Here is a 57671-nt window from a genome sequence, read left to right on the forward strand (position 1 = left end):
CACGTTGAAAAGTGCGGGGATGAGGTGTGGGTAGCGGAGAAATTCCAATCGAACCTGGAGATAGCTGGTTCTCCCCGAAATAGCTTTAGGGCTAGCCTTAAGTGTAAGAGTCTTGGAGGTAGAGCACTGATTGGACTAGGGGTCCTCATCGGATTACCGAATTCAGTCAAACTCCGAATGCCAATGACTTATCCTTAGGAGTCAGACTGCGAGTGATAAGATCCGTAGTCAAAAGGGAAACAGCCCAGACCGCCAGCTAAGGTCCCAAAGTGTGTATTAAGTGGAAAAGGATGTGGAGTTGCTTAGACAACTAGGATGTTGGCTTAGAAGCAGCCACCATTTAAAGAGTGCGTAATAGCTCACTAGTCGAGTGACTCTGCGCCGAAAATGTACCGGGGCTAAATACACCACCGAAGCTGCGGATTGATACCAATGGTATCAGTGGTAGGGGAGCGTTCTAAGGACAGTGAAGTCAGACCGGAAGGACTGGTGGAGTGCTTAGAAGTGAGAATGCCGGTATGAGTAGCGAAAGACGGGTGAGAATCCCGTCCACCGAATGCCTAAGGTTTCCTGAGGAAGGCTCGTCCGCTCAGGGTTAGTCAGGACCTAAGCCGAGGCCGACAGGCGTAGGCGATGGACAACAGGTTGATATTCCTGTACCACCTCTTTATCGTTTGAGCAATGGAGGGACGCAGAAGGATAGAAGAAGCGTGCGATTGGTTGTGCACGTCCAAGCAGTTAGGCTGATAAGTAGGCAAATCCGCTTATCGTAAAGGCTGAGCTGTGATGGGGAAGCTCCTTATGGAGCGAAGTCTTTGATTCCCCGCTGCCAAGAAAAGCTTCTAGCGAGATAAAAGGTGCCTGTACCGCAAACCGACACAGGTAGGCGAGGAGAGAATCCTAAGGTGTGCGAGAGAACTCTGGTTAAGGAACTCGGCAAAATGACCCCGTAACTTCGGGAGAAGGGGTGCTTTCTTAACGGAAAGCCGCAGTGAATAGGCCCAAGCGACTGTTTAGCAAAAACACAGCTCTCTGCGAAGCCGTAAGGCGAAGTATAGGGGGTGACACCTGCCCGGTGCTGGAAGGTTAAGGAGAGGGGTTAGCGTAAGCGAAGCTCTGAACTGAAGCCCCAGTAAACGGCGGCCGTAACTATAACGGTCCTAAGGTAGCGAAATTCCTTGTCGGGTAAGTTCCGACCCGCACGAAAGGTGTAACGATTTGGGCACTGTCTCAACCAGAGACTCGGTGAAATTATAGTACCTGTGAAGATGCAGGTTACCCGCGACAGGACGGAAAGACCCCGTGGAGCTTTACTGTAGCCTGATATTGAATTTTGGTACAGTTTGTACAGGATAGGCGGGAGCCATTGAAACCGGAGCGCTAGCTTCGGTGGAGGCGCTGGTGGGATACCGCCCTGACTGTATTGAAATTCTAACCTACGGGTCTTATCGACCCGGGAGACAGTGTCAGGTGGGCAGTTTGACTGGGGCGGTCGCCTCCTAAAGTGTAACGGAGGCGCCCAAAGGTTCCCTCAGAATGGTTGGAAATCATTCGTAGAGTGCAAAGGCATAAGGGAGCTTGACTGCGAGACCTACAAGTCGAGCAGGGACGAAAGTCGGGCTTAGTGATCCGGTGGTTCCGCATGGAAGGGCCATCGCTCAACGGATAAAAGCTACCCCGGGGATAACAGGCTTATCTCCCCCAAGAGTCCACATCGACGGGGAGGTTTGGCACCTCGATGTCGGCTCATCGCATCCTGGGGCTGTAGTCGGTCCCAAGGGTTGGGCTGTTCGCCCATTAAAGCGGTACGCGAGCTGGGTTCAGAACGTCGTGAGACAGTTCGGTCCCTATCCGTCGTGGGCGTAGGAAATTTGAGAGGAGCTGTCCTTAGTACGAGAGGACCGGGATGGACGCACCGCTGGTGTACCAGTTGTTCTGCCAAGGGCATAGCTGGGTAGCTATGTGCGGAAGGGATAAGTGCTGAAAGCATCTAAGCATGAAGCCCCCCTCAAGATGAGATTTCCCATAGCGTAAGCTAGTAAGATCCCTGAAAGATGATCAGGTTGATAGGTTCGAGGTGGAAGCATGGTGACATGTGGAGCTGACGAATACTAATAGATCGAGGACTTAACCATATAATATGTAGCAATGTTATCTAGTTTTGAGAGAACATAAAAAACTTGTTGACTTTTAAAGTAAATAAGTTATAATAATGATTGTCTCAAAAGAATAATGTCTGGTAATGATGGCAGAGAGGTCACACCCGTTCCCATACCGAACACGGAAGTTAAGCTCTCTAGCGCCGATGGTAGTTGGGACCTTGTCCCTGTGAGAGTAGGACGTTGCCAGGCAATATTATTCCGCAGTAGCTCAGCGGTAGAGCTATCGGCTGTTAACCGATCGGTCGTAGGTTCGATTCCTACCTGCGGAGCCATTGGAGAGCTGTCCGAGTTGGCCGAAGGAGCACGATTGGAAATCGTGTATACGTCACAAGCGTATCAAGGGTTCGAATCCCTTGCTCTCCGCCATAGGATTTATAATATTTGGCCCGTTGGTCAAGTGGTTAAGACACCGCCCTTTCACGGCGGTAACACGGGTTCGAATCCCGTACGGGTCACCACTTTGGAGGATTAGCTCAGCTGGGAGAGCACCTGCCTTACAAGCAGGGGGTCGGCGGTTCGATCCCGTCATCCTCCACCATATAAATTTTATATGAATAGTATTATCGCGGGGTGGAGCAGCACGGTAGCTCGTCGGGCTCATAACCCGAAGGTCGCAGGTTCAAATCCTGTCCCCGCAACCAAATGGTCCCGTGGTGTAGTGGTTAACATGCCTGCCTGTCACGCAGGAGATCGCCGGTTCGACCCCGGTCGGGACCGCCATTTTAATAAGGCTCGGTAGCTCAGTCGGTAGAGCAGAGGACTGAAAATCCTCGTGTCGGCGGTTCGATTCCGTCCCGAGCCACCATTTATTTTAATAAAATACGCCGGCTTAGCTCAATTGGTAGAGCAACTGACTTGTAATCAGTAGGTTGGGGGTTCAAGTCCTCTAGCCGGCACCATGTAAGTTTCGGAGGGGTAGCGAAGTGGCTAAACGCGGCGGACTGTAAATCCGCTCCTTCGGGTTCGGCAGTTCGAATCTGCCCCCCTCCACCATTTACATAGGGGCATAGTTTAAAGGTAGAACTGAGGTCTCCAAAACCTCCAGTGTGGGTTCGATTCCTACTGCCCCTGCCAAATATATTTACACAACATGGCGGTTGTGGCGAAGTGGTTAACGCACCGGATTGTGGCTCCGGCATTCGTGGGTTCGATTCCCATCAGTCGCCCCATTTTTATTTTAAAAATTACAAATAATCTAATGGATACTTACATATAATTAAGTAAGAATTCGATGGGCTATAGCCAAGCGGTAAGGCAACGGACTTTGACTCCGTCATGCGCTGGTTCGAATCCAGCTAGCCCAGCCATTTTTGCGGAAGTAGTTCAGTGGTAGAATACAACCTTGCCAAGGTTGGGGTCGCGGGTTCGAATCCCGTCTTCCGCTCCAATAAAATTTTATATGGCGGCATAGCCAAGTGGTAAGGCAGAGGTCTGCAAAACCTTTATCACCGGTTCAAATCCGGTTGCCGCCTTTTCTTTTGTGCCGATGTGGCGGAATTGGCAGACGCGCACGACTCAAAATCGTGTTCCTTCGGGAGTGTCGGTTCGACCCCGACCATCGGTATCATGAACGGCGTAATAAAAGACTCTACACCAAATGTGTAGAGTCTTTTTATATTTTCATCACACTATAAAATAAGCAAAATGGTGTGTTGATGAAATGGTTATAAATGATTAAGGTAAACTTATTCATTTAGTACATGCGATACAGTTGGGGAAAGCTACAAAACAATAAAGGGATAAATTTTTATCCCTTTATATAATTTCATTATTTTATAGAGAATTTCTCCAACCTGGTGACATGAAGTTAAATCCGACGCCACCAGTAGATATTAGTACATGATCAGCTGTTAATTTCGTAATTTCTAAGAACTTCTTTTCAAACTCTTCTCTGTTGTATTTGTACATAGTTGAGTGGCATGACCACATGTGCGTTGAAGTACTCAACCAGTCTCCTAATTCCTTTAATTCAGGAAACGACTCAAATCGAATTGGTTCATCTAATTTCATGAATCTCACTTGATAGATAGTTGGGTTTAATTTTTCTCCTATTCCTTTAAAAGCATGTGATTTTTTGTCTTTGGAATGTGTCATAATTCACCCTCCATCTTTTCTTCAAATTTTTTCCTATTTTTATTATACAACAATAGAAAATAATTATGGGAATAATATGGAAATATTTATTGGCAATATAAAAAGACTGTATCAGAAATGTTAGAGTCTTTTTGTTAAATTATACTATGTGCTTCTAAAATTCGTAATAAACGTAGGAATTCATGTATAATATAACTTGTCGAAAGAACAAAATGATAGTGATTTATATTATGTCTGTAATATGAATCAAAAATGAACTTTTTATATTTCTTTTAAAAATGTGTTGAACACACATTATATTTCATATTAATATTTTTATGTAGATTTAAAACGGGAAAGAGAGTGGAAAGTATGGGCCGTAAATGGAACAATATTAAAGACAAAAAAGCATCAAAAGATGCAAATACAAGCCGTATATACGCGAAATTTGGGCGTGAAATTTATGTGGCAGCAAAACAAGGCGAGCCAGATCCAGAATCAAACCAAGCACTAAGAGTTGTATTAGAGCGTGCGAAAACATACAATGTTCCAAGAACAATTATTGATCGTGCGGTTGAAAAAGCAAAAGGCGGTTCAGAAGAAAATTATGACGAGCTTCGTTATGAAGGATTCGGACCAAATGGAGCTATGGTTATTGTAGATACACTTACAAATAACGTAAACCGTACTGCAGCAGATGTACGAGCTGCATTTAGCAAAAACAGTGGTAATATGGGTGTGAACGGTTCTGTAGCTTACATGTTTGATGCGACAGCTGTTATCGGCCTTGAAGGTAAAACATCAGATGAAGTTCTTGAAATTTTAATGGAAGCAGATGTAGATGCACGTGACATTCTAGAAGAAGAAGATTCTGTTATCGTGTATGCTGAACCAGATCAATTTCATGCAGTACAATCTGCACTTAAAGGTGCTGGCGTTGAGGAGTTTACAGTTGCAGAATTAACAATGCTTGCACAAAGTGATGTAACACTTCCTGAAGATGCTCAAGCACAATTTGAGAAAATGGTTGATGCATTAGAAGATTTAGAAGATGTTCAACAAGTTTATCACAACGTAGACTTAGGAGAGTAATACGATAGATGACCCTTTTCGCTTAGCGGATAGGGTCTTTTTTATGAAGTTAATTAAGGTGATGAAGTATTAAAGGTATTTTGTTGTAGGTAGGGAATATAATTATAGGGATATATAAAATATTCATTATCTCTAGGAGGCTTAATATGGAACATAAGACACCAAAGCATATCGTTGCTGTAGCAGGTTATTTAACAAATGAAAAAAATGAAGTGTTATTAACAAAAGTGCACTGGCGAGCTGATACGTGGGAGTTGCCAGGAGGACAGGTAGAAGAAGGCGAAGCGCTCGATCAAGCTGTCTGTAGGGAAATAAAAGAGGAAACAGGGTTAACGGTGAAGCCTATCGGAATTACAGGCGTTTATTATAATACTTCTATGCATATTCTAGCTGTCGTTTTTAAAGTAGCATATATAAGTGGTGAAATAAAAATTCAACCTGAAGAAATACAAGAGGCTAAATTTGTTGATTTAAATGAAGAGAACATAGATGAGTATATAACGCGTCCTCATATGAAATCCAGAACGCTTGATGCAATGAGAGCAACACATTTTATTCCGTATGAAACGTGGGAAGTACAGCCGTATAATTTAATAGGAAGATTGTAAAGAAAAGAGTAGCCGATTTGAGATACATTCGAATCACTACTCTTTTTTTGTATACTGTTTAAGAAAAAGGTCAAAATAATAATAGCACTAGTATTGATTTTGGGAACGTTTGTTCTGTATAATAAATCTATATGTTATATACATTTAGATTACTAGATAGTCAAAAGTATATATATTTGTAGATGATATAATTAAAGTGTAAAGTGAAAATATAATAGTCTTAAGGGTTTCTCTTTTATTGGTTATTCGTACTTTAACATAACCTATATTCAATATTTCAGATGAATAGTAGATAAAAAAAGACTGTGATACAATACTTTTTTATCCCACTATTTGCTGGGCAGTAAGCTTGATTAATGAGGACCGATTAAAGTTTCACTTTATACCTTACAATGATGTAAGGTACGTGTAAGAGAAATCGATGGGATATTTTTTTACAACAATGTATTCTTAAAGTAAGAGTTATATGCTGTGTGGAAAAGAGGTGTTCAAGATGAAAGAACGAGTATTATCTAGGGTGAACTATCATCAAAAAGTTGCATTAAATCCAATGACTAAACTTTTTTATAAAGCCATTATATTATTATTATTGTTAAGTTGTACGTTATTATTCATTGGAAATGTAATGATTGAGAAAAGTGATATTAGTAAATTACATGTACCGGCTAAGTTAGAGGTGCCAGAATCATTAACACATGCATTTATTGCGACAGAAGATAAAAGATTTTATCATCATAACGGTTTAGATTATATAGCAATTATTAGGGCCTCTGTTGAGAATATAAAGGCTGGTGGTGTCGTGCAAGGAGGAAGCACAATTACACAGCAGCTATCTAAAAATGCCTTTTTAACGAATGAACGTACATTTTCTCGGAAGTGGAAAGAGATTTTTTATACGAAAAAAATTGAACGCACATTTACGAAGGATGAAATATTAAAATTATATGTAAGTAATATTTATTATGGAGAAGGAGCATGGGGAATTGAAAAAGCAGCAAACCTTTACTTCGGTAAAAAGGTGAACCAATTAACGTTGGCTGAAAGTGCAATGATGGCTGCTGTAGTAAAAGCACCTGCTTATTACTCACCTGCCCAAAATTATGATAAAGCAGTAGAGAGACGTAATGTCGTTTTGAGACTAATGGAGAAAGAAGGCTATATAAGCCATGATGAGTATGTTCAAGCAGTTAGTGAGAAATTGGTAATTCGTCATGATATAAAAATAGAGCAGTCGATGTTAAATAGCGCGCGTAAAAAAGCAGTAAGTTAAGAGAAGTTCCTATAGAGGAGCTTCTTTTTTTGAATAAATTGTGACAAATTGTGACACAATATCGTCACAATTATTGTGTTTTTGTAATTTATGTGAGCGTGTTCATTGCGTGACGTATATAAGTGTTGATATTATGTGTATTGTGTACAATGCTGTATACAGAATATGAATTTAAAGAGGAATGTATATGAAATCAAATAAACTCATGGCTCTTGGTATAGTTTTTTCTATCGCAGTATTGATTGTAATTGGAACAATTGCGTATAGCATCATAAATGACAAAAAAGATAAAGGGAATGAGATGTTTGCTTATTCTACGCAACAATCTTTAGGGAAAGATGATGCTCCAGTTAAGGTAGTTGAATTTGGAGACTTTAAATGTCCTGCTTGTCGTACTTGGGATGTAACAGTATTACCTCGATTAAAAGAAGAGTATATTGATAAAGGCAAAGTGCAGTTATATTTTATTAACTTCCCATTTATCGGAAAAGACTCAGATTTAGGTGCAGCAGCTGGTGAAGCAATTTATAAACAAGATAAAGATTCATTCTGGATTTTCTATGATGAGATTTATCAAAATCAAAAGAAAGATACGGAAGAATGGATTACAGAAGATTTGCTTCTTAGCATTGTGAAAGAGAAACTTCCAAAAGTTGATGTAGAGCAATTTAAGAAAGATTTACACAGTAAAGACATTAAAGAAAAAGTAAGTAAAGATTCAGATCGTGCTCAAAAATTAAAAGTTCAAGGTGCTCCTTCTGTATATGTAAACGGAAATCTTGCAAATCCTGATTTTGATAGTATGAAGAAGGCAATTGATAAAGAATTGAAAAAGTGATGAGATCTCTCATCACTTTTTCGACTTTTTTCGATAAAATTCTTGCCTCTACTTTTTTTACATGCTATACTATTTTACATAAGTTATTCTAATATCTTATATGTAATTCATATTTGCGGGTGTAGTTTAGTGGTAAAACAAGAGCCTTCCAAGCTCTGGTCGAGAGTTCGATTCTCTTCACCCGCTCCAAATTTTATTAAAAGTTTTTCTATAAATTGTGATCAACGCAGTGTTTCGTTTCCGAGATAAACGAGGCATTGCGTTTTTTAATGTTTGAAAAATATAATTACATGCGAAAATAGAAGTAAATGATAGTATTCCAAACGTGAATTACTAACCAATAGAGTGGTTACATAAGGGGTGGATTCATCTGAGGAGGCGATTAAGAGTGGATTTTGAACAATTAAAGCAAGATGTAATTGCGTATAGTAAAACAATTGGCATAGATAAAATAGGCTTTGCGAGCGCTTCTCCTTTTGAGGAATTAAAGCAGCGCTTAATCCAGCAACAACAATTAAATTATCAATCTGGATTTGAAGAGCCTGATATAGAGAAGAGAACGAATCCGCAACTGTTATTACCGGGTGCTAAATCAATTATTGCGATTGCTTTAGCATATCCTTCAAAATTAAAAAATGCACCATTAAGTAAGCGTGGAGAACGCCGTGGGATTTTTTGTCGTGCTTCTTGGGGACAAGATTATCATCTTGTTTTACGAGATCGTTTGCAAAAATTAGAGGCATATTTAATTGAAAAACTTCCCGATATAGAAGTGAAGTCCATGGTTGATACAGGTGAATTAAGTGATCGAGCTGTATCAGAGCGTGCTGGTATTGGATGGAGCGGTAAAAACTGCTCTATTATTACACCTGAATTTGGTTCGTACGTATACTTAGGGGAAATGATTACAAATGTTCCATTCCCGCCAGATAAGCCGATAGAAGATCAATGCGGAGGCTGTACGAAATGTATCGATATTTGCCCTACCGGTGCTTTAATACAGGGGGGACAGTTAGATTCGAAGAAGTGCATTGCGTTTTTAACACAAACGAAAGGATTCCTACCTGAAGAATATCGCGATAAAATAGGAAATCGCATATATGGATGTGATACGTGTCAGACTGTTTGTCCGAAAAACAAAGGAATGGATTTTCATAATCATCCTGAGATGGAGCCGGATCCTGAGCTAGTTAAACCATTATTAACGCCACTTTTAACAATTAGTAATCGTGATTTTAAAGAGAAATATGGGATTATGTCAGGGTCATGGAGAGGGAAAAAACCACTGCAAAGAAATGCGATTTTAGCATTAGCACATTTTAAAGAAGCATCGGCAATTCCAGATTTAATTGGTGTTATGAAAGATGACCCAAGACCGGTACTACGCGGAACGGCAGCATGGGCACTTGGGAAAATTGGCGGAGATGGAGTAGGCGAAGCGATTGAGAAAGCGATGGAACGTGAGAAAGATGAAGAAGTGCTTCATGAAATGAATCGCGGGCTTGAATTGTTAGCACAGAAAAAAGAGTAGATAATATTTCCCTTTTTCATATTGTAATATGGGAGGGAGACAGAATGGTTGTAAAAACGAAGATTGAAAACCAAGTACAACAATTTTTAGCATATATAACGGAGAAAAGAACGAATGTGGATGGTATTGCTGAGGATTTACTACAAATGGCACTGAGAAAGAAACAATTGTTTCAAAGGCGTAGTGCACATATAGTGAAAGCAACTGCGGATGTTTCTTTCATTAGACAATTAAATAGTAATGACCATCAAGAAATTGATTATCAAATACATTTTAAATATTTAATTAAGCATAAAGAATTATTTTATATTGAAGAGGAACAATTAAAACGAAGAGTTTGTTTAAATAATAGTCGAATTATAGGCGATTCTGCTATTGAAGTGTCAGAAGAAATTAGAATGGGTGAGACATTAGAAAGGGATATTACGAAAGAGAAGTACGGTTCTTATCAGTATAATCGTTTAGAGGCAGTGAAATATGCAGAGCGTTGGTGGGATGACCGGAATCCTATGTATCGTAATTTCCCTGATAATTGTACGAATTTCATTTCTCAATGTCTTCATACTGGAGAAGTACCTATGAACGGGTATCCTAATATTCGTAAAGGATGGTGGCAAAGGGAGAATCAGTGGAGTTGGAGCTGGGCTGTTGCACATTCTTTTTATTGGTATTTGTCAGGTGCTACAACAGGACTTCGAGCAGAGGCGGTAGAGAGGCCAGAAGAACTTATTCTTGGAGATGTCATTGCTTATGATTTCGAGGATGACGGAAGATGGAATCATACGACGATTGTAGTAGCAAAAGATGCAGATGGTATGCCGCTTGTAAATGCACATTCAGCGAATAGCCGTCGACGTTATTGGAACTATGAAGACTCTAGTAAATATACACCACAAATGAAATATAAATTCTTTCATATTATTAATGGGTAGAGATTTTTCGCTCAAGTGGTATAATACGTAGTAGACAAAAAACAGAGGTGAATATCGCGTGGGAGTACATGTTGTTTTATATCAGCCAGAAATTCCAGCAAATACAGGGAATATTGCTCGTACTTGTGCAGCAACTGGAACAGAATTACATTTGATTAGACCGCTTGGATTTTCAACGGATGATAAAATGTTAAAGCGTGCAGGATTAGATTATTGGCAGCACGTAAAAATTACGTATTATGATTCAATTGAAGAATTTTATGAAAAAAATAAAGACGGTGAATTCTTCTATTTAACAAAGTATGGCGAGAAAGCTCATACAGCGTTTGACTATAGCAAGCGTGAGAAGGATTACTATTTTGTATTTGGAAGAGAAACAAATGGCTTACCAGCTAATGTAATCGAAGAAAACTTTGATCATTGTTTACGTATTCCAATGACAGATAAAGTACGTTCATTAAATTTATCTAATACAGCAGCAATTTTAATTTATGAAGCGTTCCGTCAACAAAATTACCCTGGATTAGATTTAGAAATCGTTTATTAAAAGTCGCCATATGGCGACTTTTTTTTTATAAAATAAAAATAATATATAATCATACATTTAAAAGAGAGGACATAATCATATAGAATGGGATATATGATTAAAAATAGATAAGACGGGTTGAGATAAATATGAAGGAAGAATATAGTAATCAAAATACCTTTTTAAGTATGATAGATATGGATTTAATTAGACAAGGATTATTACATGCTATTCAAGATTTAGTATTCATATTGAAAGTTATTGATAATGAAACGTTTCAATATATGTATGTGAATAAAATAGGAATGGATTATGCTAGGTTAAGCGAAGAGTGCTATGGAAAAACTTTTGCAGAAGTATTACCAAAAGATATAGCGGGGATATTGCAAAGGCAATATGCAAAAGTAGTGAGAGAAGCGAAAGCACACACCTTTTGTGATGTAGTCAATTTACCAAAAGGTGAGATACATTATGAATCTTCACTTAATCCTGTCTGCGACGAAGAAGGAATATGTCAATTTGTTATTTGCATTACAAGAGATATTACAGCTCAAATTGAGGAGAAGACAAAGATAGAGGAAAAACAAATGTTATTTAAGTCGTTACTGGAATATAATAATGACTCAATTATATCTATAGATTCTATAGGGAGAGTTACATATGCAAATCCGGCAACGTATGAAATATTTGGATACCGGTATGAGGAATTAAATAATAAATTTATTTTTGAATTCATTAATAAAGAATATGAAAAAGATTTTCAAATTATATTTAAGGGATCGATGCAAGGAAAAGCAAAACAAATTGTTTCAAAGAAATATGTTCATAAAGAAGGGTACGAGCTATATATTTCTTTGAGAACTATCCCGATTATTGTGAACGGTGAAATTGTTGGGATTTATATTGTTACGAGAGATGTTACAAGGCAAGTATTAAACGAAATGCGAACAGAATATTTAGCTTACTATGACCAGTTAACGGGATTAATGAATAGAATTTCATGTACAAATAAGTTAAATACTTTTTTAAATGAGAGTGTAAATTTTGCGCTTGTATTTATAGATTTAGATGAGTTTCATCGTATTAATGATACATTTGGTCATAAAGAGGGAGATAAAGTATTACAAAAAGTTACAGAATGTTTAAGCAATCTAAAAATAGAAGGTATGCACTTATTTAGAGAACACGATGATCAATTTGTTATGTTGATAGAAAATATAAAGAAAGAATATGTAGAGGAAGTTGCAAAAAGCATACTGAAAAATATTAGTGAATATTTTGTAATCGAAGAAGAAGATGTATATTTAAGTGCATCAATTGGAATTGTAATGGCTCCAGCAGATGGAGAAGATGAAAAAATACTATTTCAGAGGGTCGATGCTGCTTTAGAAAAAGCAAAAGAAAAAGGAAAAGGACATTATCATTTTTATTGTAGTGGATTAGACTGTGAGCGTGAACAAAGGTTTATAATAGAAAACCAGTTACATCGTGCTATAGAAAAAAATGAATTTTTCTTATATTATCAGCCACAAATTAATATTGAAACGAAAAAAATAGCTAGTATGGAAGCTTTAATAAGGTGGGAGAATAAGGAATTAGGATTTGTTTCTCCAAACCAATTTATTCCGTTGGCAGAAAGAACAGGATTTATTATTAAGCTCGATGAATGGGTAGTAAATCAAGTGTGTCAGCAACTGCGCGAATGGTTAAATAAAGGATATGAAGTGGTCCCAATTGCGGTTAATATTTCAGCTAGACACTTTCGTTCTATTACATTAATAGAGATGATTACACGGGCTTTAAATAAGTACAATGTATCAGCTCATTTATTAGCGATAGAGGTTACAGAAGGAGCTCTTATACATAAAGATATATCAAAGAGAGTGTTACTACAATTAAAAGAACAAAATTTAAAGATTCATTTAGATGATTTTGGAACAGGCTATTCATCTTTAAGTTATTTAAAAACATATCCAATTGATACTTTAAAAATTGATCGTTCTTTTATGGAAGGTATACATATAGATGAACGTGATACGAATATTACAGCTGCAATTATTCATTTAGCTCATACTTTAGAATTGAATATAATTGCAGAAGGAGTAGAAAAAAAGGAGCAAATACAGTTTTTGAAAGAAAAGAATGTGAAGCTTGTACAAGGTTATTATTATAGCCGACCACTATCCAAATATGATATGGAAAATATGTATTATAAATAAAAAAATGATGTGCTAAAAGCACATCATTTTTTATGTGTACCTGGTTTGTCATTGTAACCGGATGTAAAAATAGCTGTAAGAAATGTGAGTGATACACCTAAAATTAATAATAATTTCATACTAATATCCTCCTTACTGTTTTCGGTTTATGAGTTTTATTTATTATCCAAAATGTATGTAAGGTTCTTAGAAGAAAAGAATTTATTTATAATGAATAGCAGTGTAAAAATGTTAATACCTATATTATACAGAATTTTCTTTGAATTTTGGAGAGAATTTTAGCGTGCTATTATATATTTCGTTTTGATTTAAAGAATGTTTAAGGACATCCTAGCATACCTTTTATAATAATCCGATTGAACAAGGAGATGGGGGAGGAGCTATAATGGATATTCTAAAAAAGATTGAACAGCATCGAGCAGCAGAAGAACGTTTACAATGGGAAGGTACGTTTGCGGAGTATTTGGAGCTTGTGAAAGAAAGACCATGGGTGGCTCAAACAGCACACTCTCGCATTTACAATATGATAAAAGACGCTGGAATTGAAGAAGTTGATGGTAGAAGAAAGTATAACTTCTTTAGTAATCAGCTCTTTGGATTAGAGGATGCTCTAGAACGTCTTGTAGAGGAATATTTTCATCCATCTGCAAAACGATTAGATGTTAGAAAAAGAATTTTATTATTAATGGGTCCTGTTAGTGGAGGGAAATCAACGTTAGTTACAATGTTGAAACGAGGATTAGAAACATATTCAAGAACAGATCGCGGAGCAATTTTTGCAATTAAAGGATGCCCAATGCACGAGGATCCACTGCATTTAATTCCACATCATTTACGAGATGATTTCTTTGATGAGTATGGGGTTAGAATTGAAGGGAATTTATCACCACTAAATGTCATGCGTTTAGAGCAAGAATACGGATCAAGAATTGAGGATGTAGTTGTAGAGCGTATTTTCTTCTCTGAAGATCGCCGTACAGGGATTGGTACATTTAGCCCGTCTGATCCAAAATCACAGGATATTGCAGATTTAACAGGTAGTCTGGACTTTTCTACGATTGCAGAATATGGTTCAGAATCAGATCCGCGTGCGTATCGATTTGATGGAGAATTAAATAAGGCAAACCGAGGAATGATGGAGTTCCAAGAGATGTTAAAATGCGATGAGAAGTTTTTATGGCACTTATTATCGCTTACGCAAGAAGGGAATTTCAAAGCGGGAAGATTTGCGCTTATTTCAGCAGATGAATTAATTGTAGCGCATACGAATGAAACAGAGTATCGCTCATTTATAGCAAATAAGAAAAATGAAGCATTGCACTCAAGAATTATTGTAATGCCAGTTCCTTATAATTTACGAGTAAGTGAAGAAGAACATATTTATGAAAAAATGATTCGTGAAAGTGATGTATCGAATGTTCACATTGCACCACACACACTTCGCGTTGCAGCAATGTTCACTATTTTAACTCGTTTAAAAGATCCGAAGCGTCCGGATATTGATTTAATTAAAAAGATGCGTTTGTATGATGGAGAAACGGTAGAAGGTTATAATGCGATTGATGTAGAAGAATTACAACGCGAATATCAAGATGAAGGTATGAAGGGTATTGATCCTCGTTATGTCATTAACCGAATTTCGTCTACAATCATTCGAAAAGAGGTACCATCTATTAACGCGTTAGATGTACTTAGATCTTTAAAAGATGGGCTAGATCAGCATCCATCCATTAGTAATGAAGACCGTGAACGTTACATGAACTTCATCTCATTAGCGAGAAAAGAATACGATGAAATCGCGAAGAAAGAAGTACAAAAAGCGTTTGTTTATTCATATGAAGAATCAGCTAAGACGCTTATGGATAATTACTTAGATAACGTTGAGGCGTACTGCAATAAATCGAAATTACGTGATCCGTTAACAGGAGAAGAAATGAGTCCAGATGAAAAATTAATGCGCTCAATTGAAGAGCAAATTGGAATTTCAGAAAATGCTAAGAAAGCGTTCCGTGAAGAGATTTTAATTCGCATTTCTGCTTATGCCCGTAAAGGAAAACGCTTTGATTATAATTCACATGAACGTCTTCGTGAAGCGATTCAGAAAAAACTATTTGCTGATTTAAAAGATATAGTGAAAATTACAACATCAACGAAAACGCCGGACGAAAATCAGCTTAAGAAAATCAATGATGTTGTTGCGCGTTTAATTGATGAGCATGGCTATAATTCTTCTTCAGCAAACGAATTACTACGCTATGTAGGTAGCTTGTTAAACAGATAGTTTGATAACAAAACGCTGTCTCTTGTATTTTGCGGGACAGCGTTTTATTATCCGTTCATATGTGTATAAAGTGTCATACCTTGTCCAAATGTAATAAATTAAGATGCAATTTCATGAATTTATTGTCAATTATTTTTACAATATGCATATGATAGAGTAACCAACCATTCATACGAAAAAAGCCAACACAATACAATATGTTGCAAAGTAAAAATGTGTGCAACAATGCATTGTGTTTCTTTCTTATCAGTGGCTGAATATTTCTTTCTATTATGTGAGTGGCAAAATTTTGTTTAGGATGCTCGGGGTATTGTATGAAAAACGTTATAAATGTTTATGGGATGATTTTCTGTGGGCAGTTACCTTTCAAACATTCTAGCTTGCACATTACAGAACAAAATTTATAGATTGCTGTTCATACAGGAAGACAATTACAGTAAGGAGGGAAAGGAATGGGCGAAGAAAATCAACCAAATTATACGATTTCACAGGAAAACTGGTCCCTCCATCGCAAAGGATATGACGACCAACAGCGCCATCAAGAAAAAGTACAAGAGGCAATTAAGAATAATTTACCCGATCTTGTAACAGAAGAAAGTATAGTTATGTCTAATGGCAAGGATGTTGTAAAAATACCAATTCGTTCTCTAGATGAATATAAGATTAGATACAATTATGATAAAAATAAACATGTTGGGCAAGGAAACGGTGACAGCAAAGTTGGTGATGTCGTTGCGAGAGATGGATCAGGTGGTCAAAAACAAAAAGGGCCAGGAAAAGGGCAAGGAGCAGGAGATGCAGCTGGGGAAGATTACTATGAAGCTGAAGTCTCTATTTTAGAATTAGAGCAAGCGTTTTTCAGAGAGTTAGAACTGCCTAATTTAAAGAGAAAAGAAATGGATGAAAACCGGATTGAACATGTTGAATTTAATGACATTAGAAAAACAGGATTATGGGGAAATATCGATAAGAAACGAACAATGATATCCGCATATAAACGAAATGCGATGGGTGGTAAAGCATCTTTTCATCCAATTCATCAAGAAGACTTAAAGTTCCGCACTTGGAATGAAGTATTAAAGCCAGATTCAAAAGCTGTTGTATTAGCGATGATGGATACGAGTGGATCGATGGGAATATGGGAGAAATATATGGCACGTAGCTTCTTTTTCTGGATGACAAGATTTTTACGCACAAAGTATGAAACAGTTGATATTGAATTTATTGCTCATCATACAGAAGCGAAAGTCGTTACAGAAGAAGAATTTTTCTCAAAAGGAGAAAGTGGCGGAACAATATGTTCTTCCGTATATAAAAAAGCATTAGAACTTATCGATAATAAATATTCACCTGACCGCTATAATATTTATCCATTCCATTTTTCAGATGGTGATAATTTAACATCAGATAATGCTAGATGTGTAAAACTTGTTGAAGAGCTAATGAAGAAGTGTAATATGTTTGGGTATGGGGAAGTGAATCAGTACAACCGCCACAGTACACTCATGTCAGCCTATAAAAATATTAAAGATGAAAACTTTAGATACTATATTTTAAAGCAAAAAGCAGACGTATTTCATGCGATGAAAAGCTTTTTTAGAGAAGAATCAGGTGAGAAAATGGCATAACCTCTTTTAAAGAGGTTCTTTTTTTGTAAACTTTTTATTTTTTCAGTTGACAATGATAATGAAAATCATTATCATTTATTCGAGAAATGATTACATTTTGAATTATATATTTCGGAGGAGATGTAAAGTTGAAACAAAATAAAAGAAAACGTATAAATGCAATGATTATAGCGGCGGCGTTATCACTTCCGTTTGCTGTGTATTCAACACCTGCTTTAGCGGCAGTAGCAATTGAGGTGAATAAAACTGGACAAGGTTTAGAAGATGGTACATATGACGCTGTTATTAAAGCGTATAAAGATAAAACGAATGAAGAGTCTATGGCAGCTGTTTATATAAAGGATCCGAAATTAACAATTGAGAATGGAAAGAAAATTGTAACAGCAACGTTAAGTGATAGTGATTTCTTTCAATACTTGAAGACAGAGGATATTCACACTCCAGGTGTGTTTCATGATGTGAAAGTAATATCAGAAGACAAAAAGAAAAATGGAACGAAAGTGATTCAGTTTGAAGTAGGGGAATTAGGAAAAAGGTATAATATGCGAATGCATATTTATATTCCAACAATGTCCTATGACAATAAGTACCAAGTACAGTTTGAAGTAAATACATTGAATTTAGAGAACAATGTTCCAGAAAAACAAAAGGAAAATAAAGAGGAGCAACAAGATGAAAACGGAAATGTAATATTAGATAAGCAATTACAAAAATATATTAATAAATATAACTTAAATAGAGATAATGTAGATGCGCCAATCACAAAGAAAGATTTATTACAAATTAAAACTTTATCCATTTATTCAGGTAAAGGAATAAATAAAATAACTGGTTTAGAGTATATGACAAATTTAGAGAAGTTGACGTTACGAAAGTCTAATGTAAAAGACATATCAGCCATCTCGAAGTTGAGAGGTTTGAAGTACGTTGATTTAACGTCTAATTCAATTGAAAGTATTCACCCAATTGAGCAGTTAGAGAATATTAATATGCTTTTTTTAAGAGATAATAAAATTTCTGATCTTACACCATTAAGTAAAATGAAAAAAATTAAAACATTAGATTTAATCGGTAATAACATTAAAGATATCCAGCCATTATTTACATTATCAACTATGAAACAATTATACTTAGCAAATAATCAAATCAGTGATCTTACGGGAATTGATCGATTAAATAATGTGGAACTATTATGGATAGGGAACAATAAAATTAATAATGTTGAATCTATTAGTAAAATGAGTAATCTTATTGAACTAGAAATTTCTGATAGTGAAATAAAAGATATATCACCATTATCTCAATTAGGAAATTTACAAGTGCTGAATTTAGAAGAGAATTATATCTCTGATATATCGCCGTTGAGCACTTTAACAAATTTACATGAGATAAATCTTGGAGCTAATGAAATTTTTGACGTAAGGCCTGTTGAGGAATTAGGTAAGCGAATTTCAATTGACATTCAAAGACAAAAAATCTTTTTAAATGAAGCAAGTGTAGATGAAGAAATAAAAATCCCAGTATACAACCTTAAAGGAGAGCCACTTCAAAATATTAATCTACAAAGTGAGGGGGCTACTCTGAATAACGGATTTATAAAATGGAATAGTCCTGGAGAAAAAATATATGAATTTAAACTAGATACTAATTCTACTGAAAGTAAAATAAGATTTAATGGCACGGTTATACAGAATATAGTTGAAAAACAAAAAGAAAGTCAAAATGTAATTCTCGATAAAACTTTACAACAACATATTAATAAAGAGAATTTAGGTAGAGAGAATGTAAACGCTCCTATCACAAAAGAAGATTTATTACAGATTAAAAAATTAGAGATACTTAAAGAAAAAGGAAATGAGATAAAAGATATAACAGGTTTAGAATACATGACGAATTTAGAAAAACTTACTTTAGAAGGAGTAGGCCTGAAAAATATTGAGTTCATCTCAAACTTGAAACAATTGAATAATGTGAATGTATCTCATAATCAAATTGAAGATATAACACCACTATCTTCATTGGAAAATTTACAGTGGTTAAATCTTGCGAACAATCATATTAAAGATGTAACGGTTATTGGTTCCATGCTAAACTTATTTAGCTTAAATCTAGCTGGAAATGAGATTCGTGATGTAAGGCCGTTAATACAATTAGGTCAGTGGTTTACAATTGATGTTGGAAGACAAAATATCATTTTAAATGATGCAAAAATAAACGAAGAAATTCAAATTCCTGTATATGATTTAGAAGGAGAAAGTATTGAAAATATTCAATTGGTAAGTGAGGGAGGGACGTTTAATAACGGAGTAATAAAATGGAGTACCCCAGGTGAAAAGGTGTATAAATTTGATTTAGATTCTGATGAAATTAGCATAAGGTTTAACGGAACAGTTATACAGAATATAGTGGAAAAAGAAGAAGAAAAAGAGCCGGTAAAAGAAATTGAAGAAACAAAAGAAGAAGAAAAAGAGCCGGTAAAAGAAATTGAAGAAACAAAAGAAGAAGTGAAAGAGCCGGTAAAAGAAGTTGAAGAAACAAAAGAAGAAGTGAAAGAACCAACAAAAGAAGTTGAAGAAGCGAAAGAAGAAGTAAAAGAGCCAACAAAAGAAGTTGAAGAAACAAAAGAAGAAGTGAAAGAACCGGTAAAAGAAGTTGAAGAAGCGAAAGAAGAAGTAAAAGAGCCAACAAAAGAAGTTGAAGGGGTAAAAGAAGAAGAAAAAGAACCAACGAAAGAAGTTGAAGAAACAAAAGAAGAAGAAAAAGAACCGGTAAAAGAAGTTGAAGAAACAAAAGAAGAAGAAAAAGAACCGGTAAAAGAAGTTGAAGAAACAAAAGAAGAAGTGAAAGAACCGGTAAAAGAAGTAAAAGAGGAAGTAAAAGAGCCAACGAAAGAAGTTGAAGAAGCGAAAGAGGAAGTGGACGAGCCAACAACAGGAGTTGAAGGATCGAAAGCGGAGGTAAAAGAAACAGGAAAAAAAATTGAAGGTTCAAAAGACGCGGTAAATCAATCAGCAGTAGTCCAAGAACAAAACGTGAATAATCAAGTTGTGAAAGAAAATAAACCAGCTGTTAATAAGCAAGAAGAAAGTAAGAAATCATTAGGAGCAACAGGTGGACAAGAGAATACATCAACATTACTTTCAGGCATAGCGTTAGTTCTTTCAGCACTGAGTATGTTTGTATTTAGAAAGAGATTATTTAAGAAATAAAAAACGTTTTATCTTATTATAACGTAAGATGATTATATGAGTTTTTGAGAAGACATTATCATGGCGATTTCATTTTGAAATATGCTTATGGTGATGTCTTTTTTAGAAGGATATAAATGGAAAAGGTGTGAATATATTAGTGAAGGAGGAGAGGTTATGTATGTCAGTTCTATTTTGAAAATTGAAGAGGTGGCAGCATTTATTGCGAATATGAATAAAGATGCTACTCATCATGTTGGCTATTGTGGAGATGAGAAAGAGGAGTTGTTACAGACAATTATTCATGATTTTTCAGATATAGGCTGGGAACAATCTTTTGTTGCTACTTATGAGAATAATAATTTAATAGGTTTATTAGGATTTGATGTGGATGAAGTAAAGAAATGTGCAGAGATATGGGGGCCGTTTATTATCGCAGAGAATTGGGAAGAAGTTGCTTTACATATGTGGAAGTAAATCCAGAGTTTCAAGAAGCGAATATCGAATTTATTGCAACCGCTGAAAATAGTAGAAGAAAAGGTGTCGGAGAGCGGTTATTACAAAAGGCAATTCAGTATATTATTTCCTTCCAAGGAATGAAGGAGATAGAATTATGTTTGAATACGAATAATGATCGTGCGATGAAATTGTACAAGAAAGTAGGATTTGAGGAGAAGGCATGTTTACAACACTATATAATAGAGTGAAAACCCATTCGTATGAAAATTATATTTCATACGAATGGGTTTTATTAATCTACTTTTCCCTCAGTTGTTACGGATTCAGAAGTAATTTGAGGTGCTAATCGTTACATAACCTTTTTTATTTTTTGAGATACTTCTTTTGTTTGCAAATTAACATCTTCTTTTCGCAGCTCCTTAAAGAGCGAAATGACCATAAGAACGACTACGATAGAAAATGGTAGTGCTGCGATGATAGCTGCGATTTGTAGTGCATTTAATCCTCCAGCTTGTAATAAAATAGCGGCAATTATCGCGATTGTTAATCCCCATATAAGTTTTAAACTATTTTTCGGTGATAAGCTTCCGTTACTCGTTTGCATTGAAACAACAAATGTTGCTGAATCGGCAGAAGTAACGAAAAATGTGGCTACTAAAATTAACCCGATAATCGTTAAAAAGGTAGAAAATGGTAGATGTGAAATAACAGCAAATAATCCAATCTCTGTACCATTTTTTGCAATTTCATCAGCTATTCCAAGCGATTGGAACATTTCCATATGAATTGCGGTACCACCAAATACTGCAAACCAAAATGTACAGATAAGAGTTGGGACTAATACAACTCCAAAAATAAATTCTTTTATTGTGCGTCCTTTAGAAATACGTGCGATAAATGTGCCGACGAATGGAGACCAAGAGATCCACCATCCCCAATAGAAAATAGTCCAGTTTTCAATCCAAGAAGAAGATTTTTCACTAAATGCTCCTAAATTTAATCCCATACTAGGTAAAGCGCCGATATAAGAACCGAGTGTAGATGTGAAATATTTCATAATAAATACAGTTGGTCCTAAAAGTAAGAAAGAGATGAGTAAAATACCTGCAAGAGAGAAATTCAAGTTACTCAAATATTTAATCCCACGATCTAAGCCAGTTTGTGCACTTGTTAAATATAAAACAGCGAAGATAGCTATAAGTACGAGCTGAGTAAGTAAAGTGTTATGAATGGAAGGGAATAAATAGCTTAATCCTCCAGCAATTTGTTGAGCACCAATCCCAACAGATGGTACAATGCCAAACACTGTGGCTAAAACAGCTAAAATATCAACTGTTTTTCCGATACGGGAATTTTTCGATCGATTAAATAATGGAGTAACTGTAGCCCCGATAGTGCTACCTTTTTGTTTGCGGAATGTGAAATATGCAATTGTTAAAGCGACCATTGCGTATAGTGACCACGGAAAGAGTCCCCAGTGGAAAAATGAATATTGCATAGCGAGTTTGGCGCTTTCTTCTGTACCTGCTTTTCCTGTTAACGGATCTGTAAAATGTGAAATCGGTTCAGCGATTCCATAAAAGAGGAGTCCAATTCCCATTCCTGCCCCAAACAACATGGATAGCCAAGATGGATAATTATATTTTGGCTTTTCTCCATCTTTACCGAGACGAATAGAACCGTACTTGGAAAATGCTAAATAAGCAGCCAAAATAATCATTGTAGTCATAAGTAGAGAGTAAAACCATCCAAATTTATTGAGGATAAATGAGTTTAAAGAAGATGTAACACTTTGTAAATCGTAGTCTTGTATCCAACTTGCTGGGGTAATTCCCCATATAATGAATAATGTTGTTAGCAAGAAGGAGATATAAAATACACTGTTTTCTTTTTTTATCATAGAATCCCACCCTTATTTAATAAAGTTAACAATTATAATAATCATAACAATTAAGTTTTTAATTGTCAAAAAATTCCCTTTTTATAATGTGAAAGGATGCAATTTGTTTTAGGGAGGTAAAGAGCAATGCGTTCACGATATGTACAAATTATAGGAAGAAATAATATGAAATATTGCATTTTATATTGTTACATCCAGATTTTATGTTAAATTCTTGAATGGAATATTAAAATAGGGGGTCAGGATATGAACAAGAAATCAAAGATCAATAAAGTGATGCTTAGCATTAGTACAATGGCTTTATCGTTAGGCGCACTTCAAACTCATGCAGCAGCGGAAGAAAAAGTACCGTATAACGTGTTAAAAACGAAACCGGTTGGAATTGAAAAGTCGGTAGATGAAGTTGGACATATTTCAAAAGTTGATGAAACTTTATCATTTCAAGAACGTTTAAAAGTAGGAGATTTTTCACAGCGACCAGCATCTATTACGAAGAAAACTGCAGTAAAGCAGGTTAAAGAAAGCTATTCAATGGCTGATTTAAACAAAATGAATGACCAAGAATTAGTTGAAACGTTAGGCAGTATTAAATGGCACCAAATTACAGACTTATTCCAGTTTAATGAAGATGCAAAGGCTTTTTATAAAGATAAAGGAAAAATGCAAGTCATTATAGATGAATTAGCTCATAGAGGTAGTACATTTACGAAAGATGATTCAAAAGGAATTCAAACGTTTACTGAAGTGCTGCGTTCAGCTTTTTATCTTGCATTTTATAATAGTGAATTAAGCGACTTAAATGAAAGAAGCTTCCAGGATAAATGTTTACCTGCTTTAAAAGCAATCGCAAAAAATCCAAACTTTAAGCTTGGTACAGTTGAACAAGATACAGTCGTATCTGCGTACGGTAAATTAATTAGTAATGCTTCAAGCGATGTTGAAACGGTTCAATACGCATCGAATATTTTAAAGCAATACAATGATAATTATACTACTTATGTAAATGATCGAATGAAGGGACAAGCAATATACGATATTATGCAAGGTATTGACTATGATATACAGTCGTACTTAACTGAGGCTCGTAAAGAAGCGAATGAAACGATGTGGTATGGAAAAGTAGATGGGTTTATTAATGAAATAAATCGTATTGCTCTTCTAAATGAAGTAACGCCAGAAAATAAATGGCTCGTTAATAATGGCATTTATTTTGCTAGCCGTTTAGGGAAGTTTCATAGCAATCCAAATAAAGGATTAGAGGTTGTTACACAAGCGATGCATATGTACCCGCGCTTAAGTGAACCGTATTTTGTTGCGGTAGAACAAATTACAACAAATTATAATGGTAAAGATTATAGCGGGAATACAGTAGATTTAGAGAAAATACGTAAAGAAGGAAAAGAGCAATACTTACCAAAAACGTATACATTCGACGATGGATCAATTGTGTTCAAAACAGGAGATAAAGTATCAGAAGAAAAAATTAAGAGACTATATTGGGCTGCGAAGGAAGTAAAGGCACAGTATCACCGTGTAATTGGAAATGACAAAGCGTTAGAGCCAGGAAATGCGGATGATGTATTAACGATCGTAATTTATAATAGTCCAGATGAATATCAGTTAAATAGACAATTGTATGGATATGAAACAAACAACGGTGGAATTTATATTGAAGAGACAGGTACATTCTTTACATATGAGCGTACACCAGAGCAAAGTATTTATAGTTTAGAAGAGTTATTCCGTCATGAATTTACTCATTACCTGCAAGGTAGATATGAAGTACCAGGTCTATTTGGAAGAGGAGATATGTATCAAAATGAAAGGTTAACTTGGTTCCAAGAAGGAAATGCAGAGTTTTTCGCAGGATCTACTCGTACGAATAACGTTGTACCAAGAAAGAGTATAATTAGCGGATTATCATCTGATCCTGCAAGCCGTTATACAGCAGAGCGTACACTATTTGCTAAATACGGTTCTTGGGATTTCTATAATTACTCGTTCGCATTGCAGTCTTACTTATATACGCATCAGTTTGAAACATTTGATAAAATTCAAGATTTGATTCGTGCGAATGACGTGAAAAATTATGATGCATATCGTGAAAATCTAAGTAAAGATCCTAAGTTAAATAAAGAGTATCAAGAGTATATGCAGCAGTTAATTGATAATCAAGATACATACACTGTACCAGAAGTAGCTGATGATTATTTAGCTGAACATGAAACGAAGTCATTAGCAGCGGTGAAGAAAGAAATTAGTGATACGTTGCCTATGAAAGATACAAAAATGACAAAACATAATTCTCAATTCTTTAATACATTTACATTAGAAGGTACGTATACAGGTAGTGTCACAAAAGGTGAATCAGAAGATTGGAAAGAAATGAGTAAAAGAGTAAATGAATCTTTAGAACAATTGGCGCAAAAAGAATGGAGTGGCTACAAAACTGTTACAGCATACTTCGTCAATTATCGTGTGAATAGCTCAAATGAATTTGAATATGATGTAGTCTTCCATGGAATCGCAAAAGATGATGGAGAAAATAAAGCTCCAACGGTTAATATAAATGGCCCTTATAGTGGTCTTGTAAAAGAGGGAATTCAATTTAAAAGTGATGGCTCAAACGATGAAGATGGAAAAATTGCTTCTTATTTATGGGAATTTGGAGATGGAAGCACAAGTGTAGAAGTGAATCCAGTACATGTATATGAAAGAGAAGGTTCTTATAAAGTATCGTTAAGAGTAAAAGATGATAAAGGCAAAGAGAGCAGAAGCGAAACAACTGTTACGATTAAAGATGGAAGTTTAACAGAATCAGAACCAAATAATCGTCCAGAGGAAGCAAATCGTATCGGGCTAAATAGTACGATAAAAGGTAATCTTATTGGCGAGGACCACACTGATGTTTATACATTTAATGTAGCATCAGCGAAAGATATCGACATTTCTGTTTTAAATGAGTATGGAATTGGGATGACATGGGTACTTCACCATGAATCAGATATGCAAAATTATGCAGCTTACGGTCAAGCCAATGGGAATCATATAGAAGCGAAATTTAATGCAAAACCAGGCAAGTATTACTTGTATGTATATAAATATGATAATGGCGATGGAACGTACTCATTATCAGTAAAGTGAAACTTTAATCATTCATCCCCCAATGATTATTAGCCCACACCAATCGGGGGAAAATAAGCGCTTTTCCAATGTATGTTTAACTTTACTTTTTGTGGAAAATAGTATATTATATAGATATATAATATATCGGTTATTTTCTAGGAGGAGCCTGTCACAATAGGTTTCTCCTGTTCTTTTTTAGGGGCCTGTTTTACAGGCTTTTCTTTAAAGAGTAAATAACTGAAAATTAAGAACTATAATCTTTGAAAGAGGTGGGGCATACACATAACAAAAAAGGGGATTGTTTAAGAGAGGGGGATAAGAAATGGTCTTGTTTGGTTATCCACTTGAAACAATTTATTTATACGGATTTATTATTGCTACTATACTCACTGTTATTTATATCTTTTTTGGAGATATATTTGAATCGATATTTAGTTTTGGGGGCGGATCTGTATCCGTTGTTACTTTATTACTTAGTTTTTTCGCCATGTTATGTGGGCTTAGTTATATAGGAGAGTACTTATTCTCCTTTAATAGTATTACTATTTTCGGGGCTGCATTTGCTATATCTTTTATCGGTGTTTTCATCATGAAAATACTAATTTTAAAACCGATTGCAGAAGCAGAACAAAATACGATGCAACGTATGGATGAATTTATCGGTTGCAAAGGAGAAGTCATTACGACAATTCCTACAGAAGGATTTGGTGAAGTATTAATTTTATCCCAATTTGGAAGTAATGCAATCCCAGCTAAAACTGTTGGAAAAAAAGATATTTCGCAAGGAACAGAGGTTATTATCGAGGGAGTCCAAGATGGTGTTTTACTTGTACAAAAAATCGCTTATTCTTTAAAAAAACCAAAATTATAAGGGGGAATTTACATGACGATTCCATTAATTATCGGTGGAGTTTTACTGGCAATTTTAATTCTACTCATTTTAGTATTCATTACGAAGTATCGTACGGTTGGTCCAGATGAAGCGTTAATTGTTACAGGGAACTGGCTTGGTGGAGGAAAGAATGTTGTTACCACTGATGATGGAAAGAAGATTAAGATTATCCGCGGGGGCGGTACTTTCGTAGTTCCAATTATGCAAAGAGCAGAGCCTTTAAGCCTATTAAACTACAAATTAGAAGTTGGTACACGTGATACGTATACGAAGCAAGGTGTTCCAGTTACAGTAAATGGTGTTTCTATTATTAAAGTAGGTTCTACAATTGAAGAAGTATCTACTGCAGCTGAGCAATATTTAGGAAAAGAAACAGAAGAGTTAAAAGTAGAAGCAAAAGAGGTTTTAGAAGGTCATTTACGTGCAATCTTATCTTCTATGACAGTAGAGGATGCGTATAGTAATAGAGAGCAATTTGCTCAAAAGGTACATGAAGTAGCTTCTACAGATTTAAAGAAGATGGGACTTCGCATTGTTTCTTTCACAATTAAAGAAATAATGGATAAAAACGGATACTTAGATGCGCTTGGTCAGCCGCAAATTGCGACAGTTAAGCGTGATGCAACAATTGCAAATGCAGAGCGTGAAAAAGAAGCACGTATTGAAAAAGCACGTGCTGAAAAAGAGGCAAAAGAAGCAGAATATCAACGTGATGCACAAATCGCTGAAGCTGAAAAACATAAAGAATTAAAAGTACAGTCCTATAAGAGAGAACAAGAACAAGCTCGAGCAGACGCGGATCTTTCTTACGAATTACAACAAGCGAAAGCACAACAAGGTGTTACAGAAGAGCAAATGCGCGTTAAAATCATTGAGCGTGAAAAGCAAATCGAGTTAGAAGAAAAAGAGATTGCGCGTCGTGAAAAGCAATACGATGCAGAAGTTAAGAAAAAAGCAGATGCAGATCGTTATGCTGTTGAGCAATCAGCAGAAGCAGAAAAAGTAAAACAAATTAAAAAGGCAGATGCGGATCAATATAAGATTGAAGCTGAAGCGAGAGCTCGTGCGGAAGAAGTACGTGTGGAAGGTTTAGCGAAGGCGGAAATCGAAAAAGCGCAAGGTCAAGCGAAAGCGGAAGTACAAAAAGCGCAAGGTACAGCAGAAGCAGATGTTATTAGATTAAAAGGTTTAGCAGAAGCAGAAGCGAAACAAAAAATTGCTGAAGCATTTGAATTATATGGTCAAGCGGCAATTATGGATATGGTTCTTAAAATGCTTCCAAGTTATGCGAAGGAAGTTGCAAGTCCGCTTAGTAATATTGATAAAATCACAGTTGTCGATACAGGCGGCGGTGGTAAAAATAGCGGGGCCGGAAAAGTTGCGGGCTATGCGACTGATTTAATGGCAACGATGCAAGAAACGTTAAAGGCTTCTTCTGGAATTGACTTAAAAGAGCTATTAGAAGGATTTGCAGGAAAAGGAGCAGTGCAACAATTATCAAGTGATAAACCTGTTGTATCTGTAGTAGAAGATAAGAAAAAAGAAGTAGAAAAAGATAAAGAATAATAAGGTGGAAAGAACCTCTAGTAAGTGAAATACTAGAGGTTCTTCTGTGAATTATAATATTTCGAATAATATACATTTTTATACATTGTTTTAATTATTTAATTTATATAGAATGAAAAAGATATGTATCAATTCTTTATGATGTAGAAAAAGATAGAGAGTCTCATCGATACATTTAAATCGTATTATTTTTATAGAAAGATTAAATGTTAATTAATTACATTTAAAACGGTATGGAGGGGTAGAAGTATGTTTCAAGGAAAATTAAGGAGTAGTAGTTTAAAAACAAAGTTACTTGTATCATTTATTATTATTTTAGTTCTTCCAAGTATTGTAATTGGTTGGACGTCTTATCAACAGGCGAAGACGAATTTTAATGAAACGATTTTAAACTCGGCGAAAGATAATATAAAAATTTTGGATAATGTAATTAATAAAGAATTGGATAGTAAAAAAGTAGATGCAACTTATTTTACGAAATTATTCACACAATCAAGTTACCAAGCAGATCAAATTCAAAACATACAAAATAAACTAGAAGAATACAATAAACTGCATCCAGAAATGGAAGCAATCTATACAGGATCTAGTAATGGACAGTTCATTCAATCACCAGCTATTCAGATGCCAGATGGATATAATCCTACAGAAAGAGATTGGTATAAAGAGGCCGTGAAGAAAAGTGGAGAGGTAATTGTAACTGCTCCATATAAGTCAAAAACGACAGGGAATATTGTTATTACACTAGCAAAACAAAACGAGGATAAAAGTGGAGTTCTTGGGATTGACTTAATCATTAATAATATTGTTACTACTTCCAAGATGGTTAATATTGGTAAGGAAGGATATGTAGCGATATTTGATCAAGATAAAAATGTAGTAGCGCACCCGAAAATGAAGCCAGGAGAGAAATTAGAAGAGAAACTTAGTAAAGAATTGTATAAACAGGAAGCTGGGGATTTTCATTATTCATTAGATGGTGAAGATCGCAATATCACTTTTAAAACGAATAAGAAAACTGGGTGGAAAATAGCAGGAATTATGCCTTCCAAAGAAATTATCGAAGCGGCTGAACCTATTTTCTATAAAACAGTAACTGTTCTTGGAATTTCACTAATAATCGGTGGGATTGTAATTTACTTCATAATTGCGTCTATTATTAAACCGTTAAAACAACTTGTCATATCATCGAAGAAGATTAGTGAAGGTGATTTAACAGAATCAATTACAGTTCATTCTAAAGATGAAATTGGACAGCTAGGAGAAAGTTTTAACGAGATGGCTGCATCGTTACAAAGTGTCATTTCCAATATAAACACTTCAGCAAGTCATGTAGCGGCATCTTCAGAAGAATTAACAGCTAGTATGAAGCAGACAAGTGAAGCAACGGAACAAATTACACAGGCGATAGAGCAAGTATCAAGTGGTGCAGAAATACAAACGAAAGAAGTTGAAGAAGGAGCAACATTGTTAGAAGAAGTTACAGAAGGAATTCAGCGTGTTGCAGATAGTTCTTCATTAGTATCTACAGCCTCTATGTATACGAAGAAAAAAGCTGAAAATGGTGGGAAGTTAGTTGAACAAACTGTGAATCAAATGCAATTAATTCATGAGTCTGTTTCACAGTCAGACAAAATCATTGGTTTGTTAGACGATAAGTCGAAACAAATTGGAGCAATCCTTGAAGTGATTCAACATATTGCAGAACAGACAAATTTATTAGCGTTAAATGCGGCAATTGAGGCTGCGAGAGCTGGAGAGCAAGGAAGAGGATTTGCAATTGTAGCAGATGAAGTGCGAAAGCTAGCAGAACAATCAGGACAGTCTTCTACGGAAATTGGGAAACTAGTGAAAGAGATTCAATTTGATATAAAAGAAACAGTAAGCTCTATGAATCAAGTTGGAGCAGAAGTACAATCAGGACTTGTAGTTGCAAATGAAACGAAGCAAAGCTTTGCCGAAATATTGAAGTCTACAAATGATACAGTTGTACAAATTGATAGCATGGTAGATGTAGCAAAACAAATGACGGTAGATGCAAAACAAGTAAGTGCATCTATTAATGAAATTGCAGCTACAATTGAAGAAAATGCAGCAAGCGTTCAAAATATTGCTGGTTCTTCAGAAGAACAATTAGCTTCAGTAGATGAAATAAATGCAGCAGCAGTCCATTTATCACAAATGGCAGAAGAATTACAAGAGATGATTAGTAAGTTTAAAGTGTAATAACAAATATTAAGAAACGAGGTAATAATTTTACTTCGTTTCTTTTTTTATGAAGAGAAAAAGAAAGAAATATAGAGTAACCGTGTTATGATTAAGTATAATTAAAGAGACTGTATATTCTTTAAATTCTATCTTTAATCATGTTAGGGGAATGGTTTTGAAATTAAAAAAATTAAAACTCCAACCGAGAATTACATTAACTATTAGTACACTTATTTTAGTGGTACTTCTGCTAACGAGTTATTTATTTTATTACATATTATCTGAAACGGTAGAAGAGCAAATTGGGAAACGGGCTTTGCATGTTGCGAAAACAGTTGCCGCGATACCAGAAATTCAGGAAGCTTTTCAAAAAGAAAATCCAGCTTCTATTATTCAGCCAATCGCAGAAAAAATTCGAATGGATACAGAGGCTGACTTCATTGTAGTTGGAAACAAAGAGGGGATTCGTTATGCGCATCCTGAGCGAGATAAAATAGGAGAAAAAATGGTTGGCGGAGATAATAAAGGCGTTTTATTAGAAGGAAAATCATATGTTTCGAAAGCAACTGGATCATTAGGCCCTTCATTACGCGGAAAAGTTCCAATCCGTAATCAGGAAAATGAAATCATTGGTGTGGTGTCTGTTGGATTTTCAATGGCTGATATTCATGGAGCGGTAGAAGTGTATGGAAAGCGTGTATTTTGGATTACAATAATAGGGCTATTAATTGGAGTAATTGGCTCTATATATTTAGCGGCAAGTATAAAAAGAATGATGTTCGGGATGGAACCAGAAGAAATTTCATCTTTATATGAAGAGCATAGTACAGTGATTCAATCTGTACGTGAAGGGATTATTGTAATCGATAAAAATGGCATGATTAGTTTAGTCAATCAAGCAGCTTATGATATTCTTTCGCTAGATAAACAACAAAATATTATTGGGGAATTTATTTTAAATGTAATTCCTAATTCAACGATACTAGATGTACTTCAAACTGGTGAAGAACAGTTTGATCGCCAATTAAATATAAAAGGACAGGCTGTTATTGCGAACCGTCTACCTATTAAAGTAAAGAATAAAGTAACTGGCGTTGTATCGAGCTTACGTTTGAAATCTGAAATGGATCAGTTAACAGCAGAATTATCTCAGACGAAGCAATATACAGAGGCATTACGAGCGCAAGCGCACGAATATAATAATTTATTGTATACGCTTTCAGGTCTTATTCAATTAGAATCATACGAAGATGCTTTAGAGCTTATTCATAAGGAAACAGCGGTATATCAAGATTTTGTTCAATTTATTATGAAGCGGATTCAAAATCCATGGCTAGGTGGAATTTTAATTGGATTTTATAATAGAGCACGAGAGTTGAAGATTGATTTTATGCTAGATAGAGAAAGTGGTTTAGAAAAATTAAGTCCACATATTGAGAGTAATTATGTCGTTTCTATTTTAGGAAATTTAATTACGAATGCATTTGAAGCAATTGAAAAAAATGAAGAGAATGATAAGAAAGTAAGGATGTTTGTAACTGATATTGGAGAAGAAATATTAATTGAAGTGGAAGATTCAGGGCAAGGGATTCATGATGAAATAATTACTAGCATATTCTATAAAGGCTTTTCGACGAAAGAAGGAGGAGAGCGAGGATATGGATTAGCAAAAGTGAAAGAGTTAGTAGAAGATTTAAATGGAAGTATTGCAATTGAAAAAGGGGATTTAGGTGGTGCGTTATTTATTATTGCACTACCGAAAGAGAGAGGCGAATAGTAATGGATGAGGAGATTGAAGTATTAATTGTAGAAGATGATATTCGGATTGCTGACATTCATCGTCGTTTTACTGAGAAAATTGAGGGATTTAAAGTAATTGGAACGGCAACGACTGGAGAACAAGCGAAAGAATGGCTAGAGCTTGTGAAGCCACAGCTTGTTTTATTAGATGTGTACTTACCTGATATGCAAGGAACGGAACTTGTCACATATATTAGGCATCATTTGCACGATACAGATATTATTATGATAACAGCGGCATCGGAAACAGATGTAGTGAGGCACGCCCTGCGGGGCGGAGTAACAGATTATATCGTAAAGCCACTAATGTTTGACCGATTTAAAGCAAGTCTGGAAGGCTATCAAAAAAAGATTATACAGTTAAAGAAAAATAATCAATTATCTACGGAGCAAATTGAATATTTATGGTCTCAAAGAGGGGGGAAGGGAGATCAAATAGAATATGCCCCGAAAGGGATAGATCCTTTAACTTTAGCGAAAATAAAAAAGCATATGTTAACAGTTAATGAAGAAGGGATTACAGCAGAGGTGCTAAGTTCAATGGTAGGCGTAAGCCGATCAACTGCAAGGCGTTATTTAGAGTATTTGATATCTGGGAAGAAAGTCCACGCAGAGCTAATATATGGAAGTGTTGGGAGACCCGAGAGACGTTATTTTCTTGTTTCTTCATAATAAAAAACAGTAGAGGATTTTATTCCTTCTACTGTTTTTTTGCATCTTATATTGGAATAATCCCAATTACAATTCCGGTAATTAACATAACCATTGTCGTTCCAACGGCCCACAATAAAGTGAAGCGTTGATGTTCACCGAAATCAACTTTTGCCATTCCGACCAATAAATAAGTGGAAGCGACAAGAGGACTTAATAAGTGAACGGGTTGCCCAAGTAAGGAAGCACGTCCCATTTCAGCTGCACTAATTCCGTAAGTAGCAGCAGCTTTCGTCAAAATAGGTAATACCCCGAAGTAAAATGCATCATTAGACATGAAAAATGTGAATGGCATACTGAGAAGTGCTGTAATAATTGGCAATTGTGGTCCAAGTGCATCTGGTATAAGAGTTACTACACTGTTAGCCATTGCATCTACCATTTTTGTTCCAGATAAAATACCAGTGAAAATACCGGCAGCAAATACGAGAGAAACAACTGCTAATACATTCCCAGCATGAGAAGCAATACGTTCTTTCTGTTGCTCTAAGTTTGGATAGTTAATCATAACAGCGATAGCAAAAGCGACTGTAAATAAAACAGGTAATGGCATAACTTCTAGTATGAGACAGACAAGTAATGTGGCGGTTAATAAAAAGTTAATCCATAGAAGTTTAGGGCGTTTATGCACTGCTGCTTCGACAGTTGCAGCTTGCTCATCCATTGTTTGCATTTGTTTTAAATACTGTACATCCATAATTCCTAAACGTTTTCTTTCTTTTTTTCCAAGATAGTAGGCAACGAAAACAACCCAAATTGCACCAGCAATCATTCCTGGAATAAGAGGTGTAAATAATTCGGAAGCCTCAAGCCCAAGTGCGCTCATAACACGAGCTGTGGGTCCACCCCAAGGTGTAAGATTTGTTACCCCTGCCCCTAACATAACAACTCCAGCTAATATGAGGGGGTTCATTCCAAGGCGCTTATATAGTGGATACATTGCGGAAACTGTAATCATGTATGTTGTTGTACCATCACCATCTAGAGAAACGATAATAGTTAATATAGCCGTTCCGACAACGATTTTTAAAGGATCTCCTTTTACAAATTTTAAAATCTTACTAATGACAGGATCGAATAAACCGCTATCAATCATAATCCCAAAATATAAAATAGCGAACATAAGCATAATACCAGTAGGTGCTAATTTTTGGATCCCCTCTAACATCATAGGTCCCATATCGGCATAGAATCCGCCAATTAATGCAAAAACACTCGGAATTAATATTAATGCTACTAGCGCTGACATACGTTTCGTCATAATTAAAAACATAAAGACAAATACCATCGCAAATCCAAGTAGTGCTAACATGTAATTTCCCCCTCAAAAGAATGATTGCGCTTTCAAAATAGAATAAAAATTCAGAAAAAGGTTTTTTATTTATAATAAAAGCATCTATTCAAATGGTAAATAATTTGAAAAATAACATCATTAGAAGCATAATTTTTATTTTGTTCATTTTGTTCACGGTAGTTAATTTGAATTTTTAAAAAGTAAGCTGCTTCTCGTAAGAATGGTAGAATAAGATGAAAATAGTGAAGTGTGAAATAGGGAGTAGATGTTATATGAAAACGAGAATTGAAGAGATTTATAGCTCTTATGAAGGAAAAGTAGAGGAGATTTTTATTAATGAATCTTCTTACGTATATGAATGGGAAAAATTACTGATGATCCGAAAAAATGACGGTGAGCTTAAAAAAATTGCAGTCGGGATTAGTGGAAATATAAGATTGGTAAATGTAGAAGTTGGACAGGAAATTAGTGCGGATACATTATTAGTTAAATTAGAAGATGATTTGTTAATTACAGGTTGCGAGTGATGAGAGATGTGTAGAAATAACTACACATCTTTTTTTGTTTCCTATATTACAAAAAGCACATTGTTTTTTCACAAATCTCACACAACCTTTTGGTATTCTTTTCGTGGAGTATACGGTTTCTAGGGAGGAATATTGATGAAAGTAAAATATGTCGTACTTGCTATATGTTTATGTTTCGTATTTACGGTAGTCGGGTGTGGGAAAAAGGAAACAGCAGCTGTTGCCATTGATGAGAAACATGATAAATGTGATATTTGCCAAATTGGGGTAACAGATAATCAATTTGCAACAGAAATTATTTTAGAAAATGGAAAAGCGTTAAAGTTTGATGATATCGGTTGTATGTATAAATGGATGGAGATCAACTCAGATGAAAAGACGAAAGAGAAATTTGTCCGAGATTATGATTCGAAAGATTGGATTTCGTTAGAAGACGCTACTTACGTATATGATAAAACAATAACGACACCGATGGCTTATAATGTCATTTCATTTAAAAATAAAAAAGATGCAGAGAGCTTTGTATCTAACTATAAGGGGAAAGTTCTTTCGTATAAAGAGCTAGCAGAGCATAAATGGGAAATGAATAAAGAGATGATGGGGAAACCGAAAGCAGGAAATCATGGTGGACATCATTAATAGAAAAAGACAACTATGTAGTTGTCTTTTTCTATTATTACTCAGGTGCAAATATAGAAAAGGTGTAAAATTTTTAGCAGAACGGTTACAATGGAATATAGTAACCTAAAGCAATCATTTATGTACTTTTTAGAAATGTATACAAATGCGGTAAAAACGTGCTAAACTAATTGCTTCATAATGTTAATGATGGGGCCATCAGGCGTATCATTTCAATAGGTTGAGAAACATAGTATAAGCTTAAGATAATCCGATTAAAGAAGGAATCTAAAGGGCTTATGGATAAATGTACTCAAGAAGAGTTATTGTATGTGATGGAGGAATGGTTAAGAAAACATTATCTTTCATAGGAGCTGTAGTTGTGAGAAAACAAAAAATTTTATTATGTATTTTATTAGGACTTTTAATGACGGTAGTGGCTTGCGATAAGCAAGAAGAACCAGAATCGAAACCGGTTCATGTGAAAAATGAGAAGAAAAAAGAGAAGCATAAAGAACAGGAAGAATCTAAAGAAGAGAAAAGTATAAATTTAATGGACAAACAGTTGTTACTTTCAGCTACTCTTGGAGACACAGAGACAGCTATGAAGTTGATTCAGGATGGAGCGAATATAAACGTAGAAGGTGACAACGGAGAAACGCCTGTCCTTGCAGCGACGTACCAAAATCATGTAGAGACAGTTAAAGCATTAATTGGTGCAGGTGCTAATATTGAAATTAAAGATGAGAAAAAAAGTAATCCACTTCTTTATGCAAGTAGAGAAGGATATACGGATATTGTAAAAGTATTAATTAATGCAGGAGTTAATACGAAAGAAACGACTAGGTCAGGTGGGACAGCACTTATTTCTGCATCTGAGCGTGGCCATGTAGAGGTTGTTAAAGAATTATTAGAGCATACAGATATTGATGTGAATTATAAAAATGAACGTGGTGGAACAGCGTTATTAGAAGCAATTGTATTAGGAAATGGTAGTGAAAACCATAAGAAAGTAATTCAATTACTTATTGATCACGGTGCAGATGTAAACATGGCTAACAAGGAACATCTGACGCCACTGCAATACGCTGAAAAAAGAGGTTTTAAAGATATTGTAAATATGTTGAGGGTAGCTGGAGCGAATGAAGTAGTACAGCCACAACAACCAGTAGAGTAAAAAACGAAAAATAATCCCATTTAGATAGACAGAATGAAGAAATCAGTTAGTATGATGGATTCAGTAATGTGTATTTGAATGGGATTTTTATTTTGAACATGAAAAATAGATTATGAATGGATGGTAAATGGAGTAAATAAGGAGGCAACCTTTTGATTGAATTTTAAGTATTGTTTCGTTCTATTTATTTATATTTTAATATCTAGATTAATGTAAATAATGATATGGTGAATATTAACATTCGATTAACACCTAATTAACAATCTATCAAAACTGACTTAATAAATGCGTAATATAGTAAAGGTAACAAAATAACTAGGGTAGAGAACATTTGAGAACACCCACTTACATATAATGTGCCACTTTCTTAGGTGTGCTCTATTCCCTAGAGTTCAAATAAGGAGAAAGGCGTTCTATGTAAGTAGGTGTTTTTAGTTTGGATAAAAATAGAACAGTTAGGTGGAATAAATGTTTAAAGAACCTTATATTGCGATGATAAAGGATTGGAAAGGATACAAAGCATACAAAAAATTGCCGAAAACAGTTTTTCTTATGACTGGTTCAATGCTGGAATTACCAGAGCGTGTATATGAATTGCAGAAACATGGACATGATGTATTTCTTCATTGTGATTTTATACAAGGCTTAAATACGAATACAGAGGAAGCGCTTTTGTATATTCAAGATGTTATCGGGGCACAAGGTATTATTTCAACAAAGGGTTCAACAATTCGAAATGCTAATAAAATTGGATTGAAAACAATTCAACGTATTTTTATTGTAGATACTTTATCTCTTACTAAATCAATTGAAAATTGTAAAACGACTAAACCAAATGCAGTAGAGATTATGCCGGGGATTATGCCTTCTATTATTAAGCAGCTAGTAGAGGAAATAGAGTTTCCTATTATTGCAGGAGGGCTGATTCAAACGCGAGAAGATGCGGAAATTGCAATTCGTGCAGGAGCAAGTGCGATTTCAACAAGTCATTATGAAGTATGGATACAAGAAGAAAAAAGGAGTGCAACCTTGTGATTGAATTGAAAAATGTTTCAAAGGTATATAAAAATGCAGAAGAGACAGCGGTTAAAGGCGTATCGGTTCATATTAAGAAGGGTGAATTTTTTGTTTTAGTTGGACCTTCGGGATGCGGGAAAAGCACATTATTACGAATGATCGCTGGCTTAGAAGAGATTTCTTCAGGAGATTTAATTATTAATGAACGTGTTGCAAATGATCTAGAGCCGAAAGACCGTAATCTATCAATGGTATTTCAAAATTATGCATTATATCCACACTTATCTGTAGAAGAAAATATTTTATTTGGACTTAAGGTAAGAAAAGTACAAAAAGAAGAGCGACAAAAGCGATTAATGGAAGCTATTGAAATGATAGGACTGAAAGAGTATGTGAAAATGAAACCAGGCCAATTATCAGGCGGACAAAGACAGCGTGTTGCACTTGCCAGGGCAATTGTGAGTCAAGCGCCAATCTGTTTAATGGATGAACCACTTTCGAATTTGGATGCGAAATTACGTGCGCAAATGAGAATTGAAATTAGAGAAATTCAGCAGCGATTAGGAATTACGATGATTTACGTTACCCACGATCAAATAGAAGCGATGACTATGGGTGATCGTATCATGGTTTTAAATAAAGGAAGTATACAGCAAGTTGGAACACCACTTAACATATATAACGAACCAGCAAACGAATTTGTTGCAAGCTTTATAGGTTCTCCTTCTATGAATATAAATGATGGGGAAGTAAATAAAGAAAAAGGTGTATTACATATAGGACAATTGCAAATTCCATTATCTATTAGACAGTTAAAGCAATTACCAGAAGGAACAATTCGCATAGGCATGCGCCCTGAGCATATTGCACTGTCTGAGGAGGGACAAGAAGTGACGTTGCAATCTGTAGAAGTATTAGGGAATGAATCTATATTGAACTTTGCGGTAAATGGAACAACTTGGAGTGCGAAAGTTATCGGACAGTTACTCCTGAACAAAGGTGACAAAGTAAAATTATTATTCTCGCAAGAAAAGTTATGCTTCTTTAACGAAAACACGAATGAACGCTTAAAAGTGGTAGCTGAAGAAGAGTTGAAAGTGGTGGCGAAATAATGATCGAAGTAAGTAAGTTACCAGTTCAAACAAAGGTGTCAAAAAAGAAAAAATTATGGGAGAGAACGAAAGATTTAAGAATAGGATTATTGTTTTTGGCGCCATCTATTTTGCTATTTTCGATTTTTCTGTTCTATCCATTGTTTAGGACGATTTATTATAGTTTTTATTTAACCGATATACATGGAGAAGCTAATCTTTTCGTTGGCTTAGAAAATTATCAATATTTATTCTCTGATCCAGCCTTCTACAAAAGTATAAAATCAACTTTATTATTTGTTTTATATACAGTTCCTACGAGTATTATATTTGCTTTGTTTCTTGCATTGATTGCAAATGGAAAGGTAAGAGGTATTGGGTTATTCCGAGTTCTGTTTTCTTCGACGATGGGAATATCAGTAGCTGCTAGTGCAGTGATTTGGCTATTTTTATTTCATCCAAGTGTAGGATTATTTAATAATATATTAGCCTCTATGAACCTTCCTGCAATCGCATGGTTAACGAGTCCGGACTGGGCACTATTCTCTGTATCAGTTACAACAGTTTGGGTGAATACAGGTTTTGCATTTTTAGTTATATTAGGTGGTTTACAAAATATTGATACGTCTTTATATGAGAGTGCATCTATAGATGGTGCTAGTTATTTATATAAGCTTCGCCGTGTTACATTACCGATGCTATCACCAACTTTATTCTTTATTGTAACAGTAACATTAATTAGTGCGTTCCAAAGCTTTGGACAAATTGATATTTTAACGCACGGTGGACCAAATGATGCAACGAATTTAATTGTGTACTCGATTTACAAAGAGGCGTTTGTGAATCATCAATTTGGAACAGCAAGTGCACAAGCGATGGTATTATTTGTTTTCATTTTCGTTGCTACATTACTTCAATTTAAGTTTGCTGAGAGAAAGGTGCATTATAAATGATTGTTAAACAGTGGAAACAAAATTTCCTATTATACATGCTACTCATTATTAGTGCAGTGATGGTATTTTTTCCTGTACTGTATGCATTTTTAATAAGCTTTATGACACCAGACGATATTCAAATGAGAAGGTTATTTCCGACCCAGTTTACTTTTGATAATTTCATTAATATTTTTCAAAAAGTACCGCTTTTTACATACTTATATAACAGTTTAATTGTATCGACAGTCGTTATGATTGGACAACTTATCGTATCAAGTTTAGCAGCTTATGCTTTTGTTTTTCTTCAGTTTAAAGGGAGAAACTTAATTTTCTTCCTGTTTATTTCAACGATGCTTATTCCGTGGGAAGCAACGATGGTGCCTAACTTTTTAACGATTCAAAACTTTGGCTGGATCAATAGTTTCGCCGGGATGACAGTGCCGTTTTTTGCAACAGCTTTCGGTATTTTCTTGTTACGTCAACATTTTATGACACTCCCGAATGAACTGAAAGAAGCTGCTTTTATTGAAGGGATTGGAAATATAAGATTTTTATTCAGCGTTGTAATACCGTATTGTAAAACGAGTTTTATTACGCTTGGAGTATATAGCTTTTTAACAACATGGAATATGTATTTATGGCCACTTTTAGTGACCACTGATGAAAAAGTAAGAACAGTGCAAATCGGTGTAAAGCAGCTTCAGTCTCAAGAAGTTGCAACTGATTGGGGAAGCGTAATGGCCGGTGTTACGGTTATCGTTATTCCAACATTGATTTTACTATTTTTAGGGCAAAAGCAATTACAACAAGGATTAACAAAAGGTGCAATTAAATAACTAAGAGAAGGTGAGATTTAAATGAGTCTAGTTAAAAAAGGTGCTGCTCTATTAATGGTAGCAACAATGGCATTATCTAGTGCAGCTTGTTCAAATAGTAAAACAGAGGGAAAACCTGAAGTACAGGCAAAAGTAGCACCAGTTGAAAAAAATGGTGATAAAACTGTAATTCGCTTCTGGCATGCGATGGGTGGAAAAACACAAGGAGTATTAGATGGTCTTGTTGCAGACTATAATAAGTCGCAAAATAAATATGAGATAAAGGCAGAGTTCCAAGGGACATATGAAGAGTCTTTAACGAAATTTAGAACGATGTCTGCAACGAAAGAAGCGCCAGCTCTTGTTCAATCGAGTGAAATTACAACGAAATATATGATTGATAGCAAAAAAATCACACCAATTGATAGCTGGATAAAAAAAGATAAGTACGATACGTCAAAATTAGAAAAAGCAATTACAAATTATTATTCAGTTGATGGAAAAATGTATTCTATGCCATTTAATTCATCTACACCAGTATTAATTTATAATAAAGATGCTTTTGCAAAGGCGGGCTTAGATCCAGAGAAAGCTCCAAAAACATATGCGGAATTACAAGAAGCAGCGAAAAAGTTAACGATTAAAGAAGGCGGAAATGTAAAACAATATGGATTCTCCATGCTTAACTACGGTTGGTTCTTTGAAGAATTGTTAGCGACACAAGGTGCTTTATATGTAGATAACGAAAACGGCCGTAAAGATGCTGCAAAGAAGGCGGTATTTAACGGTAAAGAAGGACAGAAAGTATTTGGAATGTTAGATGATTTAAATAAAGCTGGCGCACTTGGAAAGTATGGAGCAAGTTGGGATGATATTCGTGCCGCGTTCCAATCTGGACAAGTTGCTATGTATTTAGATTCTTCAGCAGGTGTTCGTGATTTAATCGATGCATCTAAGTTTAATGTAGGTGTTTCATATATTCCGTATCCTGAGGATTCGAAACAAAATGGTGTTGTTATTGGTGGAGCATCATTATGGATGACGAATATGGTTTCAGAAGAAACGCAACAAGGTGCTTGGGACTTTATGAAATATTTAACGAAGCCAGACGTACAAGCAAAATGGCATACTGCAACAGGTTATTTCTCAATTAATCCAGATGCATATAATGAGCCATTAGTAAAAGAGCAATATGAAAAATATCCACAGTTGAAAGTAACAGTAGATCAATTGCAAGCGACGAAGCAATCTCCAGCAACACAAGGGGCTTTAATTAGTGTATTCCCAGAATCACGAGATGCAGTTGTAAAAGCATTAGAAGCGATGTATGACGGGAAGAATAGTAAAGAAGCGTTAGATGAAGCTGCCAAAGCAACAGATAGAGCAATTAGCATTTCAGCTCGTACGAGTCAAAAATAAGAGAAAGCCGTATCCTTAAAAGGGATACGGCTTTCTTTATAGGGAGATAAGGGATCAAAGAAATGATGAAGTCTTATCTCTTTTATATGAGTAAAGGGTCTAGAGTGAATGTTGTCCTTTTCATTATTTATTTAACTCCATTGCGACTTGTTTACCATTTACGAAAACCTCTACTACCGCTACTACAACTTCCATTACTTTTTTCATCTCTCATCTCTCCTTATTTTTTGTTTCATTTCTTACTCTCAGTATAAGGAAATACAGTAATTACAACTATCGAATTGGATGACAAGAGACTTACATTGTTGTAAGGATAATAGTTTAGTTTGTAATAAAGTGAAACTGTAATCAGTGGGGGGCTTACTGCCCGTTAATGCGGGATTTCAATTCTGAACTTTCTGTCGTTTTGAACTATAATTAGAAAGAGGGGGGATAATATGAAAAGAATTCTTGTTATTAGTGATATTCATGGAGAGATAGAAAAGTTCGAACATTTATTGGAAGAAGCTCAATATGATGCGAAACAGGATCAATTAATCTTACTGGGAGATTATGTAGATCGTGGTCCAAATGCGCGTGCTGTAATTGAAAAGGTAAGAGAATTGAAAAAAGAGGGAGCACTCATTTTAAAAGGAAATCATGAAGATATGATGATTAAGGCGTTAACGACAAATGAGGAACGTTCATGGAACCATTGGGTAAAAAGAAATGGTGGAGATAAGACATTATATAGCTATGGATTTGTAGAAGAAGATATTGCGGTTAATGAGAAAGACTTCCAAAAACCGATTTTACACTCTCGTGTATTAGAGGAACATATAAAGTTTATTCAAGAATTAGATCATTACATTGAAACAGAAGAGTATATATTTGTACATGCTGGGGTTGAACCGATGAAACGAGTTTCTGAATCTGAACCATATACATTAATGTGGATCCGTAATGAATTTCATAATGGATATAGCGGTGAAAAGGTTATTGTATTTGGGCATACGGAAACAAAAACGCTTCATGGTAGTGAGGATTGCGGAGTGTATTTTGGTAGTAATCGTATTATTGGGATTGATGGCGGGGCTGTGTATGGCGGTCAGCTAAATTGTTTAGAGTTGCCGAGTAAAAAGGTATATGTAATAAAAAATTGAAAGAGATAAGAGGAATCTTATTTCTTTCAATTTTTTATTAAGCTAAATTTAAGACAAAGTTTTTATAATAAAACTTCAAAATTTTAGAAGGAAATAGTTAAAAATGAAATTACGTAATGTAACTACATTCTTTTGTTATGAAGAGAAGAAATGTAATAATAAATAGAATTGAACTATTTGATGGAAGGTGAGAGCATGCGTTTACTTGTAGTAGAAGATAATGCTTCGTTATTAGAGTCTATCGTACAAATTTTACGTGATGAATTTGAAGTAGATACGGCAATAAATGGAGAAGATGGATTGTTTTTAGCTCTTCAAAATATATATGATGCAATTTTGCTGGATGTGATGATGCCAGGGATGGACGGATTTGAAGTGATTCAAAAAATACGAGATGAAAAGATTGAAACACCAGTCCTGTTTTTGACAGCGAGAGATTCTTTAGAAGATCGGGTGAAGGGATTGGACTTTGGTGGAGATGACTATATTGTTAAGCCATTTCAGGCCCCTGAATTAAAAGCGAGAATTCGTGCTTTACTACGCAGAAGTGGTAGTTTAACAACGCAGCAAACAATTCGCTATAAAGGCATTGAATTGTTCGGAAAAGATAAAGATGTTCAAGTAGATGGAAAAGGTATGAAGTTATCATTAAAACAATATGAGCTTCTAGAGTACCTTGTTCAAAATAGCGGAAAGATTTTAATGCGTGAACAAATTTTTGATCGTGTTTGGGGATTTGATTCAGATACTACAGTAGCGATTGTAGAAGTGTATGTGCATCATTTACGTAAAAAATTAGAGCCATTCGGTTATCAGAAAGATATCCAAACCGTTCGAGGTATTGGATATATATTAAAAGAACAATGAAAAAAGGAAGTATGTTTCAAAAAACACGCATTCGTTTGACTATAGTGAACTCATTAGTATTTATTCTATTAATAGGTATATTAGGCAGTATTATTTATTCGTACACATACAAGCGTATTTATAGTGAAGTAGATCAATCTATAAAAATGATAGCTCAGTATAGAGAAAAATTAGATGTTAAAGTACCACCAAGAAAACGCATGGAGAATATCCAAATTGGAGATCCGCGAGTAACTAGAATAACTTGGAATGGGAAAATAGTGAAAATAGAGGGCGATAACCGTAAATTCCGTTCTATTTTTGAAGAGAATTTGGAAAGTTTTTCTCCCGAAAAATTAGAGGAGTTACAAGATATTGAAGTACAAGGACGATATTTTAGAGCATTTTCGCTTCAAAAAGATGGAGAAATAGTTCAAATCGTGCGAGATATAACAGCGGAAGAAGGAATGTTAAATACTTTATTTTTAATTCTCGTTATAGGTTGTAGCATAGGAAGCCTCTGTGCGATAGGTATTGGCTTTTTCCTAGCTGGTAGAGCACTTGTACCTATTCAAAGTTCATGGGAGAAACAGCAACAATTCGTTTCTGATGCATCACATGAACTCAGGACACCACTTGCAGTTATTCAATCAAAAACGGATGTTTTATTCCAGTCACCATCCGCTACGATAGAAGAAAAAGCGATGGATATTTCTACAATTTCAAAAGAATGTAGGCGGTTATCGAAACTCGTTAGTAATTTATTATTGCTAGCACGTTCTGATTCTAATCAAATTGAGATGGATAAGAAAATATTTGAACTTGATAAATTGTTAGAAGAAATAGTAGCTCCATATAAAGAGATTGCTTCTTATCAAGAAAAAGAAATGATGCTAAAAGTAGAACGTGGTGTATCTTTTATGGGGGATAGAGAGCGGATTCATCAAATGATGGTCATACTGTTAGATAATGCGATGAAGTATACAAACGAAGGTGGGCATATTCAAATTGATTGCACGCAAACGAGTAGTTCAATTCGCATACAGGTGAAAGATGACGGGATAGGAGTGAAAGAAGAAGATATTCCGAAATTATTTGATCGTTTTTATCAAGGGGATAAAGCAAGAAGTACGTCAGAAGGAGCTGGATTAGGTCTTTCAATCGCAAATTGGATTGTAGAAAAGCATTACGGAAAAATATCAGTAGAGAGCAAATGGGGAGATGGCACTTGTTTTGAAGTGATTTTCCCTAAAAATCAAAAAATATAAGTAAGAAGACGACCTTGTTTTTACAAGGTCGTCTTTTTTTAAGGGAAAGTTAAGAAACTATTTATATTATGTATGGCATAAAGAAAGTTCGTTACATGAAGAAGAGATTAGGTGTATGTGAGTGGGGTTTATCAATCATAATGTTATCTCAAGCAGCGATGAGATGTATGTATAGTATTAAAAAAACTAGGGGAATGATGGGAAAGAAAGTATAAGAGGGAGGAATTAATTTTGAAAAAGAAAATGATGACGGTATTCACTATTGGAGTAATGAGTTTAAGTATATTAGGGGGGGCCTCTCCTTCTGAAACACAAAAAGGAAAGACAGATTACACGCAGCGCAGTAAAGAACAATTGAACAATGGTAAGATACATGCAGTGCATACAGAAGAAAAAGCAGAGAAACTAGGTATTGAAACGGAAGGAAAAGAACAAATTACACTAGAAAAAGAAATTCATGAAACAGAAGTAGGAAGGGAAGCAGAGCAGTTAGGCATATCGATTGAAGGAAAAGATGTTGGGATGCTGTCAGAAGAAATCTATGAAACAAAAGTAAAGCAAGAAGCGTTAAAGCTAGGTATATCTATAGAGAATACATCAATTGTAGATTTAATTACTCAAATTAATGCGATTAAAATTAAAGATGAAGCAGATAAATTAGGTATTTCGACAGATGGAAAAGAAATCGAAGACATCGCGGAAGAAATCTACGGAAAGAAAGTAAGAGAAGAAGCAGGAAAGTTAGATATTTCTCAAAAAGGAAAAGAAATTGAAGAGTTAGCACAAGAAGTGTACGAACAAAAAGTACAAGAAGAAGCAAAAAAACATCATATTGATTTGTATGGTAAAGATATATATCAAATATTAAGAGAAATTAATGAACAAAAGGTGCTACAAATGGCAGATGAGCTTAATATGGATAAAATGAATATGAATATTCAAGAGTTAGCGGAAAAGATAAAAAAAGATCAGCCTGAAAAAGGAAAAGAACTAAATTTTGTACCGATGGTACGAACGGATGCTGACGCATTTTATTCTTATTTAACGAATTAATAAGGGTGTGAAAGCGATAAGAAAATTGAAGTGGTATATATGTACAGCTTTACTAGGTGCAGCAATATGGAGTGTATATACAAATGGAATTCCAAAGTATGTAGAGAAGTTAACATTCTCAAATATACAAAGAGGAAAAGAAACGGAGTTTAGTAATAACGATGAAAAAGTCATCTTAGCAAATGTTCCCTTAATTCAGCAGTTACCAGAATTGGATAGAGGCTGTGAAGTGACGAGCTTAGCGATGATGTTACAATACGCTGGTGTTTCAGTGGATAAGATGACATTAGCAAATGAAATAAAAAAAGTTGATTTTATAGACGATGGTGTGCGCGGGAATCCGAATGAAGGATTTGTAGGTAATATTTATACATTTTCTGAATCGGGATATGGTGTATATCATGGGCCACTTTTTCAGTTAGCGGAAAAATATTTACCTAATAAAGCTGTAGACTTAACAGGGAAGAATATAGAAGAAATTTATAAGAGTATAAAAGCAGGGCAACCTGTAGTCATGATCACAAATGCAACATTTGCACTATTAGATGAAGCTGAATTTACTACATGGGAAACAAATAGTGGAGATGTTTCTATTACGTATAATGAACATTGTGTTGTACTTATTGGGTATGATCAGGAATCTGTATATATTCGAAATCCACTTGAGGATAGCTTAGATGTAAAAGTACCGAGAGAAACCTTTGAACAGGCATGGGTACAAATGGGAAGTCAGGCAATTAGTTATGTAAAGAGCGCCAAATAAATTAGGACGAAGAGTTTTAGTAATATGACTATAAGGCGAAGGGTAAAGATTTGAGGATTATAAGAGAAGTTTTGTAGAGTAGAAGCTGTTAAGAAATGAGAGAACTTTAGTATATATAATGCTAAAGTTCTCTTATTTTTATGATTAAAATACGTATAAGGAGTGAATATGCAAAAATGCATAATTGACGAAAAAATTACATGTTATCATTATATATTGTTTTATATATGTTAATTGTATAAAATGACACAAGTATCCACATTACATAAAGGAGGCTTATTATGCAAAAAATATTTAACTGGGTTAAATGTATGAGTATCAATAAAAAATTAATCATTTCATTTTTTATTATTTTAACTATACCAGGAATTATTATCGGTGGTGTTTCATATCAAACTGCCAAAACAAATTTTGAGCATCAAATGACAGATAAGGCAAAGGAGAATATTTCGATTTTAAATACTGTTATTTCTCAAAATATAGAAGAGAAATTTGTTGATGCGACGTACTTTGCAGACATCTTAACAGAGGATACATATCTAAATGGACAAGAAGAAATAGTAAGAACGAAGTTAGCACAATATATAAAGCTTCATCCAGAAGTAGAAGGTATTTATATTGGAACAGAGACGGGAAAGTTTATAAGAGAACCATTTATTCAAATGGCTGATGGGTATAATCCAACAGATAGATCTTGGTATAAAGAAGCACATGAAAATAAAGGGAAAGTAATTGTTACTGCGCCATATCAGTCAGCATCTACAAAAAATATGGTAGTGACGATTGCGAAAGAAGTAAAAGATGGTAAAGGTGTTATAGGAATTAATTTAAATTTAGATAACATCTTAAAAATTTCCAAAATGATTAACATTGGTGAAAAAGGTTATGCAGTTATTTTAGATCAAAATAAGCAAATTGTTAGTCATCCATCTAGAAAACCAGGTGCAAAAGTTACTGATCCTTGGATTAAACCAATTTATGAAGATAAACAAGGAAATGTGTCTTATACAGAACAAGATGATAAAAAGAATTTAATCTTTGCAACAAATGAGAAAACGGGCTGGAAAGTAGTTGGTGTTATGTTCGATGAAGAAATTACCCAAGCTGCCAGTCCAGTGTTTTATAAGACTTTGATTGTCATTGCTATCGCTATTGCATTTGGTAGTATATTAATTTATTTCATTACAAAGTCTATTACAAGGCCATTACGAAAAATAGCTGAATCGGCATATAAAATTAGTAAGGGAGATTTAACAGAGAAAATTACAATCCATTCCAAGGATGACATAGGGAAATTAGGGAATTCATTTAATGAAATGTCTACGTCTTTACAAGATGTTATTACCCAAATTAGCTTTTCAGCAGAACATGTTGCAGCATCGGCAGAAGAGTTAACAGCGAGCGTACAGCAAGCAAATGATGCGACAGATCAAATTACAATTGCAATGGAACAAGTATCAGGTGGGGCTGAATCACAAAGTCAAGGTGTTGAAGAAGGTGCGGCTACATTGCAACAAGTAAATACAGCAATTCAAGATGTAACTGGAAGCGCAGAGTCAATTTCTATTTCCTCATTACATGCGCGAGAAAGAGCTGAAGAGGGAGAAGATTTAGTTGAACAAACTGCAAAACAAATGCAGTCTATTTCTAGGTCGGTATCCGAGTCAGATGCTATTATTAAACTGCTTGATGAGAAATCAAAGCAAGTAGGAGCTATTTCTGAAGCAATTCAAAACATCGCAACTCAAACAAACTTATTAGCTTTAAATGCGGCTATTGAAGCAGCAAGAGCAGGTGAACAGGGGCGAGGATTTGCTATTGTAGCAGATGAGGTTAGAAAATTAGCAGAGCAATCAGGAGAGTCATCTGGAGAGATTGCAAATTTAATTGCAGAAATTAAGGCGGATATTGAACATACTGTTAAGGCGATGGATAATGTGAATGGAGAAGTTCAACAGGGCCTTGATGTTGTAACAAAAACGAAAGTAAGTTTTACGGAAATTTTAAGTTCTACTACACATATTGTTTCTCAAGTTAATCAAATGGTAGAAACAACGAAGAGAATTGCTGGGGATGCAAATGAAGTGACAAATGCTATTGATGAAATTGCAGCTGCTGCAGAAGAAAATACAGCTAGTATGCAAAGTGTTGCAGCTTCAACAGAAGAACAGGTTAATTCCATGGAGGAAATTAGTTCAGCTTCGCAAAACTTAGCTGAGATGGCAGAAGAACTACAAGCGATGACTAGTAAATTTAAAGTATAATAACAGCAGATAAGTAAGGTGAAAATAATATCACCTTACTTATTTTTCTATTCAGCAATTAGGGGAGTCATTAACGGGATGAAAAAAAGAAAAAGACTATGGAATTTATGGAAAACGATTACATTGTTAGTTTGTACAGTTGTAATTTTTTCTTTACTTGTGACAGATATATTAATTAGTCATAATGTAGAACGGACGACGGAGGATAGCCAAGCAGAGAAGGCAAAAACAATTGCACACATTGTGGCGAATGATTCGATTGTAATCGATGGTTTGGTTGGGAAAGCAGATACCTCTGCAATCCAAACGTATACAAATAGAATATTACAAAACACAGGTGTTCAGTTTATTGTAGTTATGGACATGAATGGAATAAGAAAGTCACATCCAAATCCTCAAAAAATAGGGCATCATTTTATTGGGGGAGATGAAGGGCCTGCATTGAAAGGAAAAGAACATGTATCGTTAGCAGAAGGAACTTTAGGTATTTCCATGCGAGTGTTTGTACCAATATTTTCTGAAACAGGTGAACAACTTGGAGCTGTGGCTGTTGGTATTTCAGCAGATAATGTAAAAGAGAGAGTTAAGGAAAGTAGACATATCATTTATATTGGTGTCGGAGTTGGTGTATTAGTCGGAATTATAGGAGCAATATTGCTAGCTAGACATATAAAGAAAAGTTTATTCGGTCTTGAGCCGCACAGGATAGCAAAAATTCTTGAAGAAAGAAATACGATGCTACAATCTGTAAAGGAAGGTATTATTGCTGTAGATAAAGAGGCTAGAGTAACATTAATTAATAATGAAGCGAAACGTCTATTTAAAAAAAGCGGACTTGAAGAAGATTTTATCGGTAAAGATGTTGAGTTGTATATGCCAAATTCACGTATAAAAGAAGTATTGCAAACGGGAGAAGTACAATTAAACGAAGAACAAAATATTTATGGAATTACGATTGTGACGAATCGAGTTCCTTTATATGTAAAAGGAGAAATAGTTGGTGCAATTGCAACATTTCGTGATAAAACAGAGATTAGAAAACTAGCAGAGGAACTAACTGGTATTAGACTATATGCAGAAGCATTACGGGCACAATCTCATGAGTTTATGAATAAGATGCATGTCGTATTAGGGCTTACACATATGAAGCAGTATGAAGAATTACAGAAGTATATAAGCGGCATGGTATCAGAGCATCAATATGAAATTGGTGGAGTTATGAAAAGAATAAAAAGTCCAGTATTTGCTGGTTTTTTACTAGGTAAGCTCAGCTATGCTAGAGAGAAAAATATAAAATTAATTATAAGTGAAGATTCTTATATGCCGGAAATAGATGATGAAAGTATTACTCATGAACTTATTACGATTGTCGGAAATTTAATTGATAATGCATTAGAGGCAGTTACGAATTGTGAAAAGAAGCGAGTTGAAGTTAAGATACAACATGGGGATATACTAACTATTACAGTACAAGATACGGGAAAAGGTATACAAGAAAAAGAAATAGAGCAATTATTTACGAAAGGTTATTCCACAAAGGGAGATAACCGCGGTTATGGTTTGTATCTTGTAAAAGAAAGTATACAGCGAATAAATGGGGAAATTCATATGCATTCATTAGTAGGTAAGGGAACAACGATAACAATTGAAATACCTAAAGGTAGGGATGAGAGGCAAATATGATTAAAGTTTTAATTGTAGAAGATGACCCGATGGTAGCAATGCTAAATACGCATTATTTAGAGCAAGTAGGAGGATTTGAACTTGTTCAAGCAGTTAACTCAGTAAAGTCGGCGATCGAAATATTAGAGAAATCACGAGTAGATTTAGTATTACTTGATATTTTTATGCCTGAAGAGACTGGTTTTGAGCTTTTAATGTATATCCGGAACCAAGAAAAAGAAATTGATATTATAATGATTTCAGCTGTACATGATATGGGAAGTATTAAAAAAGCATTACAATATGGTGTAGTAGATTATTTAATTAAACCATTTACATTTGAACGATTTAAAGAGGCATTAACTATATATCGAGAAAAACTTACTTTCATGAAAGAACAACAAAAAATTAGTCAATCGGAATTAGATTCGTTAATTTTACAAAAAGAAAAAAGGGAGCCTACTGTCACGAAAGAGCTTCCGAAAGGGTTAACGAAGCAAACGTTGCAATTAATTTGGCAGAAGATCGAGTCGTTGAATGGAAGAGTGTTTACAACAGATGAAATGGCACAATTAGTTGGAATTTCAAGAGTTTCTATTCGAAAATATGTAATGTTTTTGACTGACATTGGAGTGTTAGAAAACGAAATGATGTACCAACATGTGGGCAGACCTGTAAGTAAATTAAGATGTGTTGATCAAAAGAAAATAGAGTTTTACGTATAAGCGACTTAATATAAGTCGCTTATACTTTTTTTAATTACAAAATCAATTACAAAACTTACAAAAACTATTTTTACTATTGACAGCGTTTTAATATTGTTATTAAGACAACGAGGGGGTGCCATATGGGAATTCAAAAGAATGTGGAAGCGGTATCATTTTCTGAAGGAAATGAAGTACAAAGAGAATCTTTCGCTTCTAAAATTATGAATGTAAAAATCGGTGTTATACCTTTACCGTTATATGTAGTATTGGCTGCTATTATTTATGGGGCATCTGTATATAATAAATTGCCAGCAGATATGATTGGTGGATTTGCAGTTATTATGATCATGGGGATTTTCTTAGGCGATATTGGGATGAGAATTCCAATTTTAAAAAATATCGGCGGTCCAGCAATACTTTCGTTATTTATTCCATCATTACTTGTATTTTTTAACTGGATGAATCCAGCTTCAATGGAAGCTGCGACTATGTTAATGAAAAAATCGAACTTTTTATATTTATATATTTCTTGTTTAGTAGTCGGAAGTATTTTAGGAATGAACCGTAAAGTGTTAGTACAAGGTTTCGTTCGCATGTTTATTCCTTTAGTAGTAGGGACGTTAGCTTCTGTAGCAGTAGGGTTATTGGTCGGTTCATTATTTGGATTTGAAATGAAGCACACATTCTTCTTTATCATCGTACCAATTGTGAGTGGTGGTATCGGGGAAGGGATTTTACCATTGTCGCTAGCTTATAGTGATATTTTAAATGAATCATCAGCGACGTTTGTATCACAGCTTATTCCAGCAGCTATTATTGGAAATATGTTCGCAATTGTAAGTGCAGGGTATATGAAGCGTTTAGGTGAGAAGAAACCGGAGCTTAGTGGTAACGGTGTATTAGTGAAAACAGACAATCAAGCAGAATTATTAAAAGAACAAAATACAGAGAAGCCAATTGACTTCTCATTAATGGGAGCAGGTTTATTAATTGCGTGTACGTTCTTCATCTTTGGAGGATTTGCTTCTAAGTTCATCGGTATTCCTGGGGCAATCATTATGATTTTCTCAGCAGCACTTGTGAAATACTTTAAATTAATGCCAGCAAAAATGGAGCAAGGAGCATTCCATTTATATAAATTTATTTCGAAGAATTTAACTTGGCCTTTAATGGTTGGATTAGGATTGCTATATATTCCGTTAAAAGACGTAGCAGCAGTTCTTTCAGTAGGATATGTTGTTGTGTGCGCATCGGTTGTTCTTACAATGGTAGCATCAGGTTTTCTTGTAGGGAAAGTGATGAAGATGTATCCAGTTGAATCGGCGATTGTAACTGGATGTCATAGCGGTTTAGGCGGAACTGGAGATGTTGCTATTTTATCGGCTTCAAATCGTATGGAATTAATGCCGTTCGCGCAAATTTCAACTCGTTTAGGCGGGGCGGCAATGGTTGTAACGGCGACAATATTATTAAAAATGTTTTCATGATCAAACAAGCTAGCTATATTCATATAGCTAGCTTGTCAAATTAAGGGGAGATTATAAGTATGTTAGCAAATCAAATTAATGAAAGATCATTGTTATTGCATAAAGAATTAGTAGGGAAAATTGAAATTACAAGTAAAGTGGAGGTAAATTCAGCGGATGATTTAAGCCTGACGTATACACCAGGTGTAGCGGAGTCGTGTAAAGCAATTGCGGCAGATGAAGAAACAGTGTATGACTATACAGCACGTGGCAATATGGTGGCAGTTGTTTCAGATGGAACAGCGGTACTCGGTTTAGGAAACATTGGACCGAAAGCGGCTATGCCTGTTATGGAAGGAAAAAGTATTTTGTTTAAGAAGTTTGCGAATGTAGATGCTTTCCCATTATGTTTAGGCACAACGGATGTAGATGAAATCGTTACCCTTGTAAAAAATTTAGAGCCTACATTTGCAGGGATTAATTTAGAAGATATTGCAGCACCGCGTTGTTTTGAAATTGAAAAACGATTAAAAGAAGAAACGAATATTCCTGTATTCCATGATGATCAACATGGAACAGCTATTGTCGTTTTAGCAGCTGTTATTAATGCATTAAAAGTTGTTAGCAAACAAATGGATAATGTGAAAATCGTTATTAACGGTGCGGGTTCGGCAGGAATTGCAATTGGAAAATTATTATTAAAGGCTGGTGCAAAGCACATTACGTTAGTTAGCCTAGAAGGTATTGTTTGTGAAGGTGAAACATGGATGAACGAAGCACAAATTGAAGTTTCAAAAAAGACAAATCGTGAACATGTGCGTGGAACGTTAAAAGAAGCAATTCACCAAGCTGATATTTTTATTGGCGTATCTGCTCCTAACGTATTAACGAAAGAACTTGTACAGACGATGAATGAGAAAGCAATTGTGTTTGCAATGGCGAATCCAATTCCAGAAATCTTCCCTGAGGATGCATTAGAGGCTGGGGCAGCTGTAGTAGGAACTGGACGTTCGGATTATGCGAATCAAGTAAATAATGTATTGGCGTTTCCCGGAATATTCCGCGGTGCGTTAGATGTGCGCGCAACTGATATTACAGAAGAGATGAAATTAGCGGCAGCATATGGGATCGCTAACATCATTACTGATGAAGAACGTAATGCGAATTATGTAATCCCGAATCCATTAGATAAAAGAGTTGTTCCAAGTGTTGCAGAAGCAGTAGCGAAAGCAGCTATTGATTCAGGCGTGGCACAAATTACGAAAATACCACGTTATTAATAGCGAAAAGCAGTGCCTAAAAGGCACTGCTTTTTTGAGATAAGAAATCAAAATAATGAAGAAGTGTAGAATTATTTATGTTTCTTCACTATTTATTTAATTCCATTGCAACTTGTTTACCATTCACTAAAACCTCAGTTACTGCTACGATCACTTCTATCATTTTTTTCATCTCTCATCTCTCCTCGTTTCATTTCTTACTTTAAGTATAAGAGAAGAGAGATAATTCAACTATTGAAGTACATGACGTAGAAATTACATTGTTGTAAGAAAGTGGTTTATTTTTGTCACTTTACTCAGCAGTGATTACAAACTGATCATAATATTTTTCATTCACATATATATTTAATAACCATAATCCAGATGAAGGTAGTGACATAGTGAGAGGGAGTTCGTTTGTAGTAGAATAGATTGTATTTGAAGTAGTCCAAGTTTGTTTGGAAGTTTCTTTTTGAAAGAGTACTTGTGTCGGAGTTACAGATCCTTGTTTTAGCGCAATAATAGACAATTTTCCAGTTGGTATTTCAGAATCTAGAAAGTGCCACATTATTTCATTTTGTTCATTTGCGATAATAGGACTATCAGCCATTGCGACTTTACCTTCGATGCCTTTTAAAGGCATTTTTCCTTCTACGAAAGAAGGTGTTTCTTCCCAATTTACATCTTTTAAAACACTAAGGTGAAAGAAGGAAGGTGCGTTCACTTGAGTGGATGACGTTGCTATTACGTCTTTTTTTTGTTCTTTTGAATCCGGTTGCGTTTGTGTGCATCCAGTGATGAGGAAGGAGAGAAGTAGCATAGTTCCGATTTTTTTCATGGTGCCACACTCCTAGTTTTTATTGTTAGTGTAATTGTATTTGCTAGAAGGCGGGACAATTCCTTTAAAGTATAAAAAGAGGTCGTAAGTTTTGTACGACCTCTTTTGACATTTTTATCCCGTAAAAGCCCGATTGGTGTAGGTTAATAATTAGTGGGAGATAGTCCCCACTAATTAAAGTTTCATTTTATATTTGTTCCGTTGTATAGGTTGGTTCGGTTTCTTTTTGAGGCATCGTCAAAAAAATAACGGACAGAACGATACATACGCCGCCTAATAATTGATATGTTCCAAAAGATTCATTTAGCCAAGTGATTGAAACGATGGCAGCTACAAGGGGTTCAATGCTAGATAAAATGCTTGTTTCTGTTGCTGCTAAATATTTAAGACTACCGATATATAGAAGGAAAGAAAGGGTACCACTAATAATGATAAGAATAAGCATAGAAAAAGTTTTTAGTGTAAGGGTTTGTGAAAATTGATTCCACCCGAATGAACGATTATAAATAAGTAGTGCAATTCCTCCGATTAACATCCCCCAACCAATTACTACAGTTGTCCCGCATTCTTTAATGAGAGAAGCCGGATGAAGGGTATAAAATGCAAATCCGATTGCTGTTAATAGTCCAAAAATAATAGCTTCTTTGGATAAAACAATATTTTCAATTGAGCCATTTGTAATAATAAAGTATGTTCCTATTAGCGCGGCTATAATTGCGAATAGTTGCATGGAAGCAGGGAATTTTCTTTGTTCAAATGCAACATACATGGTAATAAGAACAGGACCTAGAAATTGAAATAGCGTTGCTGTGACTGCATTACTAATATGAACCGTTTCGATAAAGGCGTATTGCGCACCGAGCATGCCGAGAATAGAAAAAATAATAAGTTGTATAGAATATCTAGGGTGTTTCCAAATTTGAAATATATTTTGTTTCTTTATAAGTAAGAAAGACAAAATAAATATTCCTGCAAGCAACAATCGAATTGTTAAAAAATCAATTGAGGATACATTAGTATGCTGAAATAGCCACTGAATCATTGGACCAGATAATCCCCATAATGTAGCCCCTGTAATAATCATAATAAGTCCGATACGTCTACCATTGTTCATTATCATGTTTCTCCTCTCCGGTATTTGATTTTTTATGTGTGACATGATAATAGGAATTATATATAACTTCTGGTACTGTAAAAAGTATCAGATTTTAGTTTTATTAAGGGGTCAGATACTATGTTAGAATTAACGCCTAATTTAAATATGAATAGTAAAAAGGCATTATATGTGCAATTGTATGAGTATATAAAAAAAGAGATTAAAGATGGATCAATTGTCCCTTTTACGAAATTACCGGCTAAGCGAAAGTTAGCGATACATTTACAAGTAAGTAAAAATACAGTAGAGGCAGCGTACGAACAATTACTTGCAGAAGGTTATATTGAGTCGATATCGAGAAAAGGTTATTTTGTATGCAAGATTGAGCAAATGGCTCATGTAGAGGATAGCGGAGAGAGAATAGAAGAAGTACCGTTTCAGGAGAAGAGTTATAAATTTGATTTTACACAAACAGGAATTGATACAAATGCTTTTCCATTCAATATGTATCGGAAAATTGTAAATGAAATATGGCAGCCGCATAATAACGAACTTCTCTTTCTAGGACACCCTCAAGGAGAAGCGAGCTTAAGAGAAGAGATTACGAATTATTTGTATGAATCTAGAGGTGTACGTTGTTCAGCTAGTCAAATTGTATTAGGAGCGGGAACACAAATATTAGTGAAACTGTTGTTTCAATTGTTAAAGGGAAGCAATTATGCAGTTGAAAACCCAGGGTATCATAGAAAGATGGTTGTTTTTGAACAGGGAGAAGCAAGAGTCCAAATGTTATCTTTAGATAGAGATGGAATTTGTATTGCAGATTTAGAAAATAGCAATGCGAATGTTGTATTTGTTACACCTTCCCATCAGTTTCCGTATGGAATGATTATGCCTATTACGAGAAGGATGCAACTTTTACAATGGGCCAAGAAAAAAGAGAGCAGGTATATTATTGAAGATGATTATGATAGTGAATTTCGCTATTCTGGAAAGCCTATACCGGCGCTGCAAGGGTTAGATACAGAGGGGAAAGTTATTTATATGGGGACGCTATCTAAAGCATTATTACCATCGCTACGGATGAGCTATATGGTGTTGCCGAAGAAATTAATTAAAAAGTATCAACAGCAATATTTATTTTATACACAAAGTGTTTCAAGAATGGACCAAGAAGTGATTAGAAGATTTTTAAATGAAGGCTATTGGGAAAAACATATTCATAAAATGCGTGTCGTCTACCGAAAGAAGAGAGATCGACTTGTTTTTGAAATAGAGAAGTATTTCTCTAATCGTGTTGAAGTGATAGGAGAAGATTCAGGATTACACATTTTATTAAAAGTGCATAATGGAATGCGGGAAGAAGAATTAATTCAAGAAGCTGCGAAACATAGTATCAAAATA

41 protein-coding genes, 16 tRNA genes, 2 rRNA genes and 2 pseudogenes (2 of these 61 running past the window's edge) are annotated in these 57671 nt (G+C 35.2%); 56 read left to right on the forward strand and 5 right to left on the reverse strand.

Features of this window, described 5'->3' with window-relative positions; translation table 11 throughout:
* From BC_RS02630 to BC_RS02710, 17 genes are all read left to right on the forward strand, one after another.
* Positions 1–2135: ribosomal RNA gene (locus BC_RS02630) — 23S ribosomal RNA — on the forward strand (it extends 787 nt beyond the left edge of the window).
* 100 nt (positions 2136–2235) lie between these two features.
* Positions 2236–2351: ribosomal RNA gene (rrf, locus tag BC_RS02635) — 5S ribosomal RNA — on the forward strand.
* A gap of 8 nt (positions 2352–2359) precedes the next feature.
* A tRNA-Asn gene (locus BC_RS02640) sits at positions 2360–2434 on the forward strand.
* Positions 2435–2436: 2 nt separating this feature from the next.
* Positions 2437–2528, forward strand: a tRNA-Ser gene (locus tag BC_RS02645).
* A 17-nt stretch (positions 2529–2545) separates the two neighbouring features.
* Positions 2546–2620 (forward strand) — tRNA-Glu (locus BC_RS02650).
* Positions 2621–2624: 4 nt separating this feature from the next.
* Positions 2625–2700 (forward strand) — tRNA-Val (locus BC_RS02655).
* Between the two features lie 26 nt (positions 2701–2726).
* Positions 2727–2803, forward strand: a tRNA-Met gene (locus BC_RS02660).
* Between the two features lie 3 nt (positions 2804–2806).
* A tRNA-Asp gene (locus BC_RS02665) sits at positions 2807–2882 on the forward strand.
* Positions 2883–2891: 9 nt separating this feature from the next.
* Positions 2892–2967: transfer RNA gene (locus tag BC_RS02670), tRNA-Phe, on the forward strand.
* Between the two features lie 18 nt (positions 2968–2985).
* Positions 2986–3061 (forward strand) — tRNA-Thr (locus BC_RS02675).
* Positions 3062–3071: 10 nt separating this feature from the next.
* Positions 3072–3155 (forward strand) — tRNA-Tyr (locus tag BC_RS02680).
* A gap of 7 nt (positions 3156–3162) precedes the next feature.
* Positions 3163–3236 (forward strand) — tRNA-Trp (locus BC_RS02685).
* A gap of 19 nt (positions 3237–3255) precedes the next feature.
* Positions 3256–3331, forward strand: a tRNA-His gene (locus BC_RS02690).
* Between the two features lie 63 nt (positions 3332–3394).
* Positions 3395–3469, forward strand: a tRNA-Gln gene (locus tag BC_RS02695).
* A 5-nt stretch (positions 3470–3474) separates the two neighbouring features.
* Positions 3475–3549 (forward strand) — tRNA-Gly (locus BC_RS02700).
* Between the two features lie 14 nt (positions 3550–3563).
* Positions 3564–3634 (forward strand) — tRNA-Cys (locus BC_RS02705).
* A 10-nt stretch (positions 3635–3644) separates the two neighbouring features.
* A tRNA-Leu gene (locus BC_RS02710) sits at positions 3645–3726 on the forward strand.
* 209 nt (positions 3727–3935) lie between these two features.
* Here the strand turns inward: BC_RS02710 and BC_RS02715 are convergent.
* The gene (locus BC_RS02715) at positions 3936–4256 is read right to left on the reverse strand and encodes a DUF3884 family protein (RefSeq protein WP_000149743.1); all 321 of its coding nucleotides are present in this window, start codon (positions 4254–4256) and stop codon (positions 3936–3938) included.
* Between the two features lie 351 nt (positions 4257–4607).
* Between BC_RS02715 and BC_RS02720 the strand changes: the two genes are divergently transcribed.
* The 13 genes and pseudogenes from BC_RS02720 (at position 4608) to BC_RS02780 (ending at position 21055) form a co-directional block, all read left to right on the forward strand.
* Entirely contained in the window at positions 4608–5327 is a 720-nt protein-coding gene (locus BC_RS02720) for a YebC/PmpR family DNA-binding transcriptional regulator (RefSeq protein WP_000532952.1), read from the forward strand.
* Between the two features lie 146 nt (positions 5328–5473).
* Positions 5474–5935, forward strand: a complete 462-nt coding sequence (locus BC_RS02725) for an NUDIX hydrolase (protein ID WP_000400455.1) — start codon at positions 5474–5476, stop codon at positions 5933–5935.
* Positions 5936–6428: 493 nt separating this feature from the next.
* Entirely contained in the window at positions 6429–7205 is a 777-nt protein-coding gene (locus tag BC_RS02730) for a transglycosylase domain-containing protein (RefSeq protein WP_000664715.1), read from the forward strand.
* A gap of 187 nt (positions 7206–7392) precedes the next feature.
* Positions 7393–8043 carry a DsbA family protein gene (locus BC_RS02735; protein WP_000841307.1) on the forward strand — a complete coding sequence of 217 codons (651 nt, stop codon included), beginning with the start codon at positions 7393–7395 and terminating at the stop codon, positions 8041–8043.
* 115 nt (positions 8044–8158) lie between these two features.
* Positions 8159–8232: transfer RNA gene (locus BC_RS02740), tRNA-Gly, on the forward strand.
* 199 nt (positions 8233–8431) lie between these two features.
* Positions 8432–9574, forward strand: coding sequence for a tRNA epoxyqueuosine(34) reductase QueG (queG, locus tag BC_RS02745; RefSeq protein ID WP_000345215.1), 1143 nt, complete (start codon positions 8432–8434; stop codon positions 9572–9574).
* A gap of 44 nt (positions 9575–9618) precedes the next feature.
* Positions 9619–10506: an amidase domain-containing protein gene (locus BC_RS02750; protein WP_000260591.1), complete on the forward strand. Its 888-nt coding sequence runs from the start codon at positions 9619–9621 to the stop codon at positions 10504–10506.
* Between the two features lie 58 nt (positions 10507–10564).
* Positions 10565–11053 (forward strand): tRNA (uridine(34)/cytosine(34)/5-carboxymethylaminomethyluridine(34)-2'-O)-methyltransferase TrmL, encoded by a 489-nt coding sequence (gene trmL / locus BC_RS02755; RefSeq protein ID WP_000538147.1) that lies wholly within the window; start codon positions 10565–10567, stop codon positions 11051–11053.
* Positions 11054–11181: 128 nt separating this feature from the next.
* Positions 11182–13251 (forward strand): sensor domain-containing protein, encoded by a 2070-nt coding sequence (locus tag BC_RS02760; protein WP_000657172.1) that lies wholly within the window; start codon positions 11182–11184, stop codon positions 13249–13251.
* A gap of 385 nt (positions 13252–13636) precedes the next feature.
* The gene (locus tag BC_RS02765; protein ID WP_000353273.1) at positions 13637–15532 is read left to right on the forward strand and encodes a PrkA family serine protein kinase; all 1896 of its coding nucleotides are present in this window, start codon (positions 13637–13639) and stop codon (positions 15530–15532) included.
* 452 nt (positions 15533–15984) lie between these two features.
* Positions 15985–17160 (forward strand): sporulation protein YhbH, encoded by a 1176-nt coding sequence (yhbH, locus tag BC_RS02770; RefSeq protein WP_000503517.1) that lies wholly within the window; start codon positions 15985–15987, stop codon positions 17158–17160.
* A 128-nt stretch (positions 17161–17288) separates the two neighbouring features.
* Positions 17289–20369 carry a leucine-rich repeat domain-containing protein gene (locus tag BC_RS02775; RefSeq protein WP_000812460.1) on the forward strand — a complete coding sequence of 1027 codons (3081 nt, stop codon included), beginning with the start codon at positions 17289–17291 and terminating at the stop codon, positions 20367–20369.
* A gap of 156 nt (positions 20370–20525) precedes the next feature.
* Positions 20526–21055, forward strand: a pseudogene (locus BC_RS02780) (GNAT family N-acetyltransferase).
* Between the two features lie 101 nt (positions 21056–21156).
* Here BC_RS02780 and opuD read toward each other — a convergent pair.
* Positions 21157–22707, reverse strand: a complete 1551-nt coding sequence (gene opuD, locus BC_RS02785; protein WP_000591565.1) for a glycine betaine transporter OpuD — start codon at positions 22705–22707, stop codon at positions 21157–21159.
* A 246-nt stretch (positions 22708–22953) separates the two neighbouring features.
* Between opuD and colA the strand changes: the two genes are divergently transcribed.
* The 7 genes and pseudogenes from colA to BC_RS02815 all read left to right on the forward strand — a co-directional run bounded on the left by colA (position 22954) and on the right by BC_RS02815 (position 32971).
* Positions 22954–25851: a collagenase ColA gene (gene colA, locus BC_RS02790; protein ID WP_001036407.1), complete on the forward strand. Its 2898-nt coding sequence runs from the start codon at positions 22954–22956 to the stop codon at positions 25849–25851.
* A 304-nt stretch (positions 25852–26155) separates the two neighbouring features.
* Positions 26156–26704: an NfeD family protein gene (locus BC_RS02795; protein WP_000242443.1), complete on the forward strand. Its 549-nt coding sequence runs from the start codon at positions 26156–26158 to the stop codon at positions 26702–26704.
* A 12-nt stretch (positions 26705–26716) separates the two neighbouring features.
* Positions 26717–28291 (forward strand): flotillin family protein, encoded by a 1575-nt coding sequence (locus BC_RS02800; protein ID WP_000155021.1) that lies wholly within the window; start codon positions 26717–26719, stop codon positions 28289–28291.
* A 249-nt stretch (positions 28292–28540) separates the two neighbouring features.
* Positions 28541–29575 (forward strand): annotated as a pseudogene (locus BC_RS28365) (HAMP domain-containing protein); the annotation flags it as partial.
* Positions 29576–29656: 81 nt separating this feature from the next.
* The gene (locus BC_RS28370) at positions 29657–30517 is read left to right on the forward strand and encodes a methyl-accepting chemotaxis protein (protein WP_370622813.1); all 861 of its coding nucleotides are present in this window, start codon (positions 29657–29659) and stop codon (positions 30515–30517) included.
* Between the two features lie 151 nt (positions 30518–30668).
* Positions 30669–32276: an ATP-binding protein gene (locus BC_RS02810; protein WP_002025277.1), complete on the forward strand. Its 1608-nt coding sequence runs from the start codon at positions 30669–30671 to the stop codon at positions 32274–32276.
* Between the two features lie 2 nt (positions 32277–32278).
* Positions 32279–32971 carry a response regulator gene (locus BC_RS02815; RefSeq protein WP_000343064.1) on the forward strand — a complete coding sequence of 231 codons (693 nt, stop codon included), beginning with the start codon at positions 32279–32281 and terminating at the stop codon, positions 32969–32971.
* Between the two features lie 46 nt (positions 32972–33017).
* Here the strand turns inward: BC_RS02815 and BC_RS02820 are convergent, their stop codons facing one another.
* On the reverse strand, positions 33018–34322 hold the full coding sequence (locus BC_RS02820; protein ID WP_000880464.1) for a CitMHS family transporter: 1305 nt from the start codon (positions 34320–34322) through the stop codon (positions 33018–33020).
* 254 nt (positions 34323–34576) lie between these two features.
* Between BC_RS02820 and BC_RS02825 the strand changes: the two genes are divergently transcribed.
* From BC_RS02825 to BC_RS02910, 18 genes are all read left to right on the forward strand, one after another.
* Positions 34577–34831: a hypothetical protein gene (locus BC_RS02825; protein WP_000857376.1), complete on the forward strand. Its 255-nt coding sequence runs from the start codon at positions 34577–34579 to the stop codon at positions 34829–34831.
* A 135-nt stretch (positions 34832–34966) separates the two neighbouring features.
* Positions 34967–35470: a nitrous oxide reductase accessory protein NosL gene (locus tag BC_RS02830; RefSeq protein WP_000865665.1), complete on the forward strand. Its 504-nt coding sequence runs from the start codon at positions 34967–34969 to the stop codon at positions 35468–35470.
* A 286-nt stretch (positions 35471–35756) separates the two neighbouring features.
* Positions 35757–36626: an ankyrin repeat domain-containing protein gene (locus tag BC_RS02835; RefSeq protein ID WP_000287336.1), complete on the forward strand. Its 870-nt coding sequence runs from the start codon at positions 35757–35759 to the stop codon at positions 36624–36626.
* 468 nt (positions 36627–37094) lie between these two features.
* Entirely contained in the window at positions 37095–37661 is a 567-nt protein-coding gene (locus BC_RS02840) for a glycerol-3-phosphate responsive antiterminator (protein WP_000472003.1), read from the forward strand.
* Positions 37658–38755, forward strand: a complete 1098-nt coding sequence (locus tag BC_RS02845) for an ABC transporter ATP-binding protein (RefSeq protein WP_000571379.1) — start codon at positions 37658–37660, stop codon at positions 38753–38755. Before BC_RS02840 ends, BC_RS02845 begins: the two co-directional genes overlap by 4 nt.
* A complete protein-coding gene (locus BC_RS02850) occupies positions 38755–39687 on the forward strand; it encodes a carbohydrate ABC transporter permease (protein WP_000573797.1) in 933 nt (310 codons plus the stop codon). Before BC_RS02845 ends, BC_RS02850 begins: the two co-directional genes overlap by 1 nt.
* On the forward strand, positions 39684–40505 hold the full coding sequence (locus tag BC_RS02855; RefSeq protein WP_000635946.1) for a carbohydrate ABC transporter permease: 822 nt from the start codon (positions 39684–39686) through the stop codon (positions 40503–40505). Before BC_RS02850 ends, BC_RS02855 begins: the two co-directional genes overlap by 4 nt.
* Positions 40506–40526: 21 nt before the next feature.
* Positions 40527–41903, forward strand: coding sequence for an ABC transporter substrate-binding protein (locus tag BC_RS02860; protein ID WP_000060609.1), 1377 nt, complete (start codon positions 40527–40529; stop codon positions 41901–41903).
* Between the two features lie 437 nt (positions 41904–42340).
* Positions 42341–43045, forward strand: coding sequence for a metallophosphoesterase family protein (locus BC_RS02865; protein ID WP_000821952.1), 705 nt, complete (start codon positions 42341–42343; stop codon positions 43043–43045).
* Positions 43046–43240: 195 nt separating this feature from the next.
* Positions 43241–43912: a response regulator transcription factor gene (locus BC_RS02870; RefSeq protein ID WP_001238621.1), complete on the forward strand. Its 672-nt coding sequence runs from the start codon at positions 43241–43243 to the stop codon at positions 43910–43912.
* A complete protein-coding gene (locus BC_RS02875) occupies positions 43909–45159 on the forward strand; it encodes a sensor histidine kinase (RefSeq protein WP_000715835.1) in 1251 nt (416 codons plus the stop codon). The genes BC_RS02870 and BC_RS02875 overlap by 4 nt, the downstream gene beginning before the upstream one ends.
* A gap of 231 nt (positions 45160–45390) precedes the next feature.
* Positions 45391–46212, forward strand: a complete 822-nt coding sequence (locus tag BC_RS02880) for a hypothetical protein (protein WP_000728585.1) — start codon at positions 45391–45393, stop codon at positions 46210–46212.
* A 7-nt stretch (positions 46213–46219) separates the two neighbouring features.
* A complete protein-coding gene (locus BC_RS02885) occupies positions 46220–46975 on the forward strand; it encodes a C39 family peptidase (protein ID WP_002195147.1) in 756 nt (251 codons plus the stop codon).
* Between the two features lie 422 nt (positions 46976–47397).
* On the forward strand, positions 47398–49239 hold the full coding sequence (locus BC_RS02890; protein ID WP_017656628.1) for a methyl-accepting chemotaxis protein: 1842 nt from the start codon (positions 47398–47400) through the stop codon (positions 49237–49239).
* Between the two features lie 78 nt (positions 49240–49317).
* Positions 49318–50922, forward strand: a complete 1605-nt coding sequence (locus BC_RS02895; protein WP_000746421.1) for a sensor histidine kinase — start codon at positions 49318–49320, stop codon at positions 50920–50922.
* The gene (locus BC_RS02900) at positions 50919–51626 is read left to right on the forward strand and encodes a response regulator (protein ID WP_000598666.1); all 708 of its coding nucleotides are present in this window, start codon (positions 50919–50921) and stop codon (positions 51624–51626) included. The genes BC_RS02895 and BC_RS02900 overlap by 4 nt, the downstream gene beginning before the upstream one ends.
* A gap of 122 nt (positions 51627–51748) precedes the next feature.
* The gene (locus BC_RS02905) at positions 51749–53095 is read left to right on the forward strand and encodes a 2-hydroxycarboxylate transporter family protein (protein WP_000512722.1); all 1347 of its coding nucleotides are present in this window, start codon (positions 51749–51751) and stop codon (positions 53093–53095) included.
* A 59-nt stretch (positions 53096–53154) separates the two neighbouring features.
* Positions 53155–54354: an NAD(P)-dependent malic enzyme gene (locus BC_RS02910; protein WP_000880780.1), complete on the forward strand. Its 1200-nt coding sequence runs from the start codon at positions 53155–53157 to the stop codon at positions 54352–54354.
* 292 nt (positions 54355–54646) lie between these two features.
* On the opposite strand, the gene BC_RS02915 is transcribed toward BC_RS02910, so the two are convergent.
* Together BC_RS02915 and BC_RS02920 are read right to left on the reverse strand one after the other, a co-directional pair.
* A complete protein-coding gene (locus BC_RS02915) occupies positions 54647–55171 on the reverse strand; it encodes a DUF4871 domain-containing protein (RefSeq protein ID WP_000719694.1) in 525 nt (174 codons plus the stop codon).
* A 187-nt stretch (positions 55172–55358) separates the two neighbouring features.
* Complete coding sequence (locus tag BC_RS02920) at positions 55359–56285, reverse strand: DMT family transporter (protein WP_001059054.1); 927 nt, start codon at positions 56283–56285, stop codon at positions 55359–55361.
* A gap of 120 nt (positions 56286–56405) precedes the next feature.
* Here BC_RS02920 and BC_RS02925 point away from each other — a divergent pair, with 120 nt between their 5' ends.
* On the forward strand, positions 56406–57671 hold the 5' portion of the coding sequence (locus BC_RS02925; protein ID WP_000891874.1) for a PLP-dependent aminotransferase family protein. It continues 135 nt past the right edge of the window; only the first 1266 of its 1401 coding nucleotides appear in the window; the start codon lies at positions 56406–56408; the stop codon falls past the right edge of the window.

This window comes from Bacillus cereus ATCC 14579 (genome assembly GCF_000007825.1).
GTDB lineage: Bacteria > Bacillota > Bacilli > Bacillales > Bacillaceae_G > Bacillus_A > Bacillus_A cereus.

Coding starts and splice junctions, on each gene's coding strand:
- BC_RS02715 (WP_000149743.1), bottom strand. CDS start 4,256: ATGACACATTCCAAAGACAAAAAATCACATGCTTTTAAAGGAATAGGA.
- BC_RS02720 (WP_000532952.1), top strand. CDS start 4,608: ATGGGCCGTAAATGGAACAATATTAAAGACAAAAAAGCATCAAAAGAT.
- BC_RS02725 (WP_000400455.1), top strand. CDS start 5,474: ATGGAACATAAGACACCAAAGCATATCGTTGCTGTAGCAGGTTATTTA.
- BC_RS02730 (WP_000664715.1), top strand. CDS start 6,429: ATGAAAGAACGAGTATTATCTAGGGTGAACTATCATCAAAAAGTTGCA.
- BC_RS02735 (WP_000841307.1), top strand. CDS start 7,393: ATGAAATCAAATAAACTCATGGCTCTTGGTATAGTTTTTTCTATCGCA.
- BC_RS02750 (WP_000260591.1), top strand. CDS start 9,619: ATGGTTGTAAAAACGAAGATTGAAAACCAAGTACAACAATTTTTAGCA.
- BC_RS02760 (WP_000657172.1), top strand. CDS start 11,182: ATGAAGGAAGAATATAGTAATCAAAATACCTTTTTAAGTATGATAGAT.
- BC_RS02765 (WP_000353273.1), top strand. CDS start 13,637: ATGGATATTCTAAAAAAGATTGAACAGCATCGAGCAGCAGAAGAACGT.
- yhbH (WP_000503517.1), top strand. CDS start 15,985: ATGGGCGAAGAAAATCAACCAAATTATACGATTTCACAGGAAAACTGG.
- opuD (WP_000591565.1), bottom strand. CDS start 22,707: ATGATAAAAAAAGAAAACAGTGTATTTTATATCTCCTTCTTGCTAACA.
- colA (WP_001036407.1), top strand. CDS start 22,954: ATGAACAAGAAATCAAAGATCAATAAAGTGATGCTTAGCATTAGTACA.
- BC_RS02795 (WP_000242443.1), top strand. CDS start 26,156: ATGGTCTTGTTTGGTTATCCACTTGAAACAATTTATTTATACGGATTT.
- BC_RS02800 (WP_000155021.1), top strand. CDS start 26,717: ATGACGATTCCATTAATTATCGGTGGAGTTTTACTGGCAATTTTAATT.
- BC_RS28370 (WP_370622813.1), top strand. CDS start 29,657: ATGAAGCAGACAAGTGAAGCAACGGAACAAATTACACAGGCGATAGAG.
- BC_RS02810 (WP_002025277.1), top strand. CDS start 30,669: ATGGTTTTGAAATTAAAAAAATTAAAACTCCAACCGAGAATTACATTA.
- BC_RS02815 (WP_000343064.1), top strand. CDS start 32,279: ATGGATGAGGAGATTGAAGTATTAATTGTAGAAGATGATATTCGGATT.
- BC_RS02820 (WP_000880464.1), bottom strand. CDS start 34,322: ATGTTAGCACTACTTGGATTTGCGATGGTATTTGTCTTTATGTTTTTA.
- BC_RS02825 (WP_000857376.1), top strand. CDS start 34,577: ATGAAAACGAGAATTGAAGAGATTTATAGCTCTTATGAAGGAAAAGTA.
- BC_RS02830 (WP_000865665.1), top strand. CDS start 34,967: ATGAAAGTAAAATATGTCGTACTTGCTATATGTTTATGTTTCGTATTT.
- BC_RS02835 (WP_000287336.1), top strand. CDS start 35,757: ATGTACTCAAGAAGAGTTATTGTATGTGATGGAGGAATGGTTAAGAAA.
- BC_RS02840 (WP_000472003.1), top strand. CDS start 37,095: ATGTTTAAAGAACCTTATATTGCGATGATAAAGGATTGGAAAGGATAC.
- BC_RS02850 (WP_000573797.1), top strand. CDS start 38,755: ATGATCGAAGTAAGTAAGTTACCAGTTCAAACAAAGGTGTCAAAAAAG.
- BC_RS02855 (WP_000635946.1), top strand. CDS start 39,684: ATGATTGTTAAACAGTGGAAACAAAATTTCCTATTATACATGCTACTC.
- BC_RS02860 (WP_000060609.1), top strand. CDS start 40,527: ATGAGTCTAGTTAAAAAAGGTGCTGCTCTATTAATGGTAGCAACAATG.
- BC_RS02865 (WP_000821952.1), top strand. CDS start 42,341: ATGAAAAGAATTCTTGTTATTAGTGATATTCATGGAGAGATAGAAAAG.
- BC_RS02870 (WP_001238621.1), top strand. CDS start 43,241: ATGCGTTTACTTGTAGTAGAAGATAATGCTTCGTTATTAGAGTCTATC.
- BC_RS02875 (WP_000715835.1), top strand. CDS start 43,909: ATGAAAAAAGGAAGTATGTTTCAAAAAACACGCATTCGTTTGACTATA.
- BC_RS02890 (WP_017656628.1), top strand. CDS start 47,398: ATGACAGATAAGGCAAAGGAGAATATTTCGATTTTAAATACTGTTATT.
- BC_RS02895 (WP_000746421.1), top strand. CDS start 49,318: ATGAAAAAAAGAAAAAGACTATGGAATTTATGGAAAACGATTACATTG.
- BC_RS02900 (WP_000598666.1), top strand. CDS start 50,919: ATGATTAAAGTTTTAATTGTAGAAGATGACCCGATGGTAGCAATGCTA.
- BC_RS02905 (WP_000512722.1), top strand. CDS start 51,749: ATGGGAATTCAAAAGAATGTGGAAGCGGTATCATTTTCTGAAGGAAAT.
- BC_RS02910 (WP_000880780.1), top strand. CDS start 53,155: ATGTTAGCAAATCAAATTAATGAAAGATCATTGTTATTGCATAAAGAA.
- BC_RS02915 (WP_000719694.1), bottom strand. CDS start 55,171: ATGAAAAAAATCGGAACTATGCTACTTCTCTCCTTCCTCATCACTGGA.
- BC_RS02920 (WP_001059054.1), bottom strand. CDS start 56,285: ATGAACAATGGTAGACGTATCGGACTTATTATGATTATTACAGGGGCT.